The following is a 54711-nucleotide window of genomic DNA, read 5'->3' as shown; positions in this document are numbered from 1 at the left end:
GCGGCGCTGGCCGCACAAGATGGCGTGCGCCAGGCGGTGGTCATCGCTCGCGAGGACATCCCCGGCGACAAGCGCCTGGTCGGTTACATCACCGGAACCGCCGAGCCGGCCGCGCTGCGGACAGCCCTCGCCGAACGGCTCCCGGCGTACATGGTCCCGGCCGCCATAGTGGCAATCGATGCACTGCCGCTCACTCCCAATGGCAAGCTCGACACCCGCGCCCTGCCGGCACCGGAATACCAGGGTGTCGACGGCTACCGCGCCCCGACCAACGCCATCGAGGAGAAGCTGGCCGACATCTACGCGCAGATCCTTCGGCTGGAACGGGTCGGGGTCGACGACTCGTTCTTCGAACTGGGTGGCGACAGCATTCTGTCGATGCAGGTGGTCGCTCGGGCCCGTGCCGCCGGGGTGGCGTGCCGGCCGCGAGACGTCTTCGTGGAGCAAACCGTCGCGAGGCTAGCCAGGGTGGCTACCTTGACCGACGGCTCGGAAAACCTGGTGGATGAGGGCGTTGGGCAGGTAATTGCCACGCCGATCATGCGCTGGCTGCAGAGGCTGGACGGCGCGGTTGATCAGTTCAACCAGACCATGGTGGTGCAGGCGCCGGCGGGGGTCAGCGAGGCCGACGTCGTCGTGCTGTTGCAGGCGTTGTTGGACCGGCATGCCATGCTGCGGGCGCGTCTCGAGGACGATGGCGCCGGCGCTTGGTCGCTGCAGGTGCCCGAGGCGGGTTCGGTGGACGCCGGCGAGCGCCTGCACTCGGTAGACATCCTCTCCGAAGAAGCGCTGATCGGAGCGCGGTCGCGGTTGAACCCGGGCGCCGGGGTGATGCTAAACGCCGTGTGGGATGGCCCCACCGGGCGGTTGGTGGTGATCATTCACCACCTGGCCGTCGACGGCGTGTCCTGGCGGATTCTGTTGGAAGACCTCAACATCGCTTGGGCGCAGCACCATACGGGTCAGCCCGTGGCGTTGCCTGCCGGCGGGACATCATTTGCCCGGTGGGCCTCGCTGCTGGCTGAGAACGCTCATCATCCGGAAGTCGTGGAGCAGACCGCTGCCTGGCGCCAGGTCGCGGAGTCTGCCCCCGCCACGCTGCCGGCGGTGCAGCCTGCGCTGGACACGATTGCCACCGCCGGACTGTTGTCGGTGGAGCTGGATGTCGAGACAACCGGAATGCTGCTCGGTCAGGTGCCGTCGGCGTTTCATGCCGGAGTGCAAGACATCTTGCTGATCGCGTTCGCTTTGGCGGTGGCGGAGTTCCTGGGAACGGGAGCCGCGCCGATCGGCATCGACGTCGAGGGTCACGGACGTCACGAAGAACTGGCCCCCGATGTGGACCTGTCGCGCACCGTGGGATGGTTCACGGCCATCTACCCGGTGTCGCTTGCAGTGGGCGGGCTGTCGTGGGCGCAGGTGGTGGCCGGCGAGGCTGAACTCGGAGCGGTGATAAAAAACGCCAAAGAACAACTCCGCGCCCTCCCCGACCCGCTGAGCTACGGTCTGCTGCGTTACCTGAACAGCGATGTGGACCTGAGCGAGTTCGACCCACCGATCGGTTTCAACTATCTGGGGCGGTTGGGCGGCCCGGCGACCCAGCTATCCGATGATCTGTGGCGGGTCAGCGAGGATGGCTTGTCGTTGACTGCCGCCGCCGCCGCGGTACCCATGTCGTTGGCGCATGCGTTGGAGCTCAACGCCAGCACCGTGGACACCGACGCAGGCCCGCGTCTGCACGCCAATTGGACGTGGGCGCCCTCCGCGCTAAATCGCGACCAGATCAGCCGCCTCGGTCAGTTGTGGTTCGACGCCTTGGCCGGTATCTGCGCCCATGTGAGTCACGGCGGGGGAGGGCTGACCCCCTCCGATGTGCCGTCTGCCCGACTGACCCAGCAGCAGATCGACACATTGCAGGCGGAATCCCGCATCGCTGACGTTTTGCCGTTGACTCCGCTGCAGCGCGGACTGCTGTTCCACGCCAGAGCCGCTCAGGACAGCGACGACGACGTCTATGCGGTGCAGCTCGACGTCGCCGTGACCGGCCCCCTGGACCGCAGCCGGTTGCGCCAGGCGGTGCAGGCGGTAGTCAACCGGCATCCGAACCTGGCGGCCCGCTTCAGTGAACAGTTCGACCAGCCCGTCCAGATCATCCCGGCCGACCCCGTGGTGCCGTGGCGCTACGTCGAGCTGGACGGCGACGCCGACGTCGACGAACACATCCAGCGGGTATGTGAGGCCGAACGCGCCGCGGTCTGCGACCTGGCCGACCAGCCCGCCGTCCGCGCCGCTCTGATCCGCACCGCAGCAGACCAACACCGTTTCGTACTGACCAACCATCACATCGTGCTCGATGGCTGGTCGACACCGATCCTGCTGGGGGAGATCTTCGCCGGCTATCACGGCGAGCGCCTGCCGGCACCGGTCCCTTATGCCAGATTCTGTGCGTGGCTGGCGGATCGGGACCGTGCCGCCGCCCAAGATGCCTGGCGTGAGGTCCTCGACGGTTTCGAGGTGCCCACGCTTGTGGGTCCGCCGGATCGGTTGGGATTGGGACCGCGAGGCGCAGCTTCGTTTGCGGTGCCTGAGGAGACCACGCGGGCCCTCAACGAGCTCGCGCGCTCACACCAGACGACCGTCGGCACGCTGTTGCACGCCGCGTGGGCGCAGCTGCTGATGTCGATGACCGGCCGGCGCGATGTGGCGTTCGGCACGGTGGTTTCCGGTCGCCCCGCCGAACTGGCCGGTGCGGAGTCGATAGTGGGCCTACTGGTCAACACCGTGCCGGTGCGGGCCAACATCACTGCGGCGAGCACCACCGCGGACCTGCTCGACCAGCTGCAGAGCGCGCGCAACGACACGCTCGACCATCAGCATCTGGGGCTCAGCGACCTTCACCGCATCGCCGGTCACCGACAACTCTTCGACACCGTATTCGTGTACGAGAACTATCCCAAGGGCACCGCGGGGTCATGGGGCGAGCAGCAGTTGACGATCGCCGATTTCCGCGATTACTACCATTATCCGCTGACGGTCCAGGCCGGGCCGGGCCGCGAATTGGACCTGCGCGTTCAATTCCGCACAGACGTGTTCGACGTCGAGGACATCGAGGCGCTGATCGAGCGGCTGCAGGGTTTGCTGGTGGCCATGACCTCCGATCCGACGCGGCCGATAGTGTCGACGGGTCTGCTGGACGACGGCTGGGTCCGCCGAGGCGGATTCGCGCCGTCGTCGAACACGATGGTGGCCGAAGCCGAAAGACACGACAACGGCGACGGTCATCACGCGCCGGAGACCGTGGTCGAGCAGATCCTGGCCGACATCTACACCCAGGTGCTGGGGATAGACCGCGTCGGGGCCGAGGAATCGTTCTTCGACCTGGGTGGAGATTCGCTGTCGGCGACGAAGGTGATCGCTGCCATCAACGCCGCTTTCGACAGCCGCGTCTCGGTGCGAACCCTGTTCGAGGCGCCGTCGGTGCGAGCGCTGAGTCGGCGCTTGGGCGCTCATGCCGGGTCGGTGGACGAAGTTCACGACGGAAGCCAGGCCGGCGACCGCTGACAACGCGTCGACGGCCGCGCGCGCCGGCGAAGGTCGTATCTACAGCCGAGCGGCGTCTACCACATCAGTGGCACTACGCGATACCGAACCTTCTGCCTGTACTCGCGGTATCCATCCAGCTGTTCCTCGAGGAGCCTCTCCTCGTCTCGGATGCGCACGGCGAGCACGATCAGATGCGGTATGACGAACACGAGGCCCCAGTAGGAACCGAGCGCGAGGGGCACGCCGATCATCATGATCACGTTGCCCGTGTACATCGGATGGCGCACGAGCCCATAGAGACCAGTGGAGGTGAGTTTCTGGCCCTCTTCCACTCGCACGGTCGCGGCCGCGTAGCTGTTTTGAACAACCACCAACATCACCACACCCAGCCCGGCGGCTACCAGCGCATCACCGATCAGGCAGACCACCGCGGGAACCGACGACCACCCAAAGCGATGGTCAAGGGCACTGACCACAAGCGTTGCCGTCAGCGACACCCACACGCCGCCCATCACGAACTTCTGTACCGTTCGCGACTCCGCCCCCGGGCCCCCGCGCATCCGTCGCTGCAGCGCAACGGGATTCGTCCGCAACAAGTAAATACTGGGAATCCACGCCGAAATGGCATACACCGCAAGGAACACCCACGCTTGCCAGTAGTTCACCGTGAATGCCGCCAAGAAGAGGATCAAGCCGAACACGCCCGGCTCAATCAGGCCGAATACCAACATCTTAGGAATGGTCTTCAAAAATCTTCCTTACCCTCCGTCCGGTGCACCACGCTAACAGCGCACACACGCGGCGCCGGAAAGCCGCCGCTCCCGGGCGCACCACCGATTGCCAGCGGCCACGACAGCGGCGCAGGGCTGACACTACCGTCGGCCGTCTGAAGGATGTACGCGATTGGATAAAGGGCGAGGGTTCAGCAGAGCTGGAGCGGCCCGTTCGGCCGGCCTCGCGGTGGGCTCCCGGGCTGCCTGACCAACAAATGAGTTGAGCCCAGCGATTTACAGCAACGTCGGCCTGCGCGTGCGCGTTTGCGGTACCGTAGCCCGCTATGGCGGGGGGTTCCCATCGGCCCAGAGCGGGCACCATCTCGCTGGACGACATAACTCGCAGGATCAGCGGACCGGACGACCCCAGTGATTTTCACGCTGATTCCGAGACGGCGTATGCGCCCGGAGAACTCCCTCGGGGCCGGTTCATCGCCGCGATCGTCGCACTCGGCAGCGCCGAGTTGATGGCCTCGATAGAGCTCACGATCGGGATAGTGGCGCTTCCCAAGATCCAGAATGAGCTGAACTTGTCGAGCGCCGGGCGAAACTGGGTTGTCTTCGCCACCCTGTTGGCCTGCAACGGATTGATATTGATCGGCGGTCGTCTCGGTGACACGATCGGCCGCAAGCGCGCCTTCCTCATCGGCACGGTGCTCTCCACCGTCGCATCGGTGATGTCCGCGGTCGCGTGGGACGAGGGCAGCCTCGTTGTGGCGCGGATGTTGAAGGGTGTCGCTATCGCGATACTCGCACCGACGTGCTTGGCGCTGGTCGCCACGACGTTCCCTAAAGGCCGGTTACGCAACGGAGCGATGGCCGTGTTCACGGCGATGGGGAGCGTCGGCTCGGTGCTGGGCCTGGTGGTGGGCGGGATAATCACCGAAGTGTCATGGCGGCTGGCGGTTTTCGTGACCGCACCGATCGGGCTGCTGGCGCTGTATTTGGCCCACATCGCGCTTCGGGAAACCCAGAAGGAGCGGATGAAGCTCGATGCGACCGGGGCTGTGCTGGCCACGCTGGGCGTCACCGCGGTGGTCCTCGGCTTCTCGATGCAGTCGGGGAAGGGAGTGCTGTCGGCCGCCACCATCGGGGCGGGTGCGGTGGCTCTGGCGGCTTTCGTCGCGTTCGCCGTGGTCGAGCGCAGGGCGGAGAACCCCGTCCTGCCGTTCAGCTTGTTCACCGACCGCAATCGGCTTGCCACGTTCGCGGCCTTGTTTCTCACCGGTGGGGTGATCATGACGCTCATGCTCGTGGTCACCGTGTACGTGCAGGACATCATGGGCTATAACACGCTCCAGTCCGGTCTGGCCTTCATCCCGTTCGTCATAGCGGCGGCCGTCGGGCTGGGCGCGGCGTCGCGGCTGGTGGTGTCGTTCCCGCCGCGGGTGGTGGTGATCGGCGGCAGCATCCTGATGTTCGGCGGCGCGCTGTACGCGTCGAATCTGCACCGCGGTGTCCCATACTTTCCTGACCTGGCGCTACCGATCATCGTCGCGGGCGTCGGTACCGCCCTGATCGTGGTGCCGCTCTCGCTGTCGGTGATCGCCAGCGTCGGCCCCGACCGCATCGGCCCCACCTCGGCCATCGCGGTGGTGCTGCAGGGACTGGGCGGGCCGGTGGTGCTGTCCGTCATCCAGGCCGCCATCACCTCGCACACGCTGGCCCTGGGCGGCATCAGCGGCCCGGCGAAGTCCATGAATGCCGCCCAGCTGCATGCGCTCGACCGCGGCTATACCTATGGTTTGCTGTGGCTCGCCGGGACGGTCGTCCTGCTGGGGGTGGTGGCGCTGTTCATCGGCTACAACCCGCAGGAAGTGGCGCGGGCGCAGGAAGCCAAAATGGCCGCTGAACTGTAGCTGGCGTCGCGCCTTCCGCGCCGCGACGAACGCGGGCCGGCGGCGGGTGGACCACCGCCCGCCCAATTTGCCCTTTTCGAACATCCACTGCGACGCCCCCGGTAATCTCAGGCACGTGTTTGAGACGTCCATTCCGGATGTGTTGCGTGAGCGTGCGAGTTTGCAGCCCAACGATCCAGCGTTCACGTTCATGGATTACGAGCAGGATTGGTCCGGAGTTCCCGAAACCCTGACCTGGTCTCAGCTGTACCGCCGAACTTCGAACGTTGCGCACGAGCTCGGCCGCAGCGCATCCAGCGGTGACCGCGCGGTGATCCTGGCACCACAGGGGCTCGAGTACATCGCCGCATTTCTCGGCGCATTGCAGGCCGGGCTCATCGCAGTGCCGTTGTCGGCCCCCACGGGCGGCGTCCACGACGAACGCATCGACTCGGTCCTGCAGGACACGTCGCCGTCGGTCATCCTCACCACATCCTCGGTGGTCGGCAATGTCGCCGAGTATGTCGACGCGCGCAGCGACGGTTCCAGTCCGTCGGTCATCGAGATCGACGCCCTCGACTTGGATTCCAGAGCGCCGTCCGACGGCGGCGGCAGCCGGTCTGACACCGCCTACCTGCAATACACGTCCGGATCGACGCGCCGGCCCGCCGGCGTCATGATCTCGTACGAAAACGTACTGGCCAACTTCCAACAGTGGGTGCAGGCCTACTTCGCCGATTCCGGCATGGACATGACTGTCGTGTCGTGGCTGCCGTTCTACCACGACATGGGGCTGATGGCCGGAATCTGTAAACCGGTCCTCGGCGGAGTCCACGCAGTGCTCATGAGCCCGGTGGCTTTCCTGGCGCGCCCCGCCCGTTGGATGCAGCTGATGGCGACCCATCGGCGCGCCGTCACGGCGGGACCGAACTTCGCTTACGAGCTGGCGGTTCGGAAAACGACGGACGAGGACATGGCCGGGCTTGATCTCGGCGACGTGCTGGCGTTCATCAGTGGTAGCGAACGGATACACGCGGCGACGCTGCGGCGATTCTCCGAGCGGTTCGCCAAGTTCAATCTGGACCACACGGTGCTTCGCCCCTCGTACGGACTGGCCGAGGCGGTCTTGTATGTGGCGACCAGCGCGTCGGGTCAGCCCCCGCAGATCGCCCGCTTCGATTCCGATGCGTTGTCCGCCGGACGCGCGGAGCGTTGTGCCGGCGGGGGGACCCCTCTGGTCGGCTATGAGCTGCCGCCGTCGCCGCTAGTGCGGATCGTCGATCCCGAGACCACCATCGAGTGTCCGGAGGGGACGACCGGTGAGATCTGGGTGCACGGCCACAACGTCGCGTCGGGTTATTGGGGCAAAGCCGAGGAAACGCAGGAAACGTTCCGCGCGAAACTCGTTAGTCCGTCCGCCGGTACACCCGAGGAGCCGTGGCTCCGGACCGGCGATCTGGGGTTCCTCTCGGATGGCGAGCTGTTCGTCATGGGGCGGATCAAGGACCTCCTGATCGTCTACGGGCGTAACCACTCTCCCGACGACATCGAGGCGACGATCCAGGAGATCACGCCTGGTCGCTGCGTGGCGATCGCGGTTCCCGACAAGGAGACCGAAAAGCTGGTCGCGATAATCGAATTCAAGCGGAATGGCGATTCCGCGGAGGTCGCGGCGGAGAAGCTGTTGGCCGTCAAACGCGAAGTCGCCTCGGCGATATCGAATTCGCATGGGTTGGGCGTGGCCGACCTCGTTGTGGTAGCTCCCGGTTCGATTCCGATCACCACCAGCGGCAAGGTCAGGCGAGCGGCCTGTGTCGAGCAGTACCGGCAGAATCAGTTCGCCCGTTTGGACGCTTAGGCGGCAACCCGAACCGACGTCGACCGCGTTTGCGCGAGCGCGTGGGATGCTCAGACCATGACAACAGCCCGTGTCCCGGGACTGCCGCCCGGTGAGGCCAAAGCCGCCGCCGACGAAGCCGCCGTGCCCGACTACATGGCCGAACTCAGCATCTTCCAGGTGCTCCTCAACCATCCGCCGCTGGCGCGCGCAATCAATGACCTGCTCGCCACCATGCTGTGGCACGGAGCGCTCGACCCGCGGTTGCGTGAATTGGTAATCATGCGAATCGGCTGGCTCACCGCGTGCGACTACGAGTGGACGCAGCACTGGCGCGTTGCGTCGAGGCTGGGTGTGGCCCCCGACGACCTGCTCGGCGTGCGTGACTGGCAAGCGCACACCGAGTTCGGCCCTACCGAGCGCGCTGTGCTGGCCGCGACCGACGACGTGGTGCGCGACGGTGCGGTGAGCGCCGAGAGCTGGGCGGCCTGCGAACGTGAATTAGACTGCGACACAACAGTTCTCATTGAGCTCGTCACCGCCATCGGCGCGTGGCGGATGGTCTCGTCGATCCTGCACAGCCTCCAGGTCCCGCTCGAAGAGGGCGTGTCCAGTTGGCCGCCGGACGGCCTGCCGCCGGCACGCGCCGTAGCCGATTGACATTTCAATCCGTAGCTCTTTAGCGTCGGGCGATGAGAACCAGGGTCGCCGAGATGCTCGGAGTCGAATTCCCGATCTGTGCCTTCAGCCACTGTCGCGACGTGGTGGCGGCGGTGACCAACGCCGGCGGCTTCGGGGTCCTCGGTGCCACCGCGCACAGCCCCCGGCGCCTGGAGACCGAGCTGGCCTGGATCGACGAGCAGACGGGGGGCAAGCCCTACGGAGTCGACCTGCTGCTCCCCCCCAAATACGTTGGCGCCGAACAGGGCGGCCTCGACACGAAACAGGCCCGCACCCTGCTGCCCGACGAGCATCGCGCGTTCGTCGAGGACCTCCTGGCCCGCTACGGCGTCACCGCGCCCGCCGAGGAGTCGCCCGGCTCAAGGGGAGCGCTGAGCATCTCGCCCAAGATGTACGAGCCGCTGCTCGACGTCGCTTTCTCCAGCAACATCCGGCTGATCGCCAGCGCACTCGGGCCGCCCCCGGCGGACGTCGTCCAGCGGGCGCATGACCAGGACGTGCTGGTGGCCGCGCTGGCCGGCACCACCCGGCACGCGCAACGGCATGCGGCCGCGGGCGTCGACCTGATCGTCGCGCAGGGCACCGAGGCGGGCGGTCATACCGGCGAGGTGGCGACGATGGTCTTGGTGCCCGAGGTCGTCGATGCCGTGGCGCCGGTGCCCGTCCTCGCCGCCGGTGGCATCGCCCGTGGTCGGCAGATCGCCGCGGCGCTGGCCCTGGGCGCCGAGGGCGTGTGGTGCGGTTCGGTGTGGCTCACCACCGAAGAAGCCGAGACGGTACCCGTGGTCAAGGAGAAGTTCCTGGCCGCCAGTTCGTCGGACACGGTGCGTTCGCGCTCGATGACGGGCAAGCCGGCACGGATGCTGCGCACGGCCTGGACCGACGAGTGGGAGCGCCCGGAAAACCCGGATCCGCTCGGCATGCCGTTGCAGACCGCGCTGATCACGGAGCCGCAGGTGCGGATCAACCAGGCCGCCGCCCACCAGGGCGCCAAGGCGCGTGAGCTGGCCACTTACTTTGTCGGGCAGGTGGTGGGCTCGCTCGACCGGGTCCGCCCGACGCGCTCTGTGGTCCTCGACATGGTCGACGAGTTCATCGACACCATCGGCCGGCTCGACGGCCTGGTCGAGAAGTGATGCCGGGCGGATCGACAACGGCGCGGCACTGACGTTCTCCTGACGGCTGTCGCGGCAAATGCCCAGGTCAACACGGCCAACCTGGCCGAACGCTGTGTGCACCCCTAATGATTGCGTACAGAATCTCCGACACGCTGTCGAGGGATTTGACCCCGTCATACCCGTCGTGCATGATCGGTCCGGTAAGCACCTCGTTAGGTGAGGCGTCTACACGAATACAGGCCACTGACCCCGAACGTCGAAAGACGCCCCGGGTCAGGACAGCTCCTCCCGGCTTAAGGGTTGAGCCCAGGTGGCTTCCTGGCCCGGAATGTTTTCCAGGCCAGGACACGTCGTGTGGTGTCGAAGCTCTGACGAGAGGGGTGCGGTTCTCCGACGGTCGTCGGGTTCTGCTCCTTTGCTGCGCATAGATTGCATGCGATCCGCGCATGCGTCGTGACCGCGAGGAGGTGAGGGACACATGAGTTCTAGCGATAGTCCGGACCGAAGTCCGAACTGTGTTTTGTCCCGATCCGGTCTCCGGCGCGACCTTCTCGGCTGAGTCGTCGCAACGCTAAGTCGTTATCGGCCAAGCGTTCTCCAGATCACACGGGACGGGACACATCAGTCCAATCAGTCCCCGTTGGATCTCCCCTCTAGGAGGCGAAAATGACCGCAGCTTTCTACGACGAAGTAACGACCGTAGCGCCCGCCCGCACGTTGACCGTGGTGCGCGACACCGACACGTTTCCGGCTCCGGCTCCGGCCCCCGTGGCCGAGGCCCGTCGCCGGGCCGACCAGCCGGCGTTCGGCGCCGGTGGCGACCCGCTGGTGGACGGCGCCGCCCGCCTGCTGAGCGTCCCGCTGCGTCACGTGTACGCCGCGCTGTGGCGGGTTGGCGTCCTCGAAGTGCGGGCCTGAAAGCCGGACTTCGATGGACGTCGAGCAACGCCTGCTCCAAGGGTCGCTTGGGCGCAGAGGTAGCTCTGCGCCGTGGCGACCCCGTGGAGTGCGCCCGGATTTGCGGGTCTTCGTAGAATCGTCTTACTGGCGTCGATCCGGCCATCACCGGGGAGCCTTCGGAAGAACGGCCGTCGGCGGCTCAGTAGAACCGAACGGGTAGGCCCGTCACAGCCGTCATCGAGTGGCCACGCGAAAGCGCGGCAAGCGGGGTGGTACCGCGGCGCTCGCGCAGCCAGCGCGTCGTCGTCCCCGGTTTGCACCGTGGCACAGGAGACAACGCGCATCGTGACCGACACATCCGGCCCCGAAGCTGACCTCGATGCTCAGCTCGTGGACTCCGTCGAGGCGTACCCGAAGCCGGGGGCGCCCGACTTCCCGGCGCTCGAGCTCGGGGTGCTGGACTACTGGGCCCGCGACGACACCTTCCGGGCCAGCATCGCGCGGCGTGACGGCGCACCGGAATACGTGTTCTACGACGGGCCGCCGTTCGCCAATGGGCTGCCGCACTACGGACACCTGCTCACCGGCTACGTCAAAGACATCGTCCCGCGCTACCGCACCATGCGCGGCTACAAGGTGGAGCGCCGCTTCGGCTGGGACACTCACGGCCTGCCGGCCGAACTCGAAGTCGAGCGCCAGTTGGGCATCACCGACAAATCGCAGATCGACGACATGGGCATCGCCGCATTCAACGACGCCTGCCGCGCCTCGGTGCTGCGCTACACCGACGAGTGGCGGGCCTACGTCACCCGCCAAGCGCGCTGGGTCGACTTCGACAACGACTACAAGACGCTCGACCTGCCCTACATGGAGTCGGTGATCTGGGCGTTCAAACAGCTGTGGGACAAGGGCCTGGCCTACGAGGGCTACCGGGTGTTGCCGTACTGCTGGCGCGACGAAACCCCGCTGTCCAACCACGAATTGCGGATGGACGACGACGTGTATCAGAGCCGTCAGGACCCCGCCCTCACGGTCGGATTCAAGGTGGCCGGCGGACCGCTGGACGGGGCCCACCTGCTCGTGTGGACGACGACGCCGTGGACCCTGCCGTCCAACCTCGCCGTCGCCGTCAACCCCGACGTGACCTACGTCGAGGTCGAGGCCGAGGCCAAGCGTTTCGTCCTTGCGCAACCGAGACTGACCGCCTACGCGCGCGAGTTAGGAGACGAACCGCGTATCTTGGCCACCTATCTCGGCGCCGACCTGCTGGGCACCCGCTACCTGCCGCCGTTTCCGTATTTCATGGACACGGCAGACGCATTTCAGGTGCTGCCCGGCGACTTCGTCACCACGGAGGACGGCACCGGCATCGTGCACATGGCGCCTGCCTACGGCGAGGACGACATGGCGACCACCGACAAGGTAGGCATCGTGCCGGTCACTCCCGTCGACTCCAAGGGCCGCTTCGACGGCACCGTGCCGGATTACCAGGGGCAGCACGTCTTTGACGCCAACCCGCACATCATCCGCGACCTCAAGAACGGCAGCGGCCCGGCCGCGGCCAACGGCGCGGTGCTGCTGCGCCACGAGACCTACGAGCACCCCTATCCGCACTGCTGGCGCTGCCGCAACCCGCTGATCTACCGGGCGGTGTCGTCGTGGTTCGTCGCGGTCACCGAATTCCGCGACCGCATGGTCGAACTCAACCAGCAGATCACGTGGTACCCCGAGCACGTCAAGGACGGTCAGTTCGGCAAGTGGCTGCAGGGTGCGCGCGACTGGTCGATCTCACGAAACCGCTACTGGGGCAGCCCGATTCCGGTGTGGAAGTCCGACGACCCCGTATACCCGCGGATCGACGTGTACGGCAGCCTGGACGAACTCGAACGCGACTTCGGGGTGCGGCCGACCAACCTGCACCGGCCCTTCATCGACGAGCTGACCCGGCCGAACCCCGACGACCCGACCGGGGCCAGCACGATGCGGCGGATCCCGGACGTGCTCGACGTGTGGTTCGACTCGGGGTCCATGCCCTACGCGCAGGTGCACTTCCCGTTCGAGAACTCCGAGTGGTTCGACAGCCATTATCCCGGCGATTTCATCGTCGAGTACATCGGGCAGACCCGCGGCTGGTTCTACACGCTGCACGTGCTGGCGACTGCGCTGTTTGACCGCCCCGCGTTCAAAACCTGTGTGGCACATGGCATCGTGCTGGGCTCCGATGGCCAGAAAATGAGCAAGTCGCTGCGCAACTATCCCGACGTCAGCGAGGTGTTCGACCGCGACGGCTCCGACGCCATGCGCTGGTTCCTGATGGCCTCGCCGATTCTGCGCGGGGGCAATCTCATCGTCACCGAGCAGGGCATCCGCGAGGGCGTGCGCCAGGTGCTGTTGCCATTCTGGAACGCCTACAGCTTCCTGGCCCTCTACGCGCCCAAAGTCGGTACGTGGCGCACCGATTCGACACAGGTGCTCGACCGCTACATCCTGGCCAAGCTCGCCGAGCTGCGCGACGACCTGACCAACGAGATGGACACCTGTGATATCTCGCGGGCCTGCGAGCAGCTGCGCCAGTTCACCGAGGCGCTGACGAACTGGTATGTGCGACGGTCGCGTTCGCGGTTCTGGGAGGAGGATGCCGACGCCATCGACACCCTGCACACCGTGCTGGAGGTGACCGCGCGGCTGGCCGCGCCACTGCTTCCCTCGGTGACCGAGGTCGTCTGGCGCAGCCTCACCGGCGAGCGGTCGGTGCACCTGACCGATTGGCCACAAGCCGGCGAGGTGCCCGCCGACCCGGGCCTGGTCGCCGCGATGGACCAGGTGCGCGAGGTCTGCTCGGCCGCATCCTCGTTACGCAAGGCAAAGAAGCTGCGGGTGCGGTTGCCATTGCCGAAACTGACTGTGGCGGTGGACGATCCACGGCGACTGGAGCCGTTCGTCGATCTCATCGCCGACGAGCTCAACGTCAAGAGCGTCGAGCTGACCGATGCGATCGACACCTACGGCCGCTTCGAGCTCACCGTCAACGCGCGGGTGGCCGGGCCGCGGCTGGGCAAGGACGTGCAGGCGGCCATCAGGGCGGTCAAGGCGGGGGAGGGCGTCGTCAATCCGGACGGCACCCTGACCGCCGGACCCGCGGTGCTGCAACCCGAGGAATACAGCTCACGCCTGGTCGCCGCTGACCCGGAATTCACCGCGGCCCTGCCCGACGGGGCGGGCCTGGTGGTACTGGACGGCACGGTGACGCCCGAACTCGAGGCCGAGGGGTGGGCCAAGGACCGGATCCGCGAGCTGCAGGAGCTGCGCAAGTCGTCGGGGCTGGATGTGTCCGACCGGATTTCGGTGGTGATGGCGGTGCCCGGTGAGCGCGCCGACTGGGCGCGCACCCACCGCGACCTCATCGCGGGTGAAATCCTGGCCACCAGTTTCGAATTCGGCGATCCGGCCGACGGCGCCGAGATCGGTGACGGCGTGCGGGTGAGCATTTCGAAGGCCTAGCCGCGCGCAGAAACTAGGACCGCAGTGCCCGGTGGGCATGCGGCCAGAACGGCATGCCCACCGCCACCGTCGCCCCGGTGGCGATCACACCGACCGCGACGTCGACGCTCTTGCGACCATCCGATGCCCAGTAGACGTCCTTGAGGTCCAACAGCAACGCCAGCTCGTCGACGATCATGGCGTTCGCGGCGCCGTACGCCACCGCGGCCGCGGGATGCCGCCGTTGCCTGTCGCTTCCGCGCAGCCCCACACCGGCGACGGTCGCCAGCATGCCGATGCCGATGTTGTAGTGGTGAAAATGCCTGCCGCCCACGGACATACCGCCACCGGAGGGTCCATGGCCGGCGCGAATCCAGTGGGTGAGGCCGCGCAGGCCGGCGAAGGTGAGGGTGAACGACGCCCAGGCCAGCACCGTGGTTTGCTCGGCGGGTTCCAGGCGCTCGTTCCACTGATGGCGCAGCCGCGCCCATCGCGTCGAGGGCGGCGCGCTCCCGGATGGAGCGACCGCGTCGCCGGGCCGGTTCTCCATTATTTGACCGCTCGCCAGCGCAGCCGGCCTGCGCGAACTTCGACCTCGACGCGATCAAACCCCGCCGCACGCAATCGATCCGGCAGGGTTTCCGGTGCCACCGTGTTGCAGGTGTCACGGAAATGCAGGATCCGGAACCGCAGCGAGTTCACGCTGTCGCTGCCCGCGAACACGCCCCCCGGGCGAAGAACCCGGAATGCCTCGGCGAACAACCGGTCCTGCAGCTCGGCGGTGGGGACGTGATGCAGCATGGTGAACGACAGCACCGAGCTGAACTCGTCCGACGGCAACCCGGTGGCGGTCGCGTCGCCGTTGATGATGCGCGCCCGGTCGCCGTAGAGCCGCTGCAGGCGCTCGGCCATCGGCGTGTCGATCTCCACCGAGGTGAGCCGCTGCGTCCTGTCCACCAGCACCCGCAGGATCGCGCCGTAACCGGGCCCGATCTCGAGCGTGTTGTCGCCCAGGTCCACATCGGCGAGCGCCCACGGCAGCAGGCCCTCCTCGACCGCCTTGGCCCAGTGCTTCGAGCTGCAGATCCGGCGGTGCGCCAGGTTCATGGCCATGACGAAAACGTTAGTCCAACTGGCCCTTCGTGTGGGCCCTAGCATCGAGTGAGTGGAGTCGCGGTGGGTGCTGCACCTGGATATGGATGCGTTTTTCGCCTCCGTCGAGCAACTCACCCGCCCGACGCTGCGCGGGCGCCCGGTGCTCGTTGGCGGTGTGGGCGGGCGCGGCGTAGTGGCCGGGGCCAGCTACGAGGCCCGAGTGTTCGGGGCGCGTTCTGCCATGCCCATGCATCAGGCCCGCCGGCTGGTCGGTGTGAGTGCGGTGGTGCTGCCGCCGCGCGGCGTGGTGTACGGGCTGGCCAGCCGGCGCGTCTTCGACACCATCCGCGCCGTGGTGCCGGTGGTCGAGCAGTTGTCGTTCGACGAGGGTTTCGGCGAACCCGCCCAGCTCGTCGGAGCGTCCGCCGCGGACGTGGCGGCGTTCTGCGAGGACCTGCGGCGACGGGTCCGCGAGGAAACCGGCCTGATCGCCTCGGTGGGCGCCGGCTCGGGCAAGCAGATCGCCAAGATCGCGTCCGGACTGGCCAAGCCCGATGGCATTCGGGTGGTGTGCCGCGAGGAAGAACGACTGCTGCTGGGCGGGCTGCCGGTGCGCCGGCTGTGGGGGATCGGGCCGGTCGCCGAGGAGAGGCTGCATCGTCTCGGCATCGAGACCATCGGCGAGCTGGCCGCGCTGACCGAGGCCGAGGCGGCCAACATTCTGGGCGCCACGGTCGGGCCGGCGCTGCACCGGCTGGCGCGTGGCATCGACGACCGCCCGGTCGCCGAGCGCGCCGAGGCCAAGCAGATCAGCTCCGAGTCGACCTTCGCCGTCGACCTGACCAGCCTGGAACAGTTGCGTGAGGCCATCGAGCCGATCGCCGAGCACGCGCACCACCGCCTGCTGCGCGACGGCCGCGGTGCGCGCACGGTCACCGTCAAGCTGAAGAAATCCGACATGAGCACGCTGACCCGGTCCGCGACGCTGCCCTATGCCACCACCGAGGTCGCCGCGCTGGTGGGCACGGCCCGCCGGCTGCTGCTCGATCCACGCGAGATCGGCCCCATTCGCCTTCTCGGGGTGGGCTTTTCGGGTCTGAGCGACGTGCGCCAGGAATCGCTGTTTCCGGACCTGGAACTGCCGGAGCCGCAATCGGATTCGTCGTCCGTGGAGACCGCGACCGAGGCCATGTTCGCTCCGGGGCCCGATGATGCGGGCTGGCGGGTCGGCGACGACGTGGCCCACCGCGAGCTCGGCCACGGCTGGGTGCAGGGCGCGGGCCATGGCGTGGTCACCGCGCGATTCGAAACCCGCAGCTCCGGGCCGGGGCCGGCCCGGACGTTTCCCGCCGACGGCGGCGACCTGGTGCGCGCCAACCCGGTGGATTCACTGGATTGGCCCGATTACACCGGCGGTCTGCAGGCCGAGGCGCCCTCAGCCCCACCGCGCGACGACGTCGGCGACCGGTAGCCGCGCGGCCAGCGCGGCGATCAACAGGACGCGCGCCTGCGACGGTCGCAGCCGCGGCACCATCACCGCCCCGGCGGCCGCCATCTCGTGCCCGGGGCCATAGCTCGCGCCGACCCGCCCGCCCGGCACGCGGCTCGACACCGCGACGACGACCCCGTTGCCGCAGTGCCGGCGCACCGCATCGACCACCGCGGGCCCGGCGTTTCCCGAACCCAGCGCCTCGAGCACCACGGCCCGCGCCCCGGCGGCCACGCAGGCGTCGAGGGCCACCCCGTCACTGCCCAGGTACGCCGCGACGATGTCGACGCGCGGCGCGGTGGCGGCCCGCAGATCGCCGGCGTACGGCCGGGTCTTCGGGCCGGCCAGTGCCACGCCGCCGGTCACGGTGCCGAGCAGCTGACCGGCGAAGCCGCTCAGGTCCTCGGTGGCCACCTTGGTCATGCCCAGCGGTTGCAGCACCCGGCCGGCGAAACACATCACCACGCCCAGGTCGCGGGCGGCCGGGCTGGCCGCCACGGCCAGGGCGTCGCGCACGTTGGCCGGGCCGTCCGCGTCGGGGGCGTCGGCGCTGCGCATCGCGCCGGTCAGGACGACCGGGGCCTGGCCCGCATATGTGAGATCGAGCCACAGCGCGCTTTCCTCCATGGTGTCGGTGCCGTGCAGCACCACCACCCCGTCGGCGCCGCCGTCGACCGCGGCGGTCACCGCGTCGCGCATCCGGTCCCAATCGGCGAGCGTCAGCTCCGAGCTGTCGACCGCCAGCAGGTCGACGACGTCCACGTCGTGCTGTGCGCGGAAGGGCGCCGTCAGATCCGCTCCGGTGTACGAGGGCCGGTGCACCCCGTCGGCACCGGTACCGGTCGATATCGTGCCTCCGGTGGCGATCACGGTGAGGCGGGCCATGCTGGCATCATTGCGCATCGCCGCGTCGCGAACATGGCTAGCCTGCGCGGGACGGTAGGGGATGATGGGGAAGTGCCTGACGAACCAACGAAGTCGACTGAACCGGTGACCTCAGCCGGAGAGGCCGGTGGGTCCGCCCCGGTCGAGGGGGACGCGGTGCCGGAAACCGGCGCGGCACCCATACGTGCTCCGAGGCGGCTGCGGCTGTTGCTGTCGATCGCGGCGATAGTCCTGGTCCTCGACATCGTCACCAAGGTCCTCGCCGTCAAGCTGCTGCCCCCCGGCCAGCCGGTGCCGATCATCGGTGACACCGTGACCTGGACGCTGGTGCGCAATTCGGGCGCCGCCTTCTCGATGGCGACCGGCTATACCTGGGTGCTGACCCTGATCGCGACCGGTGTGGTCGTCGGCATCTTCTGGATGGGGCGGCGGCTGGTGTCGCCCTGGTGGGCGGTGGGCCTGGGCATGATCCTCGGCGGCGCCATGGGCAACCTGGTCGATCGCTTCTTCCGCGCCCCCGGACCGCTTCGCGGACACGTCGTGGACTTCCTGTCGGTCGGCTGGTGGCCGGTGTTCAACGTCGCCGATCCCTCTGTGGTCGGCGGCGCCATCCTGCTGGTGGTGCTGTCGATCTTCGGGTTCGACTTCGATTCTGTTGGTCGGCGCAACGCCGACGGCGACTCTCCGGGTCGGCCCAAGGGCGACGGCGGAGACCGCGCGGGTGAGTGACCGCTCGATGCCCGTCCCGGAGGGACTGGCGGGCATGCGCGTGGATGCCGGGCTGGCACGGTTGCTGGGGTTGTCGCGGAGCGCGGCGGCCGCCTTGGCCGAAGACGGCGGCGTCGAACTCGACGGCGTGCAGGCCGGCAAGTCCGACCGGTTGACCGGCGGCGCCTGGCTGCAGGTGCGCCTGCCCGAGGCGCCCGCGCCGCTGCAGAACACGCCCGTCGACATCGAGGGCATGACGATCCTGTACTCCGACGACGACATCGTGGCGGTCGACAAGCCTGCGGCGGTGGCCGCGCACGCCTCGGTGGGCTGGTCCGGACCCACGGTGCTCGGTGGGCTGGCCGCCGCCGGTTACCGGATCACCACCTCGGGGGTGCCCGAGCGGCAGGGGATTGTGCATCGCCTCGACGTCGGCACGTCCGGGGTGATGGTGGTGGCGCTATCCGAGCGGGCTTACACCGTGCTCAAACGGGCGTTCAAACAGCGCACCGTCGACAAGCGTTATCACGCGCTGGTGCAGGGACATCCGGACCCGTCCAGCGGTACCATCGACGCCCCGATCGGGCGTCATCGCGGCGGCGAGTGGAAGTTCGCGGTCACCAAGGACGGCCGGCACAGCCTCACCCACTACGACACCGTGGAGGCGTTCGTCGCCGCAAGCCTGCTCGACGTGCACCTGGAAACCGGCCGCACGCACCAAATCCGGGTGCATTTCTCTGCCCTGCATCACCCGTGCTGCGGTGACCTCGTTTACGGCGCGGATCCGAAGCTCGCGAAAAAGCTTGGCCTGGAACGGCAATGGCTGCATGCCCGCTCGCTGTCGTTCACCCATCCCGCCGACGGCAGGCGGATCGAGATCGTCAGCCCCTACCCGCCCGACCTGCAACACGCGCTGGACGTGCTGCGCGACGAGGGCTGACTCACCCGGGCTTTCGGGCCTCGACGAGCAGCCGCACGGAGTGGGCGACGAACGGCCCCTCGGATTCGATGCGCTCGTGCAGTTCGGCCAGCCGCTCGCGGTAGCGCTGCACGGTGAAGTCGGGCACGGTCCAGATCACCTTGCGCAGGAAGTACACGACGGCGCCGATGTCGAAGAACTCGGCGCGCATTCGTTCCATCCGGACATCCACGATCTGCAGGCCGGCCGCCTCGGCCTGTGCGCGCACGGCGTCCGGATGAAACTCGGCCCACTTCTGCGGCTGCGGCCCGATGAAGTACTCGACCAGTTCGCCCATGGTGGCCGGGCCGATGTGCTGGGCGAAGTACGTGCCGCCCGGACGGAGCACCCGAAGAATCTCGGTCCACCAGACGGAGATCGGGTGGCGCGTGGTCACCAGGTCGAAGGCGGCATCGGCGAACGGCAGCGGCGGCTCGTCGCGAGTCGCGACGACCACCGCGCCGAGCGGATGCAGGCGCTGGGTGGCCAGCGCGGCGTTCGGCGGCCACGTCTCGACGGCCGCCATGGTGGGCGGGAACGGCGCCGCGCCGGACAACACCTCCCCGCCGCCGGTGTGGATGTCCAGCGCGGCCGACACGGTCGCCAGCCGGTCCCTGAGCCGGCGCTGGTAACCCCAGGACGGCCGTTCCTCGGTGGCCCGGCCGTCCAGCCACGAAAAATCCCAGCCATCGACCGGGGCGGCGTCCGCCTCGGCGATCAGGTCGTCAAATGTGCGCCGCATGCCAGGCATGCTAGGCGAAAGCGGTCAGACGTTGACCTTGCCGGCGTCGGCCGTCGCGATCTCCGGGGCCAGCGGTGCGATCGCGCCGAGTATCTCGGTCACCGTCTCCGACGGCACCCCGGCGGCGGCCAGCGCGTCGGCCAAATGCCCGGCCACCAAACCGAAGTGGTGCATGGTGATCCCGCGTCCCCGGTGCACCTGCTTCATCGGGGCGCCGGTGTAGGGCTCCGGGCCACCCAGGGCAGCGGCGAAGAACTCGACCTGTTTGCCCTTGAGGCGGTTCATGTTCGTCCCGGTGAAGAAGCCGGACAGCTGGTCGTCGGCAAGCACCCGTTCGTAGAAGTCCTCGACCACGACCTCGATCGCCTCGTGGCCACCGATCCGGTCGTAGATCGGCGCGGGTGCCGACTTGCGGAAGCGCGCCAGAATTTTCATGAGCACGATTGGAACATCTCGGCGTTGCTCGTCGGTAAGTATACGATCAAGCCCGGATTGCCTTGTGTAACAAGCGGATTGCTCAGCGCTGACGACTGTTCTCGGCCGGCCGTGAGAGTGGGTGTCGTGTTACATGACCGCAATCTGCATCGGGGTGAGCCGCTGATGTCCTAGGTTGGTTTGATGATGCACGTCACATCACTCGCACAGCCCCATAAGGCGGTCGTGGCCTACGGGCAGGCCAGTTGCGGTCGGGGGGCTCACACCATCAGGAGCGAAAGCCCATGAATCTTGGTGACATAACGAACCTGGTGGAGAACTCGATCGGGAACCTGGTGGAAAAGCCACTGGCTACGGTGTCGCACCTCGTCAACACCCCGAACTCGGCCGGACGGTATCGGCCGTTCTATCTGAGGAACCTGCTCGACGCGGTGCAGGGCCGCACGCTCGAGGAGGCCGTCAAGGGCAAGACCGTCCTGATCACCGGGGGGTCATCGGGCATCGGTGAGGCCGCCGCGAAGAAGATCGCCGAGGCCGGGGGGACTGTGGCGCTGGTCGCCCGCACCCGGGAGAACCTCGAGAAGGTCGCCGACGAGATCCGCGGCAGCGGCGGCACCGCCGAGGTGTACCCCTGCGATTTGTCCGACATGGACGCGATCGCGGCCATGGCCGACCAGGTGCTCAGCGACGTCGGCGGCGTCGACATCCTGATCAACAACGCCGGGCGGTCGATCCGGCGCTCACTCGAGCTGTCCTACGACCGCATTCACGACTATCAGCGGACCATGCAGCTGAACTACCTGGGCGCGGTCCAGTTGATCCTCAAGTTCATCCCCGGGATGCGCGAGCGGGGATTTGGGCACATCGTCAACGTCTCCTCGGTCGGCGTGCAGACCCGCGCGCCGCGCTTCGGGGCCTACATCGCCAGCAAGGCCGCGCTGGACAGCCTGTGCGACTCGCTGCAGGCCGAGACCGTCAACGACGGCGTCAAGTTCACCACCGTGCACATGGCTTTGGTGCGCACCCCGATGATCAGCCCGACCACGCTCTACGACAAGTTCCCGGCGCTGACGCCGGACCAGGCGGCCGGGGTGATCGCGGACGCGATCGTGCACCGGCCCCGCCGGGCCAGCTCGCCGTTCGGGCAGTTCGCCGCCGTCGCCGATGCGGTCAACCCGGCGGTGATGGATCGGGTGCGCAACCGGGCATTCGCCATGTTCAGCGACTCCAGCGCCGCAAAGGGCGATCAAGCATCAACCGACACAACGGAATTCGATAGACGCAGCGAGAACTTCGTGCGGGCTACCCGCGGGATACATTGGTGACATCATGAGCCTGCCAAAGCCTGACATCCAGACCACCGTTGTCATCACCGGCGCCTCGTCGGGCATCGGCGCCGAACTGGCTCGCGGGCTGGCCCGCCGCGGCTTCCCGCTGCTGCTGGTCGCGCGTCGCCGCGAGCGCCTCGACGAGTTGGCCAACGAGGTCGGCCAGGAGTACTCGGTCGCCGTCGAGGTGCTGCCGCTGGACCTCGGCGACAGCAAGGCCCGCGCCACGCTGGCCGGCCGGCTGCGCAGCGAGTCGATCGCCGGCCTGTGCAACAGCGCCGGTTTCGGGACCAGTGGGGTGTTTCACGAGCTGCCGCTGGAGCGCGAGAGCGAAGAGGTCACGCTCAACGCGCTGGCGCTGATGGAGCTCACCCACGCGACGTTGCCCGGCATGGTCGAGCGCGGGGCCGGCGCGGTGATGAACATCGCGTCGATCGCGGGGTTTCAGCCGGTTCCCTTCATGGCGGTGTATTCGGCCACCAAGGCTTTCGTGCAGACGTTCTCCGAAGCGGTGCACGAGGAGCTGCACGGCACGGGGGTGTCGGTCACCTGCCTGTGCCCGGGCCCGGTGCCGACGGAGTGGGCCGAGATCGCCAACGCCGAGCGGTTCAGCATTCCCATCGCGCAGGTGTCGCCGCGCGACGTGGCCGAGGCCGCCATTGGCGGCATGCTGTCCGGCCGGCGCACGGTGGTACCCGGCGTGGTGCCCAAGGTGGTCAGCACCGGCGGCCGGTTCGCGCCGCGCAGCCTGCTGTTGCCGGGCATCCGGATCGGCAACCGGTTCCGCGGCGGGCCCAAGAGCTGACGGTGCTCCGGGGAGCCGCTCGACTCGCCATAATCGCGCCTCGCACCATCGTCGCGGCGGCTTTCCTGGTGATGGTCGCGGCCGGAATTTTCGGCTTCTCCGCGCTCGACGTGTTGTCGGCGGGCGGCTATCAGGATCCGTCATCGCAGTCGTCACGGGCTCAGCGGGTGCTCGCGGAGAAGTTCGACTACGGCGACCAACAGCTGGTCTTCGAGGTGACCACCGAGGCGGGCGCCCGAAGTGAGTCTGCCCGAAAGGCGGCGACCGACATCGTCGCGCAGCTCAAAGCCTCGCCGGACATTGCCCAAGTCAGCTCGGCGTGGACCCTTCCGCCTGCGGCCGCGGCGGGCCTGATCAGCAAGGACGGTAAGACCGGATTGATCGTCGCCGGTGTTAGCGGTGGCGAGACCAACGCCCAGAAGAACGCCGCGGCATTGGCGAAGAAGCTCGTCCACGATCGTGATGGCGTCACAGTGAAGGCGGGTGGCGAGGCCCTGACGTACGCGCAGATCAATAAGCAAAGCGAAAAGGACCTGTTGGTCATGGAATCCATCGCGTTTCCATTGAGCTTCGTTGTGCTGGTGTGGGTGTTCGGCGGAATGCTCGCCGCGGCGATTCCGATGGCGGTGGGCGGCTTTGCCATCGTTTGCACCTTGGCGACGCTGCGAGCAATCACACTCTTCGCCGACGTCTCGATATTCGCGCTCAACCTGACGGTGGCCATGGGTCTGGCGTTGGCCATCGACTACACCCTGTTGATCATCAGCCGATACCGCGACGAGCTCGCCGACGGCATGCAGCGCGAGGATGCACTGGTTCGCACCATGTGCACGGCCGGGCGAACCGTGCTGTTCTCGGCGACGACCGTCGCACTGTCCATGGCCACGATGGTGCTGTTTCCGATGTACTTCCTGAAGTCGTTCGCCTACGCGGGCGTCGCGGTGGTCGCCTTGGCGGCGGTCGCCGCGGTGGTGATCACCCCTGCCCTGATCGTGATGCTCGGCGACCGGCTGGACTCGCTCAACGTGCGGCGGCTGATTCGCCGGGTGGGCGGGCGTCCAGAGCCGGTGTCCGCCCCGATCCAAGAGACCTTTCTGTACCGCTCGACCAAAGCCGTTATGCGACGGCCGATTTCGATCGGTTTAGCGGTCATCGCGCTGCTGCTGGTGCTGGGCGCGCCTTTTCTCGGGGCGAATTGGGGCTTCTCTGACGACCGAGTGCTGCCGGTGTCGGCATCGGCGCGCCAGGTCGGAGACGACATGCGTTTCAATTTCGCCGTTAACCCGGAGACGGACATGACCGTTGTGATCGCTGATGCGACCGGGGTGGCACCCGGCGACATCGACCGCTATGCCGCCCAGCTCTCGCAGGTGGGCGACGTCGTGTCGGTGTCGGCGCCCGGCGGGACCTTCGACAAGGGGACGCTGGTCGGGCCGCCTTCCGCGGCTACCGACGCGCGCGACGGTAGCGTCTTCCTCACGGTGCGCAGCGCGGCTCCATTGTTCTCCACCGCTTCGGAAAGGCAGCTCGATCGGCTGCGGGCCGTCGCCGGTCCTGGTGGCCGCGGCGTGCAGTTCACCGGCAGGGCGGCGATCAATCGCGACAGTGCGGGAGCGGTGACGTCGCGCCTGCCGTTTGTCCTGTCGATCATCGCGGTCATCACGTTCGCATTGCTGTTCTTGTTGACCGGCAGCGTGGTGATGCCGCTGAAAGCCTTGGCGCTCAACGTCTTGTCGCTGACCGCCGCATTCGGCGCGCTGGTGTGGATCTTCCAGGACGGCCACCTGGGCGCGCTGGGCACCACCGCGAACGGAACCCTGATGGTCCACATGCCGGTGTTGTTGTTCTGCATCGCGTTCGGCCTCTCCATGGATTACGAGGTTTTCCTGGTGTCCAGGATCCGCGAGCACTGGCTGGAGTCCGACCGAACCCCGGAGGCCAACGACGAGGCCGTCGCCTTGGGCCTGGCCCGCTCCGGGCGGGTGGTGACCGCCGCGGCGCTGCTGATGGCGATTTCGTTCGCTGCGTTGATAGCCGCTCAGGTGTCGTTCATGAGGATGTTCGGTCTGGGACTCACGCTGGCGGTGGTGGTGGACGCCACGCTGGTACGGATGCTGCTGCTCCCGGCATTCATGCGCTTGATGGGCCGCGCCAACTGGTGGGCACCTGAACCGCTGGTCAAGCTGCACGAGCGGATTGGCATCGACGAGGAACAAGGCGACGTCCGCCGGAACACAGCCGTCACAGCCGTCTCTCCGCCGGAGGGGTGGTGAAAAGCCTGCCTCTGAGCGACAACTGGGCTGGCGCGCGGGCGAGCTCGGGTCGGCCTTACGGCCGTCCGTCTTCCGTTGTCGCTCAGAGGCGGGCAACTGACCATGCGCCTCGGCGGTGAGACCGCAGTGGCGGATGTGACGAAGCGCTAGGCTCAGGCGGTGGCTGCTGTGGACCTGACCGCCGACGTTCCGATGACCCCGCAGGACATGTGGGACCATGTCTCCGATCTGTCGGATTTGGGCGACTGGCTGATCATGCACGAGGGATGGCGCAGCGAACTGCCCGACGAGATCGCGGAGGGCACTCAGATCGTCGGCGTGGCACGTGCCAAGGGCCTGCGCAACCGGGTGACCTGGACGGTGACCACGTGGGATCCGCCGCACGAGATGGCCATGTCGGGTTCAGGCAAGGGCGGGGCGAAATACGCCGTCACGCTCACCGTGCGGTCCACCGGCGAGGGATCGACGCTGGGTCTGCGCCTCGAGCTGGGCGGACGTGCGCTGTTCGGTCCGGTGGGCTCGGCCGCGGCCCGGGCGGTCAAGGGCGACGTCCAGAAGTCGCTGGAGAAGTTCGTCGAGTTGTACGGCTGACACCCGCACGACACACTTCGCGACACGCCCGAAACCCGTCGGTCCTCAGTCATAGACTGGCGTCCCTATGAACCACTCGTCCTTCGTGCACCTGCATAACCACACCGAGTACTCGATGTTGGACGGTGCCGCGAAGATCGCGCCGATGCTGGCCGAGGTGGACCGGCTGCAAATGCCCGCGGTCGGGATGACCGACCACGGAAACATGTTCGGCGCCAGCGAGTTCTACAACGCGGCGACCAAGGCCGGCATCAAGCCGATCATCGGCGTCGAGGCCTATATAGCGCCGGCCTCGCGTTTCGACACCCGGCGGATCCTGTGGGGTGACCCCGGCCAGAAGTCGGACGACGTGTCGGGCAGTGGCTCCTACACGCACATGACGATGGTGGCCGAGAACGCCACCGGCCTGCGCAACCTGTTCAAGCTGTCCTCGCTGGCGTCGTTCGAGGGTCAGCTCGGCAAGTGGTCGCGGATGGACGCCGAGATCATCGCCGAACACGCCGAGGGCATCATCGCCACCACGGGCTGCCCGTCGGGTGAGGTGCAGACCCGGCTGCGGCTGGGGCATGAGCGCGAGGCGCTGGAGTCGGCCGCCAAGTGGCGCGAGATCTTCGGCGCCGACAACTACTTCCTGGAGCTGATGGACCACGGGCTATCCATCGAGACGCGGGTCCGCCAAGGGCTGCTGGAGATCGGCCGCAAGCTGGGCATCCCGCCGCTGGCCACCAACGACTGCCACTACGTCACCCGCGACGCCGCCCACAACCACGAGGCGCTGCTGTGTGTGCAGACCGGCAAGACGCTTTCGGACCCCAACCGGTTCAAGTTCGACGGCGACGGCTACTACCTGAAGTCGGCCGCCGAGATGCGCCAGATCTGGGACGAGGAGGTTCCCGGCGCCTGCGACTCCACCCTGCTGATCGCCGAGCGGGTGCAGTCGTATGACGAGGTGTGGGCCCCGCGCGACCGGATGCCGATCTTCCCGGTGCCCGAGGGCCACGACCAGGCGACCTGGCTGCACCACGAGGTGCTGGCCGGGTTACAGCGCCGCTTCCCGGCCGGTGTCGGTCAGGACTACATCGACCGGGCCGAGTACGAGATCAAGGTCATATGCGACAAGGGCTTCCCGTCGTACTTTTTGATCGTCGCGGACCTGATCAACTACGCGCGGTCGGTCGACATCCGGGTGGGGCCGGGGCGCGGCTCGGCGGCGGGCTCGCTGGTGGCCTACGCGCTGGGCATCACGAACATCGACCCGATCCCGCACGGCCTGCTGTTCGAGCGGTTCCTCAACCCGGAGCGGCCGTCGGCGCCCGATATCGACATCGACTTCGACGACCGTCGTCGCGGCGAGATGGTGCGCTACGCCGCCGAGAAGTGGGGCTCGGACCGCGTGGCCCAGGTGATCACCTTCGGCACCATCAAAACCAAAGCCGCGCTCAAGGATTCGGCGCGCATCCACTACGGCCAGCCCGGATTCGCGATCGCCGACCGGATCACCAAGGCGCTGCCCCCGCCGATCATGGCCAAGGACATTCCCCTGTCCGGCATCACCGACCCGGGCCATGAGCGGTTCAAGGAGGCCGCCGAGGTCCGCGGTCTGATCGAGACCGACCCCGACGTGCGCACCATCTACCAGACCGCGCGCGGCCTGGAAGGCCTGATCCGCAACGCCGGTGTGCACGCCTGCGCGGTGATCATGAGCAGCGAGCCGCTGACCGAGGCCATCCCGCTGTGGAAGCGGCCCCAGGACGGGGCCATCATCACCGGCTGGGACTACCCGTCGTGTGAGGCCATCGGCCTGCTGAAGATGGACTTCCTGGGCCTGCGAAACCTGACGATCATCGGCGACGCGCTGGAGAACATCAAGAGCAACAGGGGAATCGACCTCGACCTGGAATCGGTGCCGCTGGACGACAAGCCCACCTACGAGCTGCTCGGCCGCGGCGACACCCTGGGTGTGTTCCAGCTGGACGGCGGGCCGATGCGAGACCTGTTGCGCCGCATGCAGCCTACCGAGTTCAACGACATCGTCGCGGTGCTGGCGCTGTATCGGCCCGGGCCGATGGGCATGAACGCCCACAACGACTACGCCGACCGCAAGAACGGTCGTCAGGCTGTCAAGCCGATCCATCCGGAGCTCGAGGAACCGCTCCGCGAGATCCTGGCCGAGACGCACGGCCTGATCGTCTACCAAGAGCAGATCATGTTCATCGCGCAGAAGGTCGCCTCCTACACGATGGGCAAGGCCGACGCGCTGCGTAAGGCGATGGGGAAGAAGAAGCTCGAGGTGCTCGAGGCCGAGTACAAGGGCTTCTACGAAGGGATGACCGCCAACGGCTTCTCCGAAAAAGCGGTGAAAGCGTTGTGGGACACCATCCTTCCGTTCGCCGGTTATGCGTTCAACAAGTCGCACGCGGCCGGCTACGGCCTCGTCTCGTATTGGACCGCCTACCTCAAGGCCAACTATCCGGCCGAGTACATGGCCGGCCTGCTGACGTCGGTGGGCGACGACAAGGACAAGGCCGCCGTCTACCTCGCCGACTGCCGCAAACTCGGCATCACGGTGCTGCCACCGGACGTCAACGAGTCGCTGGTGAACTTCGCCTCGGTGGGGCGGGATATCCGCTTCGGGCTCGGCGCGGTGCGCAACGTCGGCGCCAACGTGGTCGGCTCGCTGATCGGGACCCGCAACGGCAAAGGCAAATTCACCGACTTCTCGGACTATCTGAACAAGATCGACGTCGCGGCATGCAACAAGAAGGTGACCGAGTCGCTGATCAAGGCGGGCGCCTTCGACTCGCTGGGGCATGCCCGCAAGGGCCTGTTCCTGGTGCACACCGATGCGGTTGACTCGGTGCTGGGCACCAAGAAGGCCGAGGCGATGGGCCAGTTCGACCTGTTCGGCGGTGATGACGGCTGCACCGAATCGGTGTTCAACATCAAGGTGCCCGACGACGAGTGGGAGGACAAGCACAAGCTCGCGCTGGAGCGGGAAATGCTGGGCCTGTACGTCTCCGGGCACCCGCTCAACCAGGTGGCGCACCTGCTGACGGCGCAGGTCGACACCCAGATTCCGGCCATCCTCGACGGCGATGTCCCCAACGACGCCCAGGTGCGGGTGGGCGGCATCCTCGCGTCGGTCAACCGGCGGGTCAACAAGAACGGAATGCCCTGGGCGTCGGCACAATTGGAGGACCTCACCGGTGGCATCGAGGTGATGTTCTTTCCGCAGGCGTACTCCGTGTACGGGGCCGAGATCGCCGACGACGCCGTGGTGCTGATCAAGGCGAAGGTATCGCTGCGCGACGACCGTGTCGCGCTGATCGCCAATGAGCTTGTGGTGCCCGACTTTTCGAATGCGCAGCCGAACCGGCCGCTGGCGGTCAGCCTGCCGACGCGGCAGTGCACCATCGACAAGGTCACCGCGCTCAAGCAGGTGCTGGCCCGCCACCCCGGTACGGCGCAGGTGCACCTGCGGCTGATCAGCGGTGACCGGATCACGACGCTGGAACTGGATGCCTCCCTTCGGGTTACGCCGTCGCCGGCGCTGATGGGGGATCTCAAGGCGCTGCTCGGCCCGGGCTGCCTGGGCGGCTAGCGCGAAAGCCCGGCCAATCCTTGGCGACTAGCGTGACAGGCCGGCCAATCCTTGGCGAACGTGAAGTTGGTTTCACGCTCGCGGCCGAACGTGAAGCTAATTTCGCGTTCGGCCGCAAACGGTTAGGCGGGTAACTGCAACGCCGCCTGGTGGTCGTGGGTCGGGATGATCTTCACCGCGTGCCGTACCAGGTGCAGGCGCTGCAGGGTCCTGAAGGTCTCCTCGCGATCCTCGTCCACCAAGTTGCCCGGGTAGCCTGCCTTCTGCCGGACCTTGTCGATCTGCAAATGGTGCCAGGCGGCGTCGCCGGCGATCAGGATCCAGCCCCGCGCGGTGTGGGCCAGCACCCCCACGCTGCCCGGGGTGTGTCCGGCCAGGTCCACCAGGATGACCGAATGGTCGCCGAAGAGGTCGTGGCTGGCGGTGAAGGTCAGCACCGGCGGCCCGTCCAGGTCGTAGTCGCTGACGGGCCGGCCGCGCAGCGAATCGCGCACGCCGCCAACGGGAGCGATCGCACCGGTACCGATCCAGTCGTGTTCGCGGCGGTGCAGGCGCACGGGGAGATCCGGCAGGTCCAGCAGACCCGACACGTGGTCCCAGTGCGCGTGCGTGGGCAGCGCGAAATCCAGGCGTGGCGGTTCGGGCAATCGGTTCAGGGCGGTGATCGTGGGTATCGTGCCGGCCGGCGGCCGGACCGCGACCCGCAGCACGGCGGGCAGTTGGGTGATCGCGCGTCGCTCGACGTCGACGCAGACCGCGGGGTCGACGATGAACGTCGCCTCCGGGTGGGCGACGAGGAACGACGTGAGCGAGTTCTCGACGCGCGCCGGGGCGAAGGTGCCCTCGACGATGGCCGCGGTAGGCACCGGGCGTGGCGCCTGGGGCAGTGCGGTCACCGTCACCACGCGGCCGGGCGCCGGCAGGCCAGCGTCGAGGACCGTGCGCAGGAACCGCTCGTCGGGCCGCTTCGGACGCACCATGCCGAGTGCCAATCCCGCTGCGGCGCCACAGCATTGGCGGAAGCCGGGGGAGCGGACGGGGTCGGCCGCCCTTGCGCTTGTCATGGCAGGTCCACCCGCACGATGACGCTGTCCGGCCACACCCCGCGGTCGCGGGCGCGCCGGAACTTCTCGCGCGCGCACAGGTCTTGGTGGACGTTGGTCACGCCGGGCACCTTGATCAGCGGGACGATGTTCCATTGCCAGCCGTACCGCCGGTGCAGCACGCGGTTGGCGCGACCGGCCTCGGCGCCGGTCAGCACCGTGGCACGGCCGGCCACCGTCGTCGCGCCGGGACGCACCCGGCCCCGATGGTCGCAGGCCGTGAGTTCGACGTCACGGCTAGCGGCCAGCCGCTTGGTCTTCGGGCCCACCTTGGTCCGGAACAGCAAGCCGCCGTCGTCGAACGCGAACCAGATCGGGGTGTCGACGGGCGTGCCGTCGCGGCGAAACGATCGCAGCAGGGCGTAGCGAGAACCGTTGAGTTCCGCGTATCGGGGGATGGTCATGACAACAGTCAAGGACTTAGAGTTGGCTCGAAGTCAAGCATCGAATCCCGGGAGGCTGCGATGGCGCCAAGCCTGACGATCGGGGAGGTGGCGCGCCAGGCCGGGGTGGCGGCGACGGCGTTGCGCTACTACGAGCAGATCGGGCTGGTGCCGGAGCCGGCGCGGCTGGGCGGTCAGCGCCGTTATGACGACTCGGTCCTGGCCCGCCTCGAGGTGATCGCGCTGTGCAAGTCCGCCGGGTTCTCGCTGGAAGAGATCCAGCTGTTGTTCGCCGACGACGCTCCCGGGCGGCCGGTGAGCCGTGCCCTGGCCGAGGCCAAACTGGCCGAGATCGACGCGCACATGGAGTCGCTGGCCCGTGCGCGGGCGGTCATCGAGTGGGGGATGCGCTGCACGTGTCCCTCAATTGACGCCTGTACCTGTGGCATTCATCCGCCCCACCCCGACGAGGAGTCCGCATGACCCGGCAGCATCCCATCGCCGTGCAGAACTTCTCCCATGTCTGCATCGGCGTCTCGGATATCGAGGCGTCGCTGGCGTTCTATACCGCGGTGCTGGCCATGGACGTGGTGTTCGACATCGAACTCGAGGGCGCCGGCCTGGATTCGGTCACCGGCGGTGCCGCCCAGCGGGGCCGCATGATCGGGGGGCTGATCGGGGCGGCAATGGTGGAGCTGTTGTCGCTGGGCGTGGTGCCCGAGTGCCCGAGCGGTCCGCACCTGGGTTACACCAACATGTCGTTTCGCGTCGACGATCTCGACGCCGCCTACGAGACGGTGACGCGCGACCATCCCGGTGTCCGGGCCGAGCCGCCCGTCGATATCGGCGGAGTGCGGATGTTCTTCATCTATGACCCCGATGGGACGCCGATCGAGCTGGTGGAACTGCCCGCCGGCGTAACGAGCACGGTGCAACTGTGGCGGCCACAGGCCTAAACCCTGCGTGAACCGGCCGAAATGTTCCGTGCCCCATGGCTCGGACGTACGCTCACCAGGCAGTGCTGATGTCGCGCCGAGGAGGATTCAAATGACGACAACCCAGGATCCGGCGACCTTGTGCGAGGCGTTCCAGCGCACCGCTTCGATCGATCCCGATGCCGTCGCGCTCCGCACGCCCGGCGGCACCGAGGTGTTGACGTGGCGAGAGCTTGCGACGCAGGTGCGTAAGGTCGCCGCCGGGCTGGCGGGTCTGGGGGTCCGGCGAGGTGACACGGTCTCGTTGATGATGGCCAATCGGATCGAGTTCTACCCGCTCGAAATCGGCGCGCAACACCTTGGCGCCACATCCTTCTCGGTGTACAACACGCTGCCGGCCGAGCAGCTGACCTATTTGTTCGACAACGCCGGCACCAAGGTCGCGATCTGCGAGGAGCAGTACGTGGACCGCATTCGCGCCAGCGGTGCACCGATCGAGCACCTCGTCTGCATCGACGGTTCGCCGCCCGGCACGATCTCCGTTGACGACCTGTATGCCGCCGCGCAAACGGATTTCGACTTCGAGGCGACGTGGCGGGCGGTGCGACCAGAGGACGTCGTCACCCTCATCTACACCTCCGGCACCACCGGAAATCCCAAGGGGGTGGAGATGACGCACGCCAATCTGCTGTTCGAGGCATACGGACTTGACGCCGTGCTTGGCAGCCGGTTCGGTGATCGGACCACGTCGTACCTGCCGTCGGCCCACATTGCCGACCGGATGATGGCCCTGTACCCCCTCGAGGTGTTCGGTACCCAGATCACCCCTGTGGCCGACGCGCGTGCCGTTGCGGCGGCGCTGCCCGACGTGCGGCCCACGGTCTGGGGAGCCGTGCCTCGAGTGTGGGTGAAGCTCAGAGCCGCAATCGATTTCGTCGTCGCCAACGAAACCGACCAGGCCAAGCGCCAAGCCTTGCAGTGGGCGATGTCGGTGGCCGGCAAGCGCGCCGACGCTCTGGTTGCCGATGGCGATGTTTCGCACGAGCTGGCCGCCGAATGGGCCCAAGCCGACGAGCTGGTGCTGTCGCGGCTGCGCGAGCGGCTGGGGTTCGGCGAATTGCGCTGGGCCGTGTCCGGCGCGGCGCCGATCCCCAAGGAGACGCTGGCATTCTTCGCGGGGATCGGGATCCCGATCAGCGAGGTTTGGGGCATGTCGGAGCTCAGTTGCGCCGCCAGCGTGTCACATCCGGACGACACGCGACTCGGCACCGTCGGCAGGCTGCTTCCAGGCCTCGAGGGCAAAGTCGCCGAGGACGGCGAATATCTGATCCGCGGCCCGCTGGTGATGAAGGGCTACCGCAAGGAACCGGCGAAGACCGCCGAGGCGATCGATGCCGAGGGCTGGTTGCACACCGGCGACATCATCGATGTCGACGACGACGGTTACCTGCGCATCGTCGACCGCAAGAAGGAGCTGATCATCAATGCGGCCGGAAAGAACATGTCGCCGGCCAACATCGAGAACGCCATCCTGGCGTCCTGCCCGATGATCGGGGTGATGATCACCATCGGCGAGGGGCGGCCCTACAACACCGCGCTGATGGTCTTCGACGCCGACTCGGTGGGCCCGTATGCGGCCCAGCGCGGACTAACCGACGCCTCGCCCGCCGCCCTGGCGGCCGACCCGGAGGTCATCGCGCAAATCGCTGCCGGGGTGGCGGCGGGCAATGAGAAACTCTCCCAGGTGGAACAAATCAAGCGGTTCCGCATCCTGCCCTCCCTGTGGGAGCCCGGCGGCGACGAGATCACGCTGACGATGAAGCTCAAACGCAAGCCGATCACCGCGAAATACGCCGACGAGATCGAGCAGCTCTACGCATCCCAGCCGCATCCGGACGTGCACGAGCCCGCCGCGGCCGCCACGGTGCAGCCGGTATGAACGGGGGACCGGCGGGAACCGCCCGGGAAATCGGCCGGGTAGGGGTCCGAAAGTTGTTGCAGCGCACCGGTATCATCGAGGAATCGACGTCGCCGCTGTCGACCGATCCGGCCGAGGTCGTCGAATTGCTGCGCGCCCCATGGTATGACGACCGGCTGGGCACGCTGGCCCACGAGCTGGGGCGTGAACCGGACAGCGTGCGCGCCGAGGCCGCCTGCTATCTGCGGGAAATGGCGCCGTCGCTCGACGAGTCGGCCATGGCGGCCTGGCGCGGCTTCAGTCGCTGGCTGATGCGCGCCTACGACGTGCTGACCGACGAGGATCAGATCGCCCAGCTGCGCAAGCTGGATCGCAAAGCCACGCTGGCGTTTGCCTTTTCGCATCGCTCCTACCTGGACGGCCTGCTGCTGCCCGAGGTGATCCAGGCCAGCCGGCTCTCGCCCGCGCTCACCTTCGGCGGCGCGAACTTGAACTTCTTCCCGATGGGTGCCTGGGCCAAGCGCACCGGAACCATCTTCATCCGGCGACAGACCAAGGACATCCCCGTCTACCGGTTCGTGCTGCGCGCCTACGCCGCCCAGCTGGTGCAAAACCACGCCAACCTGACCTGGTCCATCGAAGGGGGCCGGACCAGGACCGGCAAGTTGCGGCCTCCGGTCTTCGGAATCCTGCGGTACCTCGCCGACGCCGTCGACGAAATCGAAGGCCCCGAAGTTTATTTGGTGCCCACTTCCATCGTGTACGACCAACTGCACGAGGTGGAAGCCATGACCACCGAGGCCTACGGCGCCGTGAAACGACCTGAGGACTTTCGCTTCCTGATCCGCCTTGCCCGCCAGCAGGGCACCCGCCTGGGGCGCGCGTACCTGGACTTCGGCGAGCCGTTGCCGCTGCGTAAGCGCCTCGAGGAGTTGCGATCCGAGGAGTCGGGCGTCGGGACCGAAATCGAGCGCATCGCATTGGACGTCGAGCACCGCATCAATCGCGCGACGGCGGTCACCCCGACCGCGGTGGTCAACTTGGCGCTGCTGGGCGCGGACCGCTCGCTGACGATCAGCGAGGTGCTGGCCACGGTACAACCGCTGGCGAGTTACATCGCGGCGCGGAACTGGGCGGTGGCCGGGGCGGCCGATCTGACCAATCGCTCCACCATCCGCTGGACCCTGCACCAGCTCGTTTCCTCCGGCGTGGTGAGCGTCTACGACGCCGGAACCGAAGCGGTGTGGGGCATCGGCACCGACCAGCACCTTGTCGCGGCGTTCTACCGCAACACCGCCATCCACATTCTGGTCGACCGGGCCATCGCCGAGACGGCGTTGCTGGCCGCGGCGGAAGACGCCGAACAGTCCACGGACGGGTCGGTGCAGCCCGCGACGGTGCGCGACGAGGCGCTGAAACTGCGCGAACTGCTGAAATTCGAATTCTTGTTCTCCGCACGCGCGCAATTCGAGAAGGACCTCGCCGACGAGGTCCGGCTTATCGGGCCGGTCGAGGACACCAGCAAGGCCGCCAGCGCCGCTTTCGTGCGGGAGTTGCTGGAACGGGCCGATCTGCTGCTGGCGCATCTGGTGCTGCGTCCGTTCCTGGACGCCTATCACATCGTCGCGAACCGGCTGGCCGCCTACGAGGACGAATCGTTCGACGAGGAAGCCTTCCTCGCCGAGTGCCTGCAGGTCGGCAAGCAGTGGGAACTGCAGCGCAGTATCGCCAGCGCCGAGTCGCGGTCGATGGAGCTGTTCAAGACCGCGCTGCGGCTGGCGCGGCACCGCGAACTGGTCGACGGCTTCGAGGATCCCGAGATGGCCCGACGGCGTCGTGACTTCGCCATCGAGATCGCCACCGCCATCCGGCGGGTGAACACCATCGCGGAGCTGGCCAGGATGCGCTGATCGTCCCCGCCGGCGGGCGGCGGGGTTCACGGACCGTTAACGTTTGGTCGGGATAGTGCGTTGGCGACGTCGGTGATGGTCGACAGTGGCCGGTGATGAGGATGTGATGAGTGAGAAATCCAGTGGGCAGTCCCGCCCACTGATCGGGTACGTCACCCACGACATCGCGCCGCCGATCAGCCCGGCGCCGATAGGCCGGACGTGGATGTCGGAGATGCGGCAGGGGTGGCCGCACCGATGTCTGCCCATGCTGATCGCCAACCAGAGCGGCTGGGAGGTGCGCAACCGCAGCGCGTTCACCGCCACCTGGATGGGCGGCAATGACCGAACGAGCATGACGATCGCGCCCGACACCCGCGACAGCGGTCAATTTCTGCCCTCCAGCCACTTCGGCTACGGCATCCTGACCTGGCATCTGCCGATGCTCTTCCGCACCCCGCCGGGCTACAACCTGCTGGTCCGCGGGCCGGCGAACCATCCGAAGGATGCCATCTCGCCGCTCGAAGGGATCGTCGAAACCGATTGGTCCAGCTCGAGTTTCAGCATGAACTGGAAGTTCACCCGCGAGTTCATGCCGGTGCGATTCGAAGTCGACGAGCCGATCTGCATGATCGTGCCGCAACGCCGGGCCGAACTCGAGGAGTTCGCCCCCGAGCTCAGGCCGATCGAATCCGACGAAGAGCTGTACCGCAAGCACGAGCACTTCCTCGGCTCACGTGGCGCGCTGGGCCGCGAGCAGGAGGCCGCGGAGGACGAGAAGGCGCCGTGGCAGAGCGATTACACGCGTGGCCGGCACAGCGACGGCGAGCCCGGCGCGGAAGACCACCAAACCCGCCGTCATCTGCGGCCGTTCGTCGCGCAGCAACCCCAGAACACGGACTAGGGCGAAATCACCTCGCGCGCAAGGTAACCGACGCAACCGAGACGATCTTCGCGACAGCATCAGCCGCCTGCGCCGACGCGCCGGACCACGCGATATAGCCGTCCGGGCGTACCAGCACGGCCGGCCCTCGGTCCGCCCGCTCGGCCTGCAACGTCCCGGGTGTCTCAACCGGCGCGGCACCGTATTCGCGGATGAGCACGAAGCCGCCGCCGCGCTGCAGGTGCGTCAGCCGTCCCTCGACGAGGGGGATCGCGTCGGCGCGGGTGCCGACAAGGCCGCGCCGGCCGTAGCGCAACGTCGTGCCCGCGAAGCTACCCGCGACGAAATCCTGCGCCGCGGATATCCGGAGCAGGTTGGGGGCCAGCAGATTACGCAGCCAGATCGCGGGTCGCCGATGCAGCGTGGCGGCACGCGCGATCATTCCGGACTGCAACAGCACCCGCTTGCCGATCGGGTGGCGTTCCTGCTGATAGGTGTCCAGTAGGCGGTCGTCGGCGCCGCCGAGCACCGCGTCGAGCTTCCAGGCCAGGTTCGCGGCGTCCTGGATGCCGGTGTTCATGCCCTGGCCGCCCATGGGGGAGTGCACGTGCGCGGCGTCGCCGGCCAGGAACACCCGTCCGTGTCGGTACTGCGCGACTTGCCTTTCGTCGCAATGGAATCGCGACTTCCAGCCGATCTCGATCACACCGAAATCGGTCCGCATGGCGCGGCCGAGGACATCGATGATCTCGTCGTCGTAGACGGGCGCGCTGTCGGGCAACTGGTGGTCGCGGTCCCATACCAGGGCCCGATACCACGAACCGTCCTCGTCGTGGCGGCTGTACGGGGCCAAGAACCCCAGCACGTCACCGGTGGTGCCCACCACCAATCCGCCATGGGAGGGGCCGTGGGCCAGCTTGACGTCGGCCAGCATGAGCGAGGTCAGCACCGTCTTGCCGGGAAAGTCGGTGCCCAGCAGCTTCCGGACGGTGCTGTGCGCGCCGTCGGCGCCGACCACGTACCGCGCCCGCCAGGTCTGCCGGTGTGTGGGGTCGTCGTCATCCTTGGGGCGTGCGGTAACGGTGACACCGTCGGCATCCTGCTCGAGCCCGACCACCTCGACGCCGCGCCGGATATCCGCCCCTTCGGCGAGCGCGTAGCGGCGCAGTGCCGCGTCGACGTTGGTCTGCGGGGTGACCAGGACGAAGGGGTAGGCCGAGTCGAGGCGGGTCAGGTCGAGGCGGGCTCTGGCGAACAGGGTCACGTCCGGCCCGCGCTGGCCGAGCGCCAGCAGGTCGTCGGCCGCGTCACGCGCGTCGAGGACCTCCAGCGTCCGGGGCATGACGGCGAACGCGCGGCTCGTCGGGTTCTCGGCGGCCCAGCGCTCCAGCACGGTCACCGACCGTCCGGCGCGGGCCAGGTCACCCGCGGCGGTCAGGCCGGTGGGGCCCGCTCCCACGATCAGGACGTCGACGTCGCGAACGGCGGTTGTACTCATCGGATCGCTCCTTCCGGTTCGGGGTACCAGCGACGGATGTCACCGGGGGTGGCTTGGGCTGCCCGGTTGAAGACGAAGCGGCAGCCGGGCTGGGTGGCATGCGCGATGTTGACGATTGATTCGAACAGCAGGGTGTTGCCGGCGACCAGGCGAATTCCGGCGCCGATCAGCACGGCGTCGTAGCGCTTGGCGCGCAGCCACTCGCCGGCCTTGGCTGCGCCGGCGGCGCCGAAGTCGATCAGGCAGTTGTCGACCTGGTAGCCCGCGGCGCGCAGACCCGCGACGTTGTCGTCGTTGGCGGCGCGCAGCACTTCCTTGGACAGGCCCGTGAACTGGGCGAAGTCCGGCGAAGAGTAGTCGATCATCTCTGGATCGAGCCCGATCTGGATGACGGTGACGGTCATGTCCGAGCCTCCTCGACGAACCATTTCAACAACTGTTGAACTCAACGTAAGCCGGCGCACTACCAATGTCAACAGTTGTTGAACTAGAATTTCGGCATGGCCACCCGCGACGGCAAAGTCACCCGCGCCAACATCCTGGGCGCCGCGCGCACCCTGTTCTCCACCCACGGCTTCGAGCGGACCACCATCCGCGCGATCGCGGCCGACGCCGGTGTCGATCCCGCGCTCGTGATGCACTACTTCGGCAACAAGGCCGACTTGTTCGCCGCGGTTTCCCGCCTCGACATCACCTTCCCCGACCTCACCGGCCTCGCCCCGGAACGCATCGCCGACGTGCTGGTGCCCTTTCTCGTCCGGGTGTGGGATCCGGCCGGCTCCTTCCTGCCGCTGCTGCGCGCGGCGGCAACCAACCGGGCCGCCGCTGACGCGCTGCTGGAAGTGTTCGTCGAGAAGGTGTCGCCGGCCCTGGCGACCGTCGCGCCCGACTGCGCCGCCGAGCGGACCGCGATGGTGGGATCGCAGGTGTTGGGAATCGCCATGGCGCGCAACGTCGTCGGCGTGCCCGCGCTGGTCGCGATGGACGACGCGACGCTGACCGAATGGCTGCGCCCGGTGCTCGCCCACTACCTCACGGGCTCGGCGCCGTGATCGCCGGCGCACCTCGACGCGGCGAAGCGACCCGCCCGCGAAGACCGCGCGCCTAGAGTCGATGACATGCCACTGCAAGGAGAGTACGAGCCGTCGCCATGGGATTGGTCTCGCGAGCAAGCTGACAAGTATGCCGAGTCGGGGGGAACCGAGGCCGCCGACATGAAGGGCAAGCCGATCATCCTGCTGACCACGGTCGGCGCCAAGACCGGCAAACTGCGCAAGACGCCGCTGATGCGCGTCGAGCACGATGGCCAGTACGCGGTCGTCGCCTCCCTGGGCGGGGCGCCGAAGCACCCGGTCTGGTACCACAACATCAAGAAGAATCCCCGCGTCGAGCTGCAGGACGGCTCGGCGACCCGCGATTATGACGCCCGCGAGGTCTTCGGCGATGAGAAGGCCACGTGGTGGGAGCGTGCCGTGGAGGCGTGGCCGGAATACGCCGAATATCAGACCAAGACCGACCGCCAGATCCCGGTGTTCGTGCTGACCCCGGTCGGCTGAATTCCGGAGTTGGTCGGCTGTCGTGGCACCATTGACCAGTGTCCGCCGAATTGAGCCAGAGTCCGAGCGTCTCGCCGTTATCCGCGGCTGACATCGACGGCGCGGCCAAGCGGATCGCGGCAGTGGTCACGCCGACCCCGTTGCAGTTCAGCGACCGGTTGTCCGCGATCACCGGCGCGCAGGTCTACCTCAAGCGCGAGGACCTGCAGATCGTGCGCTCCTACAAGCTGCGCGGCGCCTACAACCTGCTGGTCCAGCTGTCCGAGGCGGAGCTTGCGGCGGGCGTGGTCTGCTCGTCGGCGGGGAATCACGCGCAGGGCTTCGCGTATGCGTGCCGGATGTTGCAGGTGCACGGCCGCGTCTACGTGCCGGCCAAGACGCCCATGCAGAAGCGCGACCGGATCCGCTACCACGGTGGCGACTTCATCGACCTGATCGTGGGCGGCGCCACCTACGACCTGGCCGCCGAGGCGGCGCTGAGCGACGTGGAAAGCACCGGCGCCATCCTGGTGCCGCCCTATGACGACCTGCGCACCATTGCCGGCCAGGGCACGATCGCCGCGGAAGTGCTCGACCAGCTGGACGGCGAGCCGGACCTGGTGGTCGTACCGGTGGGCGGCGGCGGCTGCATCGCCGGCATCACCACCTATCTGGCCGAGCGGACCGACAACACGTCGGTGCTGGGCGTCGAGCCGGCCGGCGCCGCGGCGATGATGGCCGCGCTGTCCGCGGGGGAGCCGGTGACGCTGGACGACGTCGACCAGTTCGTCGACGGCGCGGCCGTGCGGCGGGCCGGAGACCTGACCTACGCCGCGTTGGCGGCAGCGGGCGACATGGTGTCGATCACGGCGGTAGACGAGGGAGCGGTGTGCACCGCGATGCTCGACCTCTATCAGAACGAGGGCATCATCGCCGAGCCCGCGGGCGCCCTGTCGGTCGCCGGATTGCTGGACGCCGACATCGAGCCCGGGTCGACGGTGGTCTGCCTGGTTTCGGGTGGCAACAACGATGTGTCGCGCTATGGCGAAGTGCTCGAGCGCTCGCTGGTCCATCTCGGCCTCAAGCACTACTTCCTGGTCGACTTCCCGCAAGAGCCCGGGTCGCTGCGCCGCTTCCTTGACACGGTGCTCGGGCCGAACGACGACATCACCCTGTTCGAATACGTCAAGCGCAACAACCGGGAGACGGGCGAGGCGCTGGTCGGCATCCAGTTGGGATCCTCCGCCGACCTGGACGGCCTGCTGGCCCGAATGCGCGCGACGGAGCTGCACGTCGAGACCCTGAAACCCGGTTCGCCGGCGTACCGCTACCTGCTGTTCTAGCCCGCCGCAGGCAAACATGCACCAGTCGTCTGGACCCGGTGCCGGCGGCTTCGGGCTGGTCAGCGCAGGCACCGTAGCTTCGCTCGTACTGCTTGGGTGGGCGGCGATTTGGGTTGTTCGGCATGGGCCGCGGTTGCGAGGACTCAGTCAGCGGATGTCCGAAGTTCCCGCGATCGGCAAAACGCTGGCTTGGGTGCGGGGGCGAGTCGGCGAAACGGGGCGGGCGCTGAGCGGTCGATTACCCACGAGCGAGGTCGCCGGCATCGCTTTGGTGCTCGGGCTGGCGGTGGTCGTGTCGTTGGCGGTCGGCTTCACCGAGGTGCTCGACGACGTGCTCGAGGGCGACGGCATCACCGGAATCGACCAACCGATCATGTCATGGCTTGCGGCCCACCGCGATCGATGGCTGACGACCGTGCTGCAAGTGATCACTCACGCGGGCGGTCCCCTTCTGCTGGCGGCGTTAGCCCTTCCGATTTCAATTGCTGCCGCCTGGCGGTGCAGGTCGTGGCGGCCGGTGGTGCTCGCCCTCGTTTGTGGCGGGGGGATTCCATTGGTGCTCTTCACCGCCAAAGCGTTGGTAGGCCGAGAGCGCCCGCCCGTGCCGTTCGCCCTGGTCGACGCTGACGGGTATTCGTTTCCCTCCGGACACGCAACCGGCACCGCCGCGATCGCGGTCATCACTGCGTGGATGCTGACCCGCTGGCTGATCCCGTGGTGGACCGGCCAGGTGGTGGTGTGGACCGTGGCGATCGGTTCGGTGTTCCTGATCGGGTTCTCGCGCGTCTACCTGGGAGTCCATTACGTCAGCGATGTGCTCGCCGGGTGGATGCTGGGCATGGCCTGGGCTGGCGCCGTCATGCTCGCCGGATTCTGGTGGGACCGATCCACGCGGACGGGCCCGGCCCGGCCGGAGGCGTGAGCATCCTCGTGGCTCAAGGACGGTGCCGCCCGAGGTACGGTGGCACCGGAATGCCGGCGTTGAGGTCGTCGGCCGGCACCGGCGTTCCGGCGCTCAGGCTCAGCGGCACCACGCCCGCCCAATGAGGCAACGGAACGTCGGGCGGATCGTCTGCCGGCGGGCCGCTACGCACTTTCGCCGACACCTCGACGAGGTCGAGGGCGAGCACCCCGGTTGCGGCGAGCTCGCGGGCATCCGGGGCCCTGCAGTCCTCGGCGCGCCCCGGTGCGATGTGGTCTAGCAGGCAGCGCAGCGCCTGCGCCTTCTCCGCCGGATCGTCGACGACGCGCGCATCACCCAGTACCACCACCGAGCGAAAGTTCACCGAGTGGTGCATCGCGGAACGGGCCAGCACCAGACCGTCGAGAAGCGTGACGGTGACACAAACCGGCAGGCCCGCGCCCGACGCGCTGGCCACCTTGGCCGCCAGCAACGGGCCGCTGCCGGTCGAACCGTGTAGGTAGAGCGTTTCGTCGCGCCGGGCGTGCGTCGTGGGCAATACCATTGGCCGACCCGCGCTCGAGTAACCCAAATGGCAGATCAGCGCCTCGTCGAGGATGGCGTGAATGGCGCGACGGTCGTAGTGAGCGCGCTCCCGGTAGCGGGTCGGGGTGGTGCGTGCCGTCGGCTGATATGCGGTTTCCACAAGATTGCCCTGTAGTTTGTTCTAGTACATAATAGATTGCGTGCCAGTACAAAGCAGCATAACCGGTACGGGGGCGGAGTCAATAGCCGCCAGCATCGAAGCCGCGATCTCGGCCGGCGCCCTGGCGCCCGGCGACGCGCTCCCGCCGGTGCGCGAGCTGGCCGCCGAGCTCGGCGTGAACGCCAACACCGCCGCCGCGGCCTACCGCCTGTTGCGTCATCGCGGGGCCGTCGAGACCGCCGGCCGGCGCGGCACCCGCGTGCGCCACCGCCCGGCGACCACCCCGCGCTCGCTGCTGGGCCTGGACGTGCCCGCGGGGGTGCGCGACCTGTCGACCGGCAACCCCGACCCGAACCTGTTGCCCATCGCCGGCGCCTCGCTGGCCGGTTCGGGCGCCGGCGACCCGGTGCTCTACGGCCGACCGGCCCTATCGCCCGAGCTGGAGGAGTTCGCACGCCGCGCGCTGGCCGCGGACGGGATCCCCGCCGATCGCCTGGCCGTGACAAGCGGCGCGCTGGACGGCATCGAACGCACGCTCACCGCGCATCTGCGCCCCGGCGACCGCGTCGCCGTCGAGGATCCGGGCTGGGCCAATCTGCTCGATCTCCTTGCGGCGCTGGGGCTTTCGGCCGAGCCGGTGCGGGTCGACGACGACGGCCCGCTGACCGATGACCTGGCCCGGGCGCTGGGGAGCGGGGTTCGTGCTCTGGTGGTCACCAACCGCGCGCAAAACCCCACGGGAGCAGCGCTTTCGGCGGATCGCGCCGAGTCGTTGCGTGAGCTGTTGGCGCGGCGGGCCCGTGATCTGCTGCTGGTCGAGGACGACCACTGCGCGGGCATCTCCGGTGTGCCGCTGCACACCCTGGCCGGCTGCACCGAGCACTGGGCGTTCGTTCGCTCGTCGTCCAAGGCGTACGGCCCGGATCTGCGAGTGGCCGTGCTCGCCGGCGACCACCGCACCATCGACCGGGTGCATGGCCGGTTGCGGCTCGGTCCGGGCTGGGTCAGCCATTTCCTGCAGCGCCTCGCCGTCGATTTATGGTCCGATCCAGCCGCGGGGGCGCTGGTCGCGACAGCCGAACGGCACTATGCCGCCAGACGTCAACGGCTATGCGGCGCCCTGGCCGAACGAGGCCGGCCGGCGCACGGACGTTCCGGGCTCAACGTATGGGTTCCGGTCCCCGACGAGGCGGTCGCGGTTGCCCGGCTGCTCGGCGCGGGCTGGGCGGCGGCGCCGGGCAGCCGGTTCCGGATGAACACGCCGCCGGGCATCCGCATCACGATCTCCGAACTGGCCCTCGATGAGATCGATCCCCTCGCGGACGCGGTCGTACGGGCGGTGCATCCCGCCGGACGGGCGATCGTGTAGCCGCGGCTCAGGCTCCGTCGTCGTCGTCGGTGACAGCGGGCCCGGGACCGCTATGCGACGGCTCGACGCCGGCCTCCGGCGCGACGTCGTGGCACACGTGGCGCGGGTCCGGCACCGTGTTGGCGCGGTGGTTCGGCTTGTGCAGGCAGACCCGTCGTTGACCGAATTGACTCATGGCGGCATCATCGGGGGTGAGCCCCCGGGCCGCCAGTCAGTCATCCACAGTCCGCTCAGGTCGACAGGATGGCGAACGAATGTCCTTGTAGCACAGTGGCGACCGCATCGACGGTCGGCTCGTCCCAGGCCAGCACCACGTCACCGCTGACCGGGATCCTCACCTGCTCGGCGCCCAGGTTGCACACGATGCGCAACCGGCCGCGGCGAATGGTGATCCAGCGTTCGTCCTCGTTGTAGTCGACGGTGAGGTGGTCCAGCCACGGATCCGCCATGTCGGGGTGGTTTCGCCGCAACGCGATCAGGTCCCGATACAGGCGGTGCAGCCGGGCGTGCTCGCCGGTGTCGACCTCGTCCCAGTCCAGTTTGGAGCGCGCGAACGTCTGGGGGTCCTGCGGGTCGGGGATCTCGTCTGCGTCCCAGCCGTGTTCGGCGAACTCGGCCTTGCGTCCTTCGGCGGTGGCCCGGGCCAGCTCGGGTTCGGGGTGCGAGCTGAAGAACTGGAACGGGGTCGATGCCCCGTATTCCTCGCCCATGAAAAGCATTGCAATGTAAGGTGATCCGAGCGCGAGTGCGGCTTTGACGGCCAGCTGGCCGCCGGTCAGGTTCTGCGACGGACGATCTCCCAGGGCGCGGTTGCCGACCTGGTCGTGCGTGCACGTGTAGGCGACCAGCCGGGTGGCCGGGATGCCGGTCTGCTCGCTGGTGTCCAGCGGCCGGCCATGACGGCGACGCCGAAACGACGAATAGGTGGCGGCGTGGAAGAAACCGTGGCGCAGCGTCTGCGCCAGCGTGGCCAGGCTGCCGAAGTCGCCGTAGTAGCCCTGACGCTCGCCCGAGACCGCGGTGTGGATGGCGTGATGAATGTCGTCGGCCCATTGCCCGGTCAGGCCGTATCCGCCACGGCCGCGCGGGGTGATCAGCCGCGGATCGTTCAGGTCGCTCTCGGCGATCAGCGACAGCGGCCGCCTCAATCGCTGTGCCAGCCAGTCCGTTTCGGTGGCAAGCTCCTCGAGGATGTGGATCGCGGTGGTGTCCACCATTGCGTGGACCGCGTCCAGTCGCAGACCGTCGGCATGAAAATCGCGCATCCAGCGCAACGCGCATCCGATGATGTAGCGGCGCACCTCGTCGGAGTCGGCGTCGGCGATGTTGATGCCCTCGCCCCACGGGTTGCTCGCCGACGACAGGTACGGCCCGTATCTCGGCAGGTAATTGCCCGACGGGCCGAGGTGATTGAAGACCGCGTCGATCAGCACCGCTAAGCCCTTGGCGTGGCAGGCGTCGACGAATCGCACCAGCCCGTCGGGGCCGCCGTAGGGCTCGTGCACGCTGTACCACAGCACACCGTCATAGCCCCAACCATGGCTGCCGGCAAAGGAATTCACCGGCATCAGCTCGACGAAGTCGACGCCGAGATCGACCAGATAGTCCAGCTTGTCGATGGCGGCGTCGAAGGTTCCGGCGTCGGTGAACGTGCCCAGGTGCAGCTCGTAGATCACCGCGCCCTCGACCGCGCGGCCGGCCCACCCGCTGTCGGTCCACGTCGCGGCGCCCGGATCCCACAATTGCGAGCGGGCGTGCACCCCCTCGGGCTGGCGGGGTGAGCGCGGGTCGGGCAACACGGTGGGGTCCTCGTCGAGCAGGTAGCCATAGCGGGCGTCCGGCGCGGTCTTTACGGCCGTGTGCCACCAACCGCCGGCCGAGCGCGTCATGTGGTGCACCTGGCCCTCGACGTCGAGTCGAACCTGCTCGGGTTTGGGCGCCCAGACCCGGAATTCAGTCATGGTGGCGCTCCAGCAGAACCACGGGCAGATCCGCGAACAATTGCGCGGCCGACGTCGGACCGTCGGCGATCACCCCGGTGAGGGCGTCCTTCCACGTTCCGTCCGGCAACGGCAGAACCGTGTTGCCCCAGCCCGTTTCGGCCAACCGAACGGTCCAGCGGGTCACCGCCACCACCACGTCCTCGCCGCGGCGGAAGGCCAGCACGTGATCGCTGGCGTCGCCGTTGGCGAGTAGCGGGACGTAGTCACCGTGCAGGAAGGTGTCCGGGTGGTGGCGGCGCACGCGAAGTGCGGTCGTGACGACCCGGATCTTCGGATGCTCCAGGGCCTGCAGGGCGGCGCGACGGGCGGCGTAGTCGACGGCACGGCGATTGTCCGGGTCGACCAGGCTGTCGTCCCACAGTTCGGTGCCCTGATACACGTCCGGGATCCCGGGCACCGTCAGCGCGAGCAGCTTCTGGGCCAGCGCATCGCTGGCCGCGTGCGGATTGAGTTGGGCGACAAGCTCGGTGAGCTGGCCCGCCACCGGGCCGTCGAGCACGGTGTCCAGCCATCGGTGCACCGCACCCTCGAATTCGGCGTCCGGGTCGTTCCACGACGTGTGCCAGGCCGCTTCCCGGATGGCCTTCTCGGTGTAGCCGTGCAACCGCTCACGCAGCGTGTCGGTGACCTCGCCGCTGACGGACCATACGCCGAAGATGTTCTGCCACAGGAACTGTCCGGTCGCCGGATCGGGGGAAGGCGCGTCGATCTCCCAGCGGGCGAGGAACTCGGTCCACAGCGAGGGCACCTGTGACAGCACCGAAATGCGGGCCCGCACGTCCTCGCCGCGCTTGGTGTCATGGGTGGTCAGCGTCGTCATGGTCTGCGGCCACAGCCGGGCCCGGGTGGCGGCACTGTGATGAAATTCGGCCGCACCGACACCGAAGCGCTGCGGCTCGCCGCCCACCTCGTTCAGCGAAACCAGGCGGGCGTCACGGTAGAACAAACAGTCCTCGACGGCCTTGGCGGTGACGGCGCCGCAGAGTTGCTGCAGCCGGGTGGCCGGCTCGCCGCCGCGGGCCAGCGCCGCGGCCAGCACCTGCAGCGCGGGGCCCAACTGTGATGCCCCCGCCTCGGTTTCGGCCAGTGCGGTGGGCAGCAGAGCGACCAGCCCGGGGTAGTCGCTGCGGTAGACCTCGATATGGGTGAGCAACGCGGCCACCGCCTCGGGTAGCAATGGGTCATCGGCGCCGGCTGCCGCCACGATGCTGCGGCGCAGCCGGCGCAGCTCACTGCCCAGCGTGTCGGTGGCCGAATGAATCTTGAGGTCCGCCAGCATGTCCGGCATCGCTGGGTAGTCCATGCCGGCGGATTCCACCAGTTCGGTCAGCGCGGGGGCACCGGCCGGATCCACCAGTACACCGCCGATTTCGCGCAACACGTCATAGCCGGTGGTGCCGTCGACGGGCAGGGTGGGTTCGAGCGCCTCGTCGACGGCCAGGATCTTTTCGATCACGATCCAGGCTTCCGGGCCGGTCAGTTCGCGCAGCCACGCCAGATACCCGCACGGGTCGGAGAGGCCGTCGGGGTGGTCGATACGGATGCCGTCGACCAATCCCTCCGAGAACCACCGGCCGACCTCGGCGTGGGTGGCGTCGAACACCGCGCGGTCCTCCTGACGCAGGCCGGCGAGTGAGGTGATCGAGAAGAAGCGACGGTAGCCGCACACGCCGTTGCGCCAACCCACCAGCCGGTAGTGCTGACGATCGTGCACCTCGGGGCCGCTGCCCCCCGCGGTGCCGGGCGCGATCGGAAACGCCAGATCGCCCAGGCGCAACAGGTCCCCGTCGACCGTGAGATCGGCGGCGTCGTCGTCGGAACCCAGCACCGGCAGCACGATGCGGCCGTCCTCGTCGAGATCCCAGTCGATATCGAAATACGTTGCGTAGGGCGAAGTCCGGCCGTCGCGCAGCACGTCCCACCACCAGGGGTTCTGCTGCGGCTGGTCGATGCCCACATGGTTGGGCACGATGTCGACGATCAGGCCCATCCCGCGCGTCCGGGCCGCGGCCGACAACCGCGCCAGCCCCTCGCGGCCGCCGAGCTCGGGGGACACCGTCGTCGGGTCGGTGACGTCGTAGCCATGGCTCGATCCCGGGGTCGCGGTCATGATCGGGGACAGGTACAGGTGCGACACGCCGAGATCGTTCAGGTAGTCGAGCAGGTTTTCCGCGTCGGCGAAGGTGAAAGCGAACCCACTGGATTCACCACGCAGTTGCAGCCGGTAGGTCGAGATGACGGGTAAAGCCATGCGTCACTGCGTCTTACGCAATACCAGCAGTGAGCGCGAGGGCAGCGACACCTTCTCCTCGGCGGTCACCACCTGATCGGCTCCTTCTTTGCGGCCAGCGGGTTCGTTGGTGTCCAGTTCCACGGTCCACTCTTTCGCATAGTCGCTCTTCGGCGTCACGAAGTCCACCGGATCTTCACCGGCGTTGAAACACAACAGGAACGAGTCGTCGACGACCTGTTCACCGCGGGCGTTGGGTGCGGTGATGGCCTCGCCGTTGAGGAACACCGCGACACATTTGTGAATGCTCTCGCCCCAGTCCTCATGCGTCATCTCGCGGCTGCTCGGATTCAGCCAGGCGATGTCGCGCACCTCGTCACCGCTGCGGATCGGTTCGCCCTCGAAGAACCGGCGACGGCGGAACACCGGATGCCGCTTGCGCATCGTGGTCACCCTGCGCGCAAACTCCAGCAGGTCGGCGTTCTTGTCGACCAAAGACCAATCCATCCAAGACAATTCGGAGTCCTGGCAGTACACGTTGTTGTTGCCGTTCTGGGTGCGGCCGAGCTCGTCACCGTGCGCGATCATCGGCGTGCCCTGGCTGAGCATCAGCGTCGCCCAGAAGTTGCGCATCTGGCGGCAGCGCAGCTCGGTGATGTCGGGGTCATCGGTGGGACCTTCGACGCCGCAGTTCCACGATCGGTTGTGGCTCTCCCCGTCGCGGTTGTCCTCCCCGTTGGCCAGGTTGTGCTTCTCGTTGTAGGACACCAGGTCGTTCAGGGTGAACCCGTCGTGTGCGGTGACGAAGTTGATGCTGGCGCTGGGACGCCGGCCGGTCGCCTCGTACAGGTCCGACGACCCAGTCAGCCGCGAAGCGAACTCGCCCAGGGTTGCGGGCTCGCCCCGCCAGTAATCACGCACAGTATCGCGATACTTCCCGTTCCACTCGGTCCACAAACCCGGGAAATTTCCAACTTGGTAGCCACCCTCGCCGACGTCCCACGGCTCGGCGATCAATTTGACCTGGCTGACGATCGGATCCTGCTGCACCAGATCGAAGAACGCGCTCAGCCGGTCGACGTCGTGCAGTTCGCGGGCCAGCGTGGCGGCCAGATCGAAGCGGAACCCGTCCACATGCATCTCGGTCACCCAATAGCGCAGCGAGTCCATGATCAACTGCAGCACGTGCGGATGACGCGGATTCAGGCTGTTGCCGGTGCCGGTGTAGTCCTTGTACCGCCGCAGGTCGGTGTCGACCAGCCGGTAGTACGCGGCGTTGTCGATGCCACGAAAATTGATGGTCGGCCCGAGGTGGTTGCCCTCGGCGGTGTGGTTGTAGACGACGTCGAGGATCACCTCGATGCCGGCTTCGTGGAAGCTGCGCACCATCGACTTGAACTCGGCGACGCTGGACGTGCGGTTGGCCGCGTACTCGTTGTTCGGCGCGAAGTACCCGAATGTGTTGTAGCCCCAATAGTTTCGCAAACCGAGGTCCAGCAGCCGGAAGTCGTGCATGAACTGGTGCACCGGCATCAGTTCGATCGCGGTGACCTGCAGCGACTTCAGGTGGTCGATGACCGCCGGATGGGCCAGCCCGGCGTAGGTGCCCCGCAACTCCTCGGGAACGCTCGGATGGGTCTGCGTCATGCCCTTGACGTGCGCCTCGTAGATGACGGTCTCGTGATAAGGGGTCAGCGGAGCGCGGTCGGATCCCCAGTCGAAGAACGGGTTGCTCACCACGCTGGTCATGGTGTGGCCCAGCGAATCGACCATCGGGGGAATCCCCGGGTCGATCCCGTCGGCGTTGGGGCCATCTGGATCCACGGCCTTCAGGTCGTAGGAGAACAGCGCCTGGCCGAAGGTGAAGTCGCCGTGAAAAGCCTTGCCGTACGGGTCGAGCAGCAGCTTGCTGGGGTCACACCGGTGGCCGGCGGCCGGATCGAAGGGTCCGTAGACCCGAAATCCGTAGCGCTGGCCGGGGGTGATGTTCGGCAGATAGGCGTGCCAGACGAATCCGTCCACCTCTTCCAAGGGAATCCGCGACTCGCTGCCCTCGTGGTCGATCAGGCACAACTCGACCTTCTCGGCGATTTCGGAGAACAACGAGAAGTTGGTTCCCGCGCCGTCGTAGGAGGCACCGAGCGGATACGGGTTGCCCGGCCACACGGTGGCGAGTCTGGGTTGGTGGTTACCGCCTGCTTCTGAAGCGGGACTGTTGGTTGACACCCATCGACCTTATCCGCGCACGGGCGCGCTCACGCGTGTTGGAGGTCAGGGAGTAAGGCGGGTCACCACCAACCGGTGGCCTCGGCGATCTGGCGGCCCAATTCGGGTGCCATGGTCCGCACGTAGGTAGGGGACAGGTGGTGGGCCCCGTGGTATATCAAGATGTTTCCCTCGACCGGGCGGCACACATCGGTGCGACAGATCGCGTCCGACATGTCGAGCACCTTGAGCTGCGGGAACTGTGCGACGAAATCGAGCGTCTGGTTGCGATCGGAGAGCATGTCGGAGCGTTTGATCGCGCACGACTGCGCGCTGCCGCCCCGTTTGGCCAGGCAGTCGGCCGGGTCGAACGGTTGACCGTTCTTGACCAGCCAGGGCGTGTCTCGCATGCCAAGGATGGGAATGTTGTTGTCGGACAACGTTTGCCAGATTCCGATATAGGTGGCAGGCATCACATCACCGGTCTTGATGTTCCAGGGCCGGGTGGTGGTGGTGAAGACGTAATCGGGCCGGTCGGTGACCAGCTTGGTCATCGTTCGCTGTACCCATTCGCGGCACTGGGGGTAGGGGGCGTTGTTGCCCATGATCAGCGGGACCTGCTCGGTCGACAGCGGGCAGCCCATCTTGAGGTACGTCACGACCTTGAAGCGGTGCAGCTTGCCCAGGATGTCCAGCGCGGGCAGCCAGTGCTCGGCGTGCGACCCGCCCGCGAGTGCGATGGTCCGGTCGGCGGCCACGTCGCCGTAGGTGCAGGTGACCACGGCGGGATTGACGAAGTCGCTGATGCACCCGTCCCGGGTCGAAACGGGTAGGTCCTGCTTGACCTCCAAGACCGTGGGGCGCATGGGCAACGCGGGCACGCGCAGGTGTTCGGTGAGGGCACGAGCGCCCGGATAGTCCTGCGGATTGAGGACGCTGAGTTCCTTACCGGCCGCCCGCAAGACCGTGACGTGCTGGCGCCAGGTGAATGAGGTCGCGGTCAGCGTCACGCCCAGCAACACGATGGCCGATCCCAGCACCATCGTCGGCCGGGCCAGGCGCGTCGCCCACGGAATCGTCGGCACCGCCGCAACCGGCTTCGAGGATGCGCGGTAGCGCAATGGGTCCTCGACGAGCCGGTTGGTCAGATAAGCCAGCCCGCCGGACACCAGCAGCAGTACCGCGCCTTCGACGAAGTCCGCGTGCTTGTGGCCGCTGTAGGACAGCCAGAAGATCAGCAGCGGCCAGTGCCAGAGGTATAGCGCGTACGCCATGGCGCCCAACTCCACCAACGGGCGGGTAGCCAGCAGCCGATTGGGCAGCGGCAGCCGGCCACCGGGACCGTCCTGCAGGTTGGCTCCGACGAGGATCATCAGCATGGCTGCGCCGACCGGTACCAGCGCCCAGGGGCCGGGGAATTCGCGCACGCCGTCGATCAGCGCCCCGCAGGACAGCACCGCGCCGAGCGCGATCGTGGCCAGCACCGTCCGCAACCACATCGGCCAGTTGACGCGGGTGACCAGCGCTCCTACCAGCGCGCCCAGCAACAGCTCCCAACCCCGCGCGAAGCTGTTGTAGTAGGCGGCCGCCTGGTCCTGCTGATGCGCGATGATCGCGTAGACGAACGAGGCCACCGTCAGCGCGGTCAGCACCCCGAGGAACACGGTGCGTAACCGAGCGCCCAACGGGCGCCGGAACAGATACGTCAGGCCGGCGATCAACACCAGGAAGCTGACGTAGAACTGGCCCTGCACCGACATCGACCAGATGTGCTGCAGGGGACTGACCGCTTCGCCCGCCCGGAGGTAGTCGGATGCGGTGTTGGCGAGCTCCCAGTTCTGGTAGTAGCCGAGGCTGGCGAGGCTTTGATCGGCGAACGTCTCCCAGCGGGTCTCAGGTTGAACCAGGATGGTCAACACCGCGCAACCGGCCAGCACCACGACGAGGGCGGGAACAAGGCGTCGGGTCAGCCGGATCACCTCGGACACCGGCGACAGTGTCACAGCGGGGTTCAGCGCGGCGCGAATCACCTTGCCGCCGAAGAAGAATCCGGACAGCGCCAAAAAAACGTCTACCCCGCCGGAGACCCGGCCGAACCAGATATGGAAGGCGGCGACCAGCGCGATCGCAACGCCGCGCAGGCCGTCGAGATCGTAGCGATAAAACCCCTTGGGCCCTCCCTTGTGCACCCCCGAGGCCCGCGGATCGGCGATGGCGTCCGGCGCAGGAGAGGGTGGCGGGGTCTGCATGATCGACAGTCAATTTACCGAAAACCCGCCACCGGCTCCCGACAGCTCGCGGTGCGGCGGCTGCTCAGGTGGGTCGATGAGCTTCCGCGCCGGGCGGCGGGGGCCAGATGGCGGGCGTCGGACGGTCGGGAAGGGACCGGGAAATTACCTGCCGATGCCGGCGCCTGTGGGTTGCAGCGGCGACTGCTGGGTGGGCAGCTGCTGCACCGGGGCCTGCTGGTACGGCGACTGCTGCAGCGGTGCCTGCTGCAGCGGTGCCTGCTGCAGAGGTGCCTGCTGCAGAGGTGCCTGCTGGGCGGGCAGCTGCTGTGGCGTCTGCTGGTACGGCGACTGCTGGAGGGGGGCCTGCTGGGTGGGCAGCTGCTGGGGGGCCTGCTGAGCGGGCAGCTGCTGTGGCGCTTGCTGGGCGGGCAGCTGCTGAGGTGTCTGCTGTGGCGCTTGCTGCAGCGGCGCCTGCTGCGCCGGCGCGGAGACACCGAGAACCCGGACCATGTAGGGCGTCATGCCGTTGGCGCGCACCGGAGAGACCTGCACGACGTCGCCGACCTCGAGCATCTGGTTGTTGCCCAGGTACATCGCGACGCTCTGCGTGCCCTCGGGGCCGTAGAAGATCAGGTCACCCTTCCGGGCCTGCTGCGGCACGATTTTCTGGCCGACCCGGTAGATGGCGCCCGACGACCGCGGCAGCTTGATGCCGGCGCCGGCGTAGGCGTACTGCATCAGCCCGGAAGCGTCGAAACCGACCGTGTTGATGCCGGTGCCGGTGCCGCGGGTGGGGCCGTTGACGCCGCCACCGGCCCAGGAGAACGGCACACCGCGCTGCGACAGACCGCGGGCGACCACCACGTCGGTGGCCTGCTGGTAGTCCATCGACCTGGCGCCCGGGTCGGCGGTCGCGATGGTGGGAACCACCATCGGCGCCCCGAGCAGGGCCAAGCCGATCGCGAAGGCGTAGATGCGTTTCATTTTTCCTGGCCTCTCAGGCGCTCAATGGCCTCGGCGCGGTGACTTCGCGCGTCCGCCCCCGGTTCATGAACCAAGCGAGGCCCCCACGCTGGGGCCGGACGCCGTCCATGGCACATGCGAAGTGAATCAGCGTCAGGCCGCTGTATTCACATCAGTCACACAAGCCACTTTGACAACAGATGGTGTTAGCCGCCAGGTCCACACGGGATTTTTTGTCGTACCGTGACCGGACGGTGACTGGCGCGCCCAATCCCGTATGCGCAGTTGTGATTTCGGTCTCAGTCAGCCGCACGCCCGCCGGAGGCCGGCGGCGGGGCGATCAGAGCCAGTAGCGTTCGCTGAACATCGTCAACAGCGATCCGGCAATAGAGCTGACCATCACCAGCGCCAGCGCCAGCACCGGCCAGAAGGACATGTACCAGCCCTTCAGCAGGGAAACAACCGGCCCGATGACCGCCGCGGCCATCGCCGCACCGATGCCGCCCCACACGACCGGGTGAATGTACAGGTCGAGCCCGTAGGGAACCGGTCCGCAGGTCTCGTCCTCGCAGACGTTCGCTAGGAAGCCGAAAAGCCGGGTCGGCCAGGTCGTCGCCGTGGCGAGCACCGCGAGCAGGACCAGCAAGGCGACGGTGCAGATGATGTCCCAGGGCGCCACCCGCACGCGCAGCACGCGGGGCGCTTCGTCGTCGTACTCCACCAGCGGGTAGTTGGTGTCCCGGGACCAGCCCGGCCCCGGCGCGGGCCCGGCTTCGGCTCCGGGCGCTGCGCTGTCGGGCTGCTGCGGCGTGGCCATGACATTCCATGCTTCCCGACGTCGGAGTTTTGCGCGAATCGGCTGCTTTACGCTCGATGACTATGCCCGCGGCGAAGGCCGGCCTGACGCCCGATCAGATCAGCGCGCTCGACGCCGCGCACCTCTGGCATCCCTACAGCACCATCGGCGCCGAATCCGTCGCGCCCGTGGTGGCGGTCGGTGCCCGCGGCGCGTGGCTCACGCTGATCCGCGACGGCAAGCCCGTCGAGGCGCTCGACGCCATGAGCTCCTGGTGGACCGCGATCCATGGCCACGGCCACCCGGTGCTGGATGCGGCCCTGTCCGCCCAGCTCGGCGCCATGAACCACGTCATGTTCGGGGGCCTGACCCACGAACCCGCGGCGCGCCTGGCCCAACTGCTGGTCGACATCACCCCGGCGGGACTGGAGACGGTGTTCTTCAGCGACTCCGGGTCGGTGTCGGTTGAGGTGGCGGTCAAGATGGCGCTGCAGTACTGGCGCAGCCGCGACCTTCCCGGCAAGCACCGGCTGATGACCTGGCGAGGGGGGTACCACGGCGACACCTTCACCCCGATGAGTGTCTGCGACCCCGACGGCGGCATGCATTCGCTGTGGACCGACATCCTGGCCAAGCAGGTGTTCGCCCCGCAGGTGCCGAGGCGCTACGACGCCGGCTACAGCGCGGCCTTCGAGGAGTTACTGGTCCGGCACGCCGCCGAGCTGGCCGCCGTCGTCGTC

At 67.6% G+C, this 54711-nt stretch carries 44 protein-coding genes and 1 riboswitch (1 of these 45 running past the window's edge); of the genes, 26 read left to right on the top strand and 18 right to left on the bottom strand.

Going from position 1 to position 54711, the window contains the following annotated elements; genetic code table 11:
• The coding region (locus AC5Y4H_RS19485; protein WP_499984138.1) for a condensation domain-containing protein at positions 1-3561 on the top strand (3561 nt) is incomplete at its 5' end.
• A gap of 56 nt (positions 3562-3617) precedes the next feature.
• Here AC5Y4H_RS19485 and AC5Y4H_RS19480 read toward each other — a convergent pair.
• Positions 3618-4292, bottom strand: a complete 675-nt coding sequence (locus AC5Y4H_RS19480; protein WP_499984136.1) for a methyltransferase family protein — start codon at positions 4290-4292, stop codon at positions 3618-3620.
• Positions 4293-4600: 308 nt separating this feature from the next.
• On the opposite strand from AC5Y4H_RS19480, the gene AC5Y4H_RS19475 reads away from it, so the two are divergent.
• The 6 genes from AC5Y4H_RS19475 (at position 4601) to ileS (ending at position 14191) form a co-directional block, all read left to right on the top strand.
• A complete protein-coding gene (locus tag AC5Y4H_RS19475; RefSeq protein WP_499984135.1) occupies positions 4601-6175 on the top strand; it encodes an MFS transporter in 1575 nt (524 codons plus the stop codon).
• Between the two features lie 115 nt (positions 6176-6290).
• Complete coding sequence (locus tag AC5Y4H_RS19470; protein WP_499984133.1) at positions 6291-8012, top strand: AMP-binding protein; 1722 nt, start codon at positions 6291-6293, stop codon at positions 8010-8012.
• Between the two features lie 57 nt (positions 8013-8069).
• The gene (locus AC5Y4H_RS19465) at positions 8070-8651 is read left to right on the top strand and encodes a carboxymuconolactone decarboxylase family protein (RefSeq protein WP_499984132.1); all 582 of its coding nucleotides are present in this window, start codon (positions 8070-8072) and stop codon (positions 8649-8651) included.
• 32 nt (positions 8652-8683) lie between these two features.
• Positions 8684-9808, top strand: coding sequence for an NAD(P)H-dependent flavin oxidoreductase (locus AC5Y4H_RS19460; RefSeq protein WP_499984130.1), 1125 nt, complete (start codon positions 8684-8686; stop codon positions 9806-9808).
• A 183-nt stretch (positions 9809-9991) separates the two neighbouring features.
• Positions 9992-10177: riboswitch (M-box (ykoK) riboswitch) on the top strand.
• 279 nt (positions 10178-10456) lie between these two features.
• Complete coding sequence (locus tag AC5Y4H_RS19455; protein ID WP_499984128.1) at positions 10457-10708, top strand: Rv1535 family protein; 252 nt, start codon at positions 10457-10459, stop codon at positions 10706-10708.
• Between the two features lie 327 nt (positions 10709-11035).
• Positions 11036-14191 (top strand): isoleucine--tRNA ligase, encoded by a 3156-nt coding sequence (gene ileS, locus AC5Y4H_RS19450; protein WP_499984126.1) that lies wholly within the window; start codon positions 11036-11038, stop codon positions 14189-14191.
• 13 nt (positions 14192-14204) lie between these two features.
• Here ileS and AC5Y4H_RS19445 read toward each other — a convergent pair whose 3' ends face one another.
• Both AC5Y4H_RS19445 and AC5Y4H_RS19440 read right to left on the bottom strand, forming a co-directional pair.
• The gene (locus tag AC5Y4H_RS19445; RefSeq protein ID WP_499984124.1) at positions 14205-14720 is read right to left on the bottom strand and encodes a hypothetical protein; all 516 of its coding nucleotides are present in this window, start codon (positions 14718-14720) and stop codon (positions 14205-14207) included.
• Positions 14720-15283, bottom strand: a complete 564-nt coding sequence (locus tag AC5Y4H_RS19440) for a class I SAM-dependent methyltransferase (RefSeq protein WP_499984123.1) — start codon at positions 15281-15283, stop codon at positions 14720-14722. The genes AC5Y4H_RS19445 and AC5Y4H_RS19440 overlap by 1 nt, the downstream gene beginning before the upstream one ends.
• A gap of 52 nt (positions 15284-15335) precedes the next feature.
• Here AC5Y4H_RS19440 and AC5Y4H_RS19435 point away from each other — a divergent pair, with 52 nt between their 5' ends.
• On the top strand, positions 15336-16736 hold the full coding sequence (locus AC5Y4H_RS19435; RefSeq protein WP_499984122.1) for a DNA polymerase IV: 1401 nt from the start codon (positions 15336-15338) through the stop codon (positions 16734-16736).
• Here the strand turns inward: AC5Y4H_RS19435 and AC5Y4H_RS19430 are convergent.
• The gene (locus AC5Y4H_RS19430; RefSeq protein WP_499984120.1) at positions 16701-17657 is read right to left on the bottom strand and encodes an asparaginase; all 957 of its coding nucleotides are present in this window, start codon (positions 17655-17657) and stop codon (positions 16701-16703) included. The two genes, AC5Y4H_RS19435 and AC5Y4H_RS19430, sit on opposite strands and share 36 nt — an antisense overlap.
• Positions 17658-17711: 54 nt before the next feature.
• Here AC5Y4H_RS19430 and lspA point away from each other — a divergent pair, with 54 nt between their 5' ends.
• A complete protein-coding gene (lspA, locus tag AC5Y4H_RS19425) occupies positions 17712-18368 on the top strand; it encodes a signal peptidase II (protein WP_499984119.1) in 657 nt (218 codons plus the stop codon).
• The gene (locus AC5Y4H_RS19420) at positions 18361-19287 is read left to right on the top strand and encodes an RluA family pseudouridine synthase (protein WP_499984118.1); all 927 of its coding nucleotides are present in this window, start codon (positions 18361-18363) and stop codon (positions 19285-19287) included. Before lspA ends, AC5Y4H_RS19420 begins: the two co-directional genes overlap by 8 nt.
• 1 nt (position 19288) lies before the next feature.
• Here the strand turns inward: AC5Y4H_RS19420 and AC5Y4H_RS19415 are convergent, their stop codons facing one another.
• On the bottom strand, positions 19289-20047 hold the full coding sequence (locus AC5Y4H_RS19415; protein ID WP_499984115.1) for a class I SAM-dependent methyltransferase: 759 nt from the start codon (positions 20045-20047) through the stop codon (positions 19289-19291).
• 24 nt (positions 20048-20071) lie between these two features.
• Positions 20072-20482: a group I truncated hemoglobin gene (locus AC5Y4H_RS19410; RefSeq protein WP_499984113.1), complete on the bottom strand. Its 411-nt coding sequence runs from the start codon at positions 20480-20482 to the stop codon at positions 20072-20074.
• A gap of 284 nt (positions 20483-20766) precedes the next feature.
• Between AC5Y4H_RS19410 and AC5Y4H_RS19405 the strand changes: the two genes are divergently transcribed.
• The 5 genes from AC5Y4H_RS19405 (at position 20767) to dnaE (ending at position 29080) form a co-directional block, all read left to right on the top strand.
• Positions 20767-21807, top strand: a complete 1041-nt coding sequence (locus AC5Y4H_RS19405) for an SDR family NAD(P)-dependent oxidoreductase (RefSeq protein ID WP_499984112.1) — start codon at positions 20767-20769, stop codon at positions 21805-21807.
• 4 nt (positions 21808-21811) lie between these two features.
• Positions 21812-22615 (top strand): SDR family NAD(P)-dependent oxidoreductase, encoded by an 804-nt coding sequence (locus AC5Y4H_RS19400; RefSeq protein ID WP_499984111.1) that lies wholly within the window; start codon positions 21812-21814, stop codon positions 22613-22615.
• Between the two features lie 2 nt (positions 22616-22617).
• Positions 22618-24888, top strand: a complete 2271-nt coding sequence (locus AC5Y4H_RS19395) for an MMPL family transporter (protein WP_499984110.1) — start codon at positions 22618-22620, stop codon at positions 24886-24888.
• Between the two features lie 159 nt (positions 24889-25047).
• Complete coding sequence (locus tag AC5Y4H_RS19390) at positions 25048-25479, top strand: type II toxin-antitoxin system Rv0910 family toxin (protein WP_499984108.1); 432 nt, start codon at positions 25048-25050, stop codon at positions 25477-25479.
• Between the two features lie 67 nt (positions 25480-25546).
• Positions 25547-29080 (top strand): DNA polymerase III subunit alpha, encoded by a 3534-nt coding sequence (gene dnaE / locus AC5Y4H_RS19385; protein ID WP_499984107.1) that lies wholly within the window; start codon positions 25547-25549, stop codon positions 29078-29080.
• Positions 29081-29202: 122 nt separating this feature from the next.
• Here dnaE and AC5Y4H_RS19380 read toward each other — a convergent pair whose 3' ends face one another.
• Together AC5Y4H_RS19380 and AC5Y4H_RS19375 are read right to left on the bottom strand one after the other, a co-directional pair.
• Positions 29203-30144, bottom strand: coding sequence for an MBL fold metallo-hydrolase (locus AC5Y4H_RS19380; protein ID WP_499984106.1), 942 nt, complete (start codon positions 30142-30144; stop codon positions 29203-29205).
• On the bottom strand, positions 30141-30587 hold the full coding sequence (locus tag AC5Y4H_RS19375; RefSeq protein WP_499984104.1) for a PPOX class F420-dependent oxidoreductase: 447 nt from the start codon (positions 30585-30587) through the stop codon (positions 30141-30143). Before AC5Y4H_RS19375 ends, AC5Y4H_RS19380 begins: the two co-directional genes overlap by 4 nt.
• Positions 30588-30647: 60 nt before the next feature.
• Here AC5Y4H_RS19375 and AC5Y4H_RS19370 point away from each other — a divergent pair, with 60 nt between their 5' ends.
• From AC5Y4H_RS19370 to AC5Y4H_RS19350, 5 genes are all read left to right on the top strand, one after another.
• Positions 30648-31049, top strand: a complete 402-nt coding sequence (locus AC5Y4H_RS19370; protein ID WP_499984103.1) for a helix-turn-helix domain-containing protein — start codon at positions 30648-30650, stop codon at positions 31047-31049.
• Positions 31046-31522, top strand: a complete 477-nt coding sequence (locus tag AC5Y4H_RS19365) for a VOC family protein (protein WP_499984102.1) — start codon at positions 31046-31048, stop codon at positions 31520-31522. Before AC5Y4H_RS19370 ends, AC5Y4H_RS19365 begins: the two co-directional genes overlap by 4 nt.
• A 91-nt stretch (positions 31523-31613) precedes the next feature.
• Positions 31614-33440: a fatty acid--CoA ligase FadD11 gene (gene fadD11 / locus AC5Y4H_RS19360; RefSeq protein ID WP_499984101.1), complete on the top strand. Its 1827-nt coding sequence runs from the start codon at positions 31614-31616 to the stop codon at positions 33438-33440.
• Entirely contained in the window at positions 33437-35329 is a 1893-nt protein-coding gene (locus AC5Y4H_RS19355; protein ID WP_499984099.1) for a lysophospholipid acyltransferase, read from the top strand. Before fadD11 ends, AC5Y4H_RS19355 begins: the two co-directional genes overlap by 4 nt.
• Before the next feature lie 106 nt (positions 35330-35435).
• Entirely contained in the window at positions 35436-36212 is a 777-nt protein-coding gene (locus tag AC5Y4H_RS19350) for a DUF6065 family protein (protein WP_499984098.1), read from the top strand.
• A 7-nt stretch (positions 36213-36219) separates the two neighbouring features.
• Here the strand turns inward: AC5Y4H_RS19350 and AC5Y4H_RS19345 are convergent, their stop codons facing one another.
• Complete coding sequence (locus tag AC5Y4H_RS19345; protein WP_499984096.1) at positions 36220-37689, bottom strand: FAD-dependent oxidoreductase; 1470 nt, start codon at positions 37687-37689, stop codon at positions 36220-36222.
• A complete protein-coding gene (locus tag AC5Y4H_RS19340) occupies positions 37686-38093 on the bottom strand; it encodes a hypothetical protein (RefSeq protein WP_499984095.1) in 408 nt (135 codons plus the stop codon). Before AC5Y4H_RS19340 ends, AC5Y4H_RS19345 begins: the two co-directional genes overlap by 4 nt.
• 96 nt (positions 38094-38189) lie before the next feature.
• Here AC5Y4H_RS19340 and AC5Y4H_RS19335 point away from each other — a divergent pair, with 96 nt between their 5' ends.
• From AC5Y4H_RS19335 to AC5Y4H_RS19320, 4 genes are all read left to right on the top strand, one after another.
• Positions 38190-38741 carry a TetR/AcrR family transcriptional regulator gene (locus AC5Y4H_RS19335; protein ID WP_499984094.1) on the top strand — a complete coding sequence of 184 codons (552 nt, stop codon included), beginning with the start codon at positions 38190-38192 and terminating at the stop codon, positions 38739-38741.
• Between the two features lie 66 nt (positions 38742-38807).
• Positions 38808-39245, top strand: coding sequence for a nitroreductase family deazaflavin-dependent oxidoreductase (locus tag AC5Y4H_RS19330; RefSeq protein ID WP_499984092.1), 438 nt, complete (start codon positions 38808-38810; stop codon positions 39243-39245).
• A 38-nt stretch (positions 39246-39283) separates the two neighbouring features.
• On the top strand, positions 39284-40567 hold the full coding sequence (ilvA, locus tag AC5Y4H_RS19325) for a threonine ammonia-lyase (RefSeq protein WP_499984091.1): 1284 nt from the start codon (positions 39284-39286) through the stop codon (positions 40565-40567).
• 16 nt (positions 40568-40583) lie between these two features.
• A complete protein-coding gene (locus AC5Y4H_RS19320) occupies positions 40584-41489 on the top strand; it encodes a phosphatase PAP2 family protein (protein WP_499984089.1) in 906 nt (301 codons plus the stop codon).
• Positions 41490-41502: 13 nt separating this feature from the next.
• Here the strand turns inward: AC5Y4H_RS19320 and AC5Y4H_RS19315 are convergent, their stop codons facing one another.
• On the bottom strand, positions 41503-42174 hold the full coding sequence (locus AC5Y4H_RS19315) for a pyridoxamine 5'-phosphate oxidase family protein (RefSeq protein ID WP_499984088.1): 672 nt from the start codon (positions 42172-42174) through the stop codon (positions 41503-41505).
• A 40-nt stretch (positions 42175-42214) separates the two neighbouring features.
• Between AC5Y4H_RS19315 and AC5Y4H_RS19310 the strand changes: the two genes are divergently transcribed.
• Complete coding sequence (locus AC5Y4H_RS19310) at positions 42215-43543, top strand: aminotransferase class I/II-fold pyridoxal phosphate-dependent enzyme (protein ID WP_499984087.1); 1329 nt, start codon at positions 42215-42217, stop codon at positions 43541-43543.
• A 7-nt stretch (positions 43544-43550) separates the two neighbouring features.
• Here the strand turns inward: AC5Y4H_RS19310 and AC5Y4H_RS19305 are convergent, their stop codons facing one another.
• The 7 genes from AC5Y4H_RS19305 to AC5Y4H_RS19275 all read right to left on the bottom strand — a co-directional run bounded on the left by AC5Y4H_RS19305 (position 43551) and on the right by AC5Y4H_RS19275 (position 53992).
• The gene (locus AC5Y4H_RS19305; RefSeq protein ID WP_499984086.1) at positions 43551-43718 is read right to left on the bottom strand and encodes a hypothetical protein; all 168 of its coding nucleotides are present in this window, start codon (positions 43716-43718) and stop codon (positions 43551-43553) included.
• 55 nt (positions 43719-43773) lie between these two features.
• Positions 43774-45504: a malto-oligosyltrehalose trehalohydrolase gene (treZ, locus tag AC5Y4H_RS19300; RefSeq protein WP_499984085.1), complete on the bottom strand. Its 1731-nt coding sequence runs from the start codon at positions 45502-45504 to the stop codon at positions 43774-43776.
• Positions 45497-47797, bottom strand: a complete 2301-nt coding sequence (gene treY, locus AC5Y4H_RS19295) for a malto-oligosyltrehalose synthase (RefSeq protein ID WP_499984084.1) — start codon at positions 47795-47797, stop codon at positions 45497-45499. Before treY ends, treZ begins: the two co-directional genes overlap by 8 nt.
• A gap of 3 nt (positions 47798-47800) precedes the next feature.
• Positions 47801-50002, bottom strand: coding sequence for a glycogen debranching protein GlgX (gene glgX, locus AC5Y4H_RS19290; RefSeq protein ID WP_499984082.1), 2202 nt, complete (start codon positions 50000-50002; stop codon positions 47801-47803).
• A 62-nt stretch (positions 50003-50064) separates the two neighbouring features.
• Positions 50065-52230, bottom strand: coding sequence for an acetyltransferase SucT (sucT, locus tag AC5Y4H_RS19285; RefSeq protein WP_499984081.1), 2166 nt, complete (start codon positions 52228-52230; stop codon positions 50065-50067).
• Positions 52231-52374: 144 nt separating this feature from the next.
• Complete coding sequence (ripD, locus tag AC5Y4H_RS19280) at positions 52375-53196, bottom strand: NlpC/P60 family peptidoglycan-binding protein RipD (RefSeq protein WP_499984080.1); 822 nt, start codon at positions 53194-53196, stop codon at positions 52375-52377.
• Between the two features lie 319 nt (positions 53197-53515).
• Complete coding sequence (locus AC5Y4H_RS19275; RefSeq protein ID WP_499984079.1) at positions 53516-53992, bottom strand: hypothetical protein; 477 nt, start codon at positions 53990-53992, stop codon at positions 53516-53518.
• A gap of 62 nt (positions 53993-54054) precedes the next feature.
• Here AC5Y4H_RS19275 and AC5Y4H_RS19270 point away from each other — a divergent pair, with 62 nt between their 5' ends.
• Positions 54055-54711, top strand: partial view of an adenosylmethionine--8-amino-7-oxononanoate transaminase gene (locus AC5Y4H_RS19270; protein ID WP_499984078.1) — the 5' portion only. The gene runs 648 nt beyond the window's last position; 657 of the gene's 1305 nt are visible here — the first part of the coding sequence; it begins with the start codon at positions 54055-54057; the stop codon falls past the right edge of the window.

This window comes from Mycobacterium sp. NGS58 (assembly GCF_059812385.1).
This window is presented reverse-complemented; position numbering and strand designations above follow the sequence as displayed.

Bases quoted from the DNA above. Each gene is read 5' to 3' on its own strand.
- AC5Y4H_RS19475 (WP_499984135.1), top strand. From the start codon at position 4,601: ATGGCGGGGGGTTCCCATCGGCCCAGAGCGGGCACCATCTCGCTGGAC.
- AC5Y4H_RS19465 (WP_499984132.1), top strand. From the start codon at position 8,070: ATGACAACAGCCCGTGTCCCGGGACTGCCGCCCGGTGAGGCCAAAGCC.
- AC5Y4H_RS19460 (WP_499984130.1), top strand. From the start codon at position 8,684: ATGAGAACCAGGGTCGCCGAGATGCTCGGAGTCGAATTCCCGATCTGT.
- AC5Y4H_RS19455 (WP_499984128.1), top strand. From the start codon at position 10,457: ATGACCGCAGCTTTCTACGACGAAGTAACGACCGTAGCGCCCGCCCGC.
- AC5Y4H_RS19445 (WP_499984124.1), bottom strand. From the start codon at position 14,720: ATGGAGAACCGGCCCGGCGACGCGGTCGCTCCATCCGGGAGCGCGCCG.
- AC5Y4H_RS19440 (WP_499984123.1), bottom strand. From the start codon at position 15,283: ATGGCCATGAACCTGGCGCACCGCCGGATCTGCAGCTCGAAGCACTGG.
- AC5Y4H_RS19430 (WP_499984120.1), bottom strand. From the start codon at position 17,657: ATGCGCAATGATGCCAGCATGGCCCGCCTCACCGTGATCGCCACCGGA.
- AC5Y4H_RS19415 (WP_499984115.1), bottom strand. From the start codon at position 20,047: ATGCGGCGCACATTTGACGACCTGATCGCCGAGGCGGACGCCGCCCCG.
- AC5Y4H_RS19410 (WP_499984113.1), bottom strand. From the start codon at position 20,482: ATGAAAATTCTGGCGCGCTTCCGCAAGTCGGCACCCGCGCCGATCTAC.
- AC5Y4H_RS19405 (WP_499984112.1), top strand. From the start codon at position 20,767: ATGAATCTTGGTGACATAACGAACCTGGTGGAGAACTCGATCGGGAAC.
- AC5Y4H_RS19400 (WP_499984111.1), top strand. From the start codon at position 21,812: ATGAGCCTGCCAAAGCCTGACATCCAGACCACCGTTGTCATCACCGGC.
- dnaE (WP_499984107.1), top strand. From the start codon at position 25,547: ATGAACCACTCGTCCTTCGTGCACCTGCATAACCACACCGAGTACTCG.
- AC5Y4H_RS19380 (WP_499984106.1), bottom strand. From the start codon at position 30,144: ATGACAAGCGCAAGGGCGGCCGACCCCGTCCGCTCCCCCGGCTTCCGC.
- AC5Y4H_RS19375 (WP_499984104.1), bottom strand. From the start codon at position 30,587: ATGACCATCCCCCGATACGCGGAACTCAACGGTTCTCGCTACGCCCTG.
- AC5Y4H_RS19370 (WP_499984103.1), top strand. From the start codon at position 30,648: ATGGCGCCAAGCCTGACGATCGGGGAGGTGGCGCGCCAGGCCGGGGTG.
- AC5Y4H_RS19365 (WP_499984102.1), top strand. From the start codon at position 31,046: ATGACCCGGCAGCATCCCATCGCCGTGCAGAACTTCTCCCATGTCTGC.
- fadD11 (WP_499984101.1), top strand. From the start codon at position 31,614: ATGACGACAACCCAGGATCCGGCGACCTTGTGCGAGGCGTTCCAGCGC.
- AC5Y4H_RS19355 (WP_499984099.1), top strand. From the start codon at position 33,437: ATGAACGGGGGACCGGCGGGAACCGCCCGGGAAATCGGCCGGGTAGGG.
- AC5Y4H_RS19350 (WP_499984098.1), top strand. From the start codon at position 35,436: ATGAGTGAGAAATCCAGTGGGCAGTCCCGCCCACTGATCGGGTACGTC.
- AC5Y4H_RS19345 (WP_499984096.1), bottom strand. From the start codon at position 37,689: ATGAGTACAACCGCCGTTCGCGACGTCGACGTCCTGATCGTGGGAGCG.
- AC5Y4H_RS19340 (WP_499984095.1), bottom strand. From the start codon at position 38,093: ATGACCGTCACCGTCATCCAGATCGGGCTCGATCCAGAGATGATCGAC.
- AC5Y4H_RS19335 (WP_499984094.1), top strand. From the start codon at position 38,190: ATGGCCACCCGCGACGGCAAAGTCACCCGCGCCAACATCCTGGGCGCC.
- AC5Y4H_RS19330 (WP_499984092.1), top strand. From the start codon at position 38,808: ATGCCACTGCAAGGAGAGTACGAGCCGTCGCCATGGGATTGGTCTCGC.
- AC5Y4H_RS19320 (WP_499984089.1), top strand. From the start codon at position 40,584: ATGCACCAGTCGTCTGGACCCGGTGCCGGCGGCTTCGGGCTGGTCAGC.
- AC5Y4H_RS19305 (WP_499984086.1), bottom strand. From the start codon at position 43,718: ATGAGTCAATTCGGTCAACGACGGGTCTGCCTGCACAAGCCGAACCAC.
- treZ (WP_499984085.1), bottom strand. From the start codon at position 45,504: ATGACTGAATTCCGGGTCTGGGCGCCCAAACCCGAGCAGGTTCGACTC.
- treY (WP_499984084.1), bottom strand. From the start codon at position 47,797: ATGGCTTTACCCGTCATCTCGACCTACCGGCTGCAACTGCGTGGTGAA.
- sucT (WP_499984081.1), bottom strand. From the start codon at position 52,230: ATGCAGACCCCGCCACCCTCTCCTGCGCCGGACGCCATCGCCGATCCG.
- ripD (WP_499984080.1), bottom strand. From the start codon at position 53,196: ATGAAACGCATCTACGCCTTCGCGATCGGCTTGGCCCTGCTCGGGGCG.
- AC5Y4H_RS19275 (WP_499984079.1), bottom strand. From the start codon at position 53,992: ATGGCCACGCCGCAGCAGCCCGACAGCGCAGCGCCCGGAGCCGAAGCC.